The sequence below is a fragment of the Rodentibacter genomosp. 1 genome (genome assembly GCF_001999285.1).
In the GTDB taxonomy this organism is placed as follows: Bacteria; Pseudomonadota; Gammaproteobacteria; order Enterobacterales; family Pasteurellaceae; genus Rodentibacter.
The window spans coordinates 1-57,671 of sequence record NZ_MLHN01000004.1; the positions used below are offsets into that span (position 1 = coordinate 1).

The 57,671-nt window shown below is 40.9% G+C and carries 45 protein-coding genes (1 of these 45 running past the window's edge); 5 read left to right on the forward strand and 40 right to left on the reverse strand.

Annotated elements, in window-relative coordinates; all coding sequences use genetic code 11:
* Positions 1–319: 319 nt before the first annotated feature.
* The 11 genes from mscL to BKK54_RS02555 form a co-directional block, all read right to left on the reverse strand.
* Positions 320–709, reverse strand: coding sequence for a large-conductance mechanosensitive channel protein MscL (mscL, locus tag BKK54_RS02510; protein ID WP_077541214.1), 390 nt, complete (start codon positions 707–709; stop codon positions 320–322).
* A 69-nt stretch (positions 710–778) separates the two neighbouring features.
* Positions 779–2,155, reverse strand: coding sequence for a Trk system potassium transporter TrkA (trkA, locus tag BKK54_RS02515; protein ID WP_077541217.1), 1,377 nt, complete (start codon positions 2,153–2,155; stop codon positions 779–781).
* Positions 2,152–2,958: a glycosyltransferase gene (locus BKK54_RS02520; protein ID WP_077541219.1), complete on the reverse strand. Its 807-nt coding sequence runs from the start codon at positions 2,956–2,958 to the stop codon at positions 2,152–2,154. Before BKK54_RS02520 ends, trkA begins: the two co-directional genes overlap by 4 nt.
* A 21-nt stretch (positions 2,959–2,979) precedes the next feature.
* On the reverse strand, positions 2,980–4,350 hold the full coding sequence (gene rsmB / locus BKK54_RS02525; RefSeq protein ID WP_077541221.1) for a 16S rRNA (cytosine(967)-C(5))-methyltransferase RsmB: 1,371 nt from the start codon (positions 4,348–4,350) through the stop codon (positions 2,980–2,982).
* The gene (gene fmt, locus BKK54_RS02530; RefSeq protein WP_077541223.1) at positions 4,350–5,306 is read right to left on the reverse strand and encodes a methionyl-tRNA formyltransferase; all 957 of its coding nucleotides are present in this window, start codon (positions 5,304–5,306) and stop codon (positions 4,350–4,352) included. Before fmt ends, rsmB begins: the two co-directional genes overlap by 1 nt.
* A gap of 237 nt (positions 5,307–5,543) precedes the next feature.
* Positions 5,544–6,053 carry a peptide deformylase gene (gene def, locus BKK54_RS02535; protein ID WP_077541225.1) on the reverse strand — a complete coding sequence of 170 codons (510 nt, stop codon included), beginning with the start codon at positions 6,051–6,053 and terminating at the stop codon, positions 5,544–5,546.
* 93 nt (positions 6,054–6,146) lie between these two features.
* On the reverse strand, positions 6,147–9,623 hold the full coding sequence (dnaE, locus tag BKK54_RS02540; protein WP_077541227.1) for a DNA polymerase III subunit alpha: 3,477 nt from the start codon (positions 9,621–9,623) through the stop codon (positions 6,147–6,149).
* A 121-nt stretch (positions 9,624–9,744) separates the two neighbouring features.
* Entirely contained in the window at positions 9,745–10,281 is a 537-nt protein-coding gene (locus BKK54_RS11890; RefSeq protein WP_279626079.1) for an ADP-ribosylglycohydrolase family protein, read from the reverse strand.
* Between the two features lie 12 nt (positions 10,282–10,293).
* Entirely contained in the window at positions 10,294–10,527 is a 234-nt protein-coding gene (locus BKK54_RS11895) for a hypothetical protein (RefSeq protein ID WP_208605809.1), read from the reverse strand.
* Between the two features lie 103 nt (positions 10,528–10,630).
* The gene (locus tag BKK54_RS02550) at positions 10,631–11,278 is read right to left on the reverse strand and encodes an ADP-ribosylglycohydrolase family protein (protein WP_208605810.1); all 648 of its coding nucleotides are present in this window, start codon (positions 11,276–11,278) and stop codon (positions 10,631–10,633) included.
* A 339-nt stretch (positions 11,279–11,617) separates the two neighbouring features.
* Positions 11,618–12,562: a GlxA family transcriptional regulator gene (locus BKK54_RS02555; protein WP_077541229.1), complete on the reverse strand. Its 945-nt coding sequence runs from the start codon at positions 12,560–12,562 to the stop codon at positions 11,618–11,620.
* A gap of 142 nt (positions 12,563–12,704) precedes the next feature.
* On the opposite strand from BKK54_RS02555, the gene BKK54_RS02560 reads away from it, so the two are divergent.
* Complete coding sequence (locus tag BKK54_RS02560; RefSeq protein ID WP_077541231.1) at positions 12,705–13,550, forward strand: MBL fold metallo-hydrolase; 846 nt, start codon at positions 12,705–12,707, stop codon at positions 13,548–13,550.
* 117 nt (positions 13,551–13,667) lie between these two features.
* On the opposite strand, the gene gpt is transcribed toward BKK54_RS02560, so the two are convergent.
* The gene (gene gpt / locus BKK54_RS02565; protein WP_059368639.1) at positions 13,668–14,135 is read right to left on the reverse strand and encodes a xanthine phosphoribosyltransferase; all 468 of its coding nucleotides are present in this window, start codon (positions 14,133–14,135) and stop codon (positions 13,668–13,670) included.
* 100 nt (positions 14,136–14,235) lie between these two features.
* Here gpt and BKK54_RS02570 point away from each other — a divergent pair, with 100 nt between their 5' ends.
* Positions 14,236–15,681 (forward strand): aminoacyl-histidine dipeptidase, encoded by a 1,446-nt coding sequence (locus BKK54_RS02570; protein ID WP_077541233.1) that lies wholly within the window; start codon positions 14,236–14,238, stop codon positions 15,679–15,681.
* 46 nt (positions 15,682–15,727) lie between these two features.
* On the opposite strand, the gene BKK54_RS02575 is transcribed toward BKK54_RS02570, so the two are convergent.
* From BKK54_RS02575 to ilvY, 17 genes are all read right to left on the reverse strand, one after another.
* Positions 15,728–17,650: an AAA family ATPase gene (locus BKK54_RS02575; protein WP_077541235.1), complete on the reverse strand. Its 1,923-nt coding sequence runs from the start codon at positions 17,648–17,650 to the stop codon at positions 15,728–15,730.
* A gap of 206 nt (positions 17,651–17,856) precedes the next feature.
* Positions 17,857–18,804, reverse strand: coding sequence for a dicarboxylate transporter/tellurite-resistance protein TehA (gene tehA / locus BKK54_RS02580; protein ID WP_077541237.1), 948 nt, complete (start codon positions 18,802–18,804; stop codon positions 17,857–17,859).
* Between the two features lie 200 nt (positions 18,805–19,004).
* Positions 19,005–23,273: a DNA-directed RNA polymerase subunit beta' gene (gene rpoC / locus BKK54_RS02585; protein WP_077541239.1), complete on the reverse strand. Its 4,269-nt coding sequence runs from the start codon at positions 23,271–23,273 to the stop codon at positions 19,005–19,007.
* Positions 23,274–23,399: 126 nt separating this feature from the next.
* Positions 23,400–27,428 carry a DNA-directed RNA polymerase subunit beta gene (gene rpoB / locus BKK54_RS02590; protein WP_077541241.1) on the reverse strand — a complete coding sequence of 1,343 codons (4,029 nt, stop codon included), beginning with the start codon at positions 27,426–27,428 and terminating at the stop codon, positions 23,400–23,402.
* A 302-nt stretch (positions 27,429–27,730) separates the two neighbouring features.
* Positions 27,731–28,102, reverse strand: coding sequence for a 50S ribosomal protein L7/L12 (rplL, locus tag BKK54_RS02595; RefSeq protein ID WP_077414190.1), 372 nt, complete (start codon positions 28,100–28,102; stop codon positions 27,731–27,733).
* 54 nt (positions 28,103–28,156) lie between these two features.
* A complete protein-coding gene (rplJ, locus tag BKK54_RS02600; RefSeq protein ID WP_077414192.1) occupies positions 28,157–28,648 on the reverse strand; it encodes a 50S ribosomal protein L10 in 492 nt (163 codons plus the stop codon).
* 287 nt (positions 28,649–28,935) lie between these two features.
* Positions 28,936–29,325, reverse strand: coding sequence for a RidA family protein (locus BKK54_RS02605; protein ID WP_077541243.1), 390 nt, complete (start codon positions 29,323–29,325; stop codon positions 28,936–28,938).
* A 62-nt stretch (positions 29,326–29,387) separates the two neighbouring features.
* Entirely contained in the window at positions 29,388–30,134 is a 747-nt protein-coding gene (locus BKK54_RS02610; protein WP_077541245.1) for an MlaA family lipoprotein, read from the reverse strand.
* A 24-nt stretch (positions 30,135–30,158) separates the two neighbouring features.
* Entirely contained in the window at positions 30,159–32,501 is a 2,343-nt protein-coding gene (lptD, locus tag BKK54_RS02615; protein WP_077541247.1) for an LPS assembly protein LptD, read from the reverse strand.
* Positions 32,502–32,548: 47 nt separating this feature from the next.
* Complete coding sequence (locus tag BKK54_RS02620; RefSeq protein ID WP_077541249.1) at positions 32,549–33,097, reverse strand: DNA-3-methyladenine glycosylase I; 549 nt, start codon at positions 33,095–33,097, stop codon at positions 32,549–32,551.
* Complete coding sequence (gene aroE, locus BKK54_RS02625) at positions 33,055–33,912, reverse strand: shikimate dehydrogenase (protein WP_077541251.1); 858 nt, start codon at positions 33,910–33,912, stop codon at positions 33,055–33,057. The genes BKK54_RS02620 and aroE overlap by 43 nt, the downstream gene beginning before the upstream one ends.
* 3 nt (positions 33,913–33,915) lie before the next feature.
* Positions 33,916–34,467 (reverse strand): Sua5/YciO/YrdC/YwlC family protein, encoded by a 552-nt coding sequence (locus BKK54_RS02630; RefSeq protein WP_077541253.1) that lies wholly within the window; start codon positions 34,465–34,467, stop codon positions 33,916–33,918.
* Entirely contained in the window at positions 34,464–35,006 is a 543-nt protein-coding gene (locus BKK54_RS02635; protein ID WP_077541255.1) for a DNA topoisomerase family protein, read from the reverse strand. Before BKK54_RS02635 ends, BKK54_RS02630 begins: the two co-directional genes overlap by 4 nt.
* A gap of 304 nt (positions 35,007–35,310) precedes the next feature.
* A complete protein-coding gene (locus BKK54_RS02640; RefSeq protein WP_077541257.1) occupies positions 35,311–37,236 on the reverse strand; it encodes an ABC transporter ATP-binding protein in 1,926 nt (641 codons plus the stop codon).
* Between the two features lie 71 nt (positions 37,237–37,307).
* The gene (gene glpE / locus BKK54_RS02645; RefSeq protein ID WP_077541259.1) at positions 37,308–37,625 is read right to left on the reverse strand and encodes a thiosulfate sulfurtransferase GlpE; all 318 of its coding nucleotides are present in this window, start codon (positions 37,623–37,625) and stop codon (positions 37,308–37,310) included.
* On the reverse strand, positions 37,625–38,503 hold the full coding sequence (rarD, locus tag BKK54_RS02650; protein ID WP_077541261.1) for an EamA family transporter RarD: 879 nt from the start codon (positions 38,501–38,503) through the stop codon (positions 37,625–37,627). The genes glpE and rarD overlap by 1 nt, the downstream gene beginning before the upstream one ends.
* Before the next feature lie 33 nt (positions 38,504–38,536).
* Positions 38,537–39,415: an HTH-type transcriptional activator IlvY gene (ilvY, locus tag BKK54_RS02655; RefSeq protein ID WP_077541262.1), complete on the reverse strand. Its 879-nt coding sequence runs from the start codon at positions 39,413–39,415 to the stop codon at positions 38,537–38,539.
* 696 nt (positions 39,416–40,111) lie between these two features.
* On the opposite strand from ilvY, the gene ilvC reads away from it, so the two are divergent.
* Together ilvC and BKK54_RS02670 are read left to right on the forward strand one after the other, a co-directional pair.
* Positions 40,112–41,590, forward strand: a complete 1,479-nt coding sequence (ilvC, locus tag BKK54_RS02665; protein ID WP_077541264.1) for a ketol-acid reductoisomerase — start codon at positions 40,112–40,114, stop codon at positions 41,588–41,590.
* Between the two features lie 70 nt (positions 41,591–41,660).
* Entirely contained in the window at positions 41,661–44,024 is a 2,364-nt protein-coding gene (locus BKK54_RS02670) for an autotransporter outer membrane beta-barrel domain-containing protein (RefSeq protein ID WP_077541266.1), read from the forward strand.
* 58 nt (positions 44,025–44,082) lie between these two features.
* On the opposite strand, the gene purT is transcribed toward BKK54_RS02670, so the two are convergent.
* From purT to BKK54_RS02695, 5 genes are all read right to left on the reverse strand, one after another.
* Entirely contained in the window at positions 44,083–45,264 is a 1,182-nt protein-coding gene (gene purT, locus BKK54_RS02675; RefSeq protein ID WP_077541268.1) for a formate-dependent phosphoribosylglycinamide formyltransferase, read from the reverse strand.
* Between the two features lie 9 nt (positions 45,265–45,273).
* Entirely contained in the window at positions 45,274–45,777 is a 504-nt protein-coding gene (gene luxS, locus BKK54_RS02680) for an S-ribosylhomocysteine lyase (RefSeq protein WP_077541270.1), read from the reverse strand.
* A gap of 185 nt (positions 45,778–45,962) precedes the next feature.
* Positions 45,963–46,436, reverse strand: a complete 474-nt coding sequence (locus tag BKK54_RS02685; RefSeq protein ID WP_077541272.1) for a YqaA family protein — start codon at positions 46,434–46,436, stop codon at positions 45,963–45,965.
* A gap of 1 nt (position 46,437) precedes the next feature.
* Positions 46,438–47,037 carry a sugar O-acetyltransferase gene (locus tag BKK54_RS02690; RefSeq protein WP_077541274.1) on the reverse strand — a complete coding sequence of 200 codons (600 nt, stop codon included), beginning with the start codon at positions 47,035–47,037 and terminating at the stop codon, positions 46,438–46,440.
* A gap of 3 nt (positions 47,038–47,040) precedes the next feature.
* Positions 47,041–47,640, reverse strand: a complete 600-nt coding sequence (locus tag BKK54_RS02695; RefSeq protein WP_077541276.1) for a beta-phosphoglucomutase family hydrolase — start codon at positions 47,638–47,640, stop codon at positions 47,041–47,043.
* 117 nt (positions 47,641–47,757) lie between these two features.
* Between BKK54_RS02695 and BKK54_RS02700 the strand changes: the two genes are divergently transcribed.
* The gene (locus tag BKK54_RS02700) at positions 47,758–48,153 is read left to right on the forward strand and encodes a PRD domain-containing protein (protein WP_077541278.1); all 396 of its coding nucleotides are present in this window, start codon (positions 47,758–47,760) and stop codon (positions 48,151–48,153) included.
* Here BKK54_RS02700 and ppx read toward each other — a convergent pair.
* From ppx to rpoE, 6 genes are all read right to left on the reverse strand, one after another.
* Entirely contained in the window at positions 48,150–49,694 is a 1,545-nt protein-coding gene (gene ppx, locus BKK54_RS02705) for an exopolyphosphatase (RefSeq protein WP_077541280.1), read from the reverse strand. The two genes, BKK54_RS02700 and ppx, sit on opposite strands and share 4 nt — an antisense overlap.
* A gap of 10 nt (positions 49,695–49,704) precedes the next feature.
* On the reverse strand, positions 49,705–53,598 hold the full coding sequence (gene tamB, locus BKK54_RS02710) for an autotransporter assembly complex protein TamB (RefSeq protein WP_077541282.1): 3,894 nt from the start codon (positions 53,596–53,598) through the stop codon (positions 49,705–49,707).
* A 9-nt stretch (positions 53,599–53,607) separates the two neighbouring features.
* Complete coding sequence (tamA, locus tag BKK54_RS02715) at positions 53,608–55,344, reverse strand: autotransporter assembly complex protein TamA (RefSeq protein ID WP_077541284.1); 1,737 nt, start codon at positions 55,342–55,344, stop codon at positions 53,608–53,610.
* A gap of 150 nt (positions 55,345–55,494) precedes the next feature.
* Positions 55,495–56,448, reverse strand: coding sequence for a sigma-E factor regulatory protein RseB (gene rseB / locus BKK54_RS02720; protein ID WP_077541286.1), 954 nt, complete (start codon positions 56,446–56,448; stop codon positions 55,495–55,497).
* 72 nt (positions 56,449–56,520) lie between these two features.
* Complete coding sequence (locus tag BKK54_RS02725) at positions 56,521–57,105, reverse strand: sigma-E factor negative regulatory protein (RefSeq protein ID WP_077541288.1); 585 nt, start codon at positions 57,103–57,105, stop codon at positions 56,521–56,523.
* A gap of 16 nt (positions 57,106–57,121) precedes the next feature.
* Positions 57,122–57,671, reverse strand: partial view of an RNA polymerase sigma factor RpoE gene (gene rpoE, locus BKK54_RS02730; RefSeq protein ID WP_077541290.1) — the 3' portion only. It continues 26 nt past the right edge of the window; 550 of the gene's 576 nt are visible here — the last part of the coding sequence; its start codon lies off the right edge, out of view — the gene reads right to left on this strand; it ends in the stop codon at positions 57,122–57,124.

Sequence of the window (57,671 nt, forward strand, 5' to 3'; positions counted from 1 at the left end):
TTGGTGCGGGTGTTGTTGCTAAGATCATCAAATAATACCGAAATATCATATTTATATTTCTCCAAAAGTGCGGTTCAAACCGCACTTTTTTATTACTGAAAAAGTATATCACTTACTAAAAATCCAACAAAATATCCCTCGCGGCTGAAATAAATTCCCTTACTCATAAATATCAATACACTTATTTTCCTTCTAAATCTGGTAAAAAATAACAACGATTATTTTCTTATACAGGAGTAAAATAATGTAAGATTATAAAAAATAAAAAAGTTGGCATAATTCATTTATACCAACTTTTTTTACTTAGAATAAATAGGAATTACTTTTTCAATAAATCACGAATCTCAGTAAGTAACTTCTCTTCATTCGATGGCTCTGCTGCCGCTTTTTCAACAGGTTTCTTCAATTTATTAATAGCTTTCACCATTAAGAAGATGGCAAAGGCAATGATAACGAAATCGAAGACATTTTGAATGAACATACCATAATTTAATGTTACAGCAGGAATGTCACCATTTGCTGGCTCTAAAATAAATTTCAAATCTTTGAAATCTACCCCACCGGTTAATACCCCTAATACAGGCATCACAACATCACTAACAAGTGAACTAACAATTTTACCAAATGCCCCGCCAATAATGACCCCCACAGCCATATCAACAACATTACCACGCATCGCGAATTCGCGAAATTCCTTTATAAAGCTCATAAATTTTCCTTTTGTTAAATTAATAAATGGGGTTCGTATTCTATATGAGCTATCTAAAATGTAAACCTTTTAAATAAAGAATACGCTCGGTTGGAACAATTTCTCAATTTCAGAAACAGCTTTTTTGTCACTTAAATATACGACAACATGATCGCCATCCTGAATTTCAATATTTTTATGTCCAATAATAACGTCATTATGACGCAAAATTGCACCAATAATACAACCTGTCGGTAAACGAATATCGCGAATTTTTCTGCCAATAATATGAGAAGAATTCAAATCACCATGCGCAACAATTTCAATCGCCTCGGCAGTCCCATGATGTAAACTCGCCACATTTTTTACATCGCCTTTTCTCACATAGCCTAATAGAGCAGAAATCGTGGCTTGCTGTGGTGAAACGGCAATATCGATTGTCCCACCTTGAATAAGGTTGATATATGCCATACGTTGAATCAGAACCATGGCTTTCTTTGCCCCTGAGCGTTTTGCTAATAATGCAGACATAATATTAGCTTCATCATCACTGCTCAAAGAAAGAAATACATCTATGTTTTCAATATGTTCTTCAAATAATAAATTTTGGTCTGATGCATCACCATGAAAAACCAACGTTTTTGCTAATTTTTCTGCTAAAATCTGCGCCCGCTCTGCATTTCGCTCAATTAATTTTACAATGCAATGATCTTCCAATTGCTTTGCCACGCCTGACGCAATATTCCCCCCCCCAACAATCATGATTCTTTTATAGGACTTTTCAAGACGTTGCAACTCGCTAATTACCGCTTTAATATGCTCTGTCGCACAAATAAAGGTGATTTCATCACCCGCTTCGATGATCGTGGAACCTTGTGGGCGAATCGTTTTGTCATTACGCAAAATAGACACAATACAGCATTCAATATGTGGCATATGTTCCTTAAACGCTGACAAAGCATGTCCTACTAATGCCCCACCATAATAAGCGTTTACCACCACTACACTGATACGATTTTTAGCAAAATGTGCTACTTGTAATGCACCGGGATAAGTGATGAGACGAGTGATTTCATCCGTCACTAAATTTTCCGGTGAAATAAGATGATTGATAGGAATGTTTTCATCATTAAACAATTTATCTTTTTCACGCAAATACTCTGAATTCCGAATACGTGCAATACGTGTTGGCGTGTTAAATAATGTATATCCCATTTGGCACGCCACCATATTGATTTCATCTGATGAGGTCACCGCCACCATTAAGTCCGCATCCGCCGCACCGGCATCACGTAACACTTTTGGAGAAGAAGGTGAACCCTGAACCACACTTAAATCATGCTTCTCCTGCAAAGCCTGAAGCTGTGGTGATTCATTGTCCACTAAGGTAATATCATTATCCTCGCTGACAAGATTCTCTGCCAATGTTGTACCGACTTGTCCGGCACCAAGAATCATAATTTTCACGCGTCACTCCTTGTTAAAATAAGAGAACGAATACCAATTTGCGCTGAATTTAGACCGCACTTTAACGCATTCACTTGGCGACAAATTTCATCGGTTACTGCATTTGCCTGACCCATCTTTTCTTCTGTTACCCCTTCAGGTGATTTTTGGAATAAAATTGAATCTAATAATCGCTCTGCGTGCATACCGTCACGGCAATAATGTAACACGCCCGCCTCATCAAATAGGGTTGCCACTTTCGCAATTTTTGTGGTTGCAATACCCAATGCCCCATCTTCACCGCCTAATTCTCGGAATAACGCATGCTGCGGAAATCCGCCGCAAGCCAAGAAAAAAGCACGGCGAAAGACTACATTGCCACCGCATCTCATTCTCATATGCTGCCAAGCAAAATCAAAATTAGGGTGTTCCGCATAATGGCTCGCTAATCCTATGGGTTTTAAAGCTAAACGTACCACAGAGGTGTCCGGTTGAAAATGGAAGGTTGCCGCTGCCACTTCTAATGCGCCTTGCTCATAGGCATCGTCCGCATCTAAAAAAGCGATCAGTTCATTCGCGGACTGTAACGCACCCCAATTTCTAGCCTTTGCGACACCACCGTTTTTACTCATTGACTCCACAAAAATCCGTTCCGGATACTGAGTGGAAAACTGATTCGCCAGTGTCAAAGTACTGTCGGTAGACGCATCATCCACCAACCAAATTTTGCCTAAACAGGGTTGATTTAAAACAGATTCCACCGCCCGTGTTAATGTTGTTTCTGCGTTATAACAAGGAATGATCACATCAATGTTAGGAAACATGATGACCTCCTTTCTTTTACGTTAGGCACGCTTACGTAACTTGGCATAATAAAATCCGTCTCCGCCATTGTCTTGCGGAATAAACTGAAAACCGACCGCACTTTTATTATCACTCACATTATCTTCAAAAGGGAGCGACAATAATTCAGCATCCGGTTGCTCCGATAAGAACGCACGGATTTGTTCATTATTTTCTTCCGGTAAAACGGAGCAGGTGGCATATAATAAAATGCCATTTGGTTTCAATTTTTCCCAAAGGGCTTTCAAAATACTTTTTTGTAATGCTGTAAGTTGTTTAATGTCCGTTTCTTGGCGTAGCCATTTAATATCAGGGTGACGGCGAATCACACCGGTGGCGGAACAAGGCGCATCGAGTAAAATACGGTCAAATTTCACCGCACTTTGTCCGATTTCCGCCAGCCATTGTTCCGGTTTAGTCGCATCACCGCAAACTACCCTTGCTTGCTGATTCAAACGTGCCAGATTTTCCGTCACCCGTTTCAAACGATGGGATTCCACATCTAATGCAATCACATTCGCTTGCGGAGCGAGTTCCAAAATATGGGTAGTTTTTCCACCAGGCGCAGCACAGGCATCTAAAATCCATTCACCATTTTGAGGTTCAAGCAACGTTGCTGCCCATTGAGCACTCAAATCCTGTACCGTTACCGCCCCTTCCGAAAAATGAGGTAATTTTTGTACCGCCATTGGTGAAGCCAGGCGTAATGCCTGAGGGTGAGAGCTGATTTCTGCCAAAATGCCCGACTCCGCCAATAAAGTCCGGTAGCGTTCTACGCTATTTTTTTGTGCATTAACCCGCAGCCACATCGGCGGTTTTTGATTATTCGCATTAATGATGTCACGCCAATTCGGATAAGCTTTTTTCAACTTGTTGACAAACCATTCGGGATGTAAGGTCTGCCAATGTTTATCCACTTGCGCCAAAATACTTTCTTTTTCACGCAAAAAACGGCGTAGCACGCCATTGACTAACCCACGGAAACTGTCTGATTTCAAGGTTTTTGTTGCATTTACCACTTCATCCACGGCGGCGTGGGTCGGGACTCGCATATAAAGCAACTGATACAGCCCAACAAGTAATAAACAATGTACAACCCGAGTTTTGCCTTTTAGCGGTTTATCCACAAGACATTGGATAATCTGCTCCAAACGAGGCAGCACACGACATACACCGAAACAAATTTCTTGGAGTAAGGGTAAGTCTTGTGTTTTCAGCATAGGTTGCACATCGGGAATTAAGCTTGAAAGAGATTTTCCCTCATCAAGCACTTGTAAAATGACCCGTGCTGCCACCGCTCTAGTGGAAAGTGCGGTCATTTTTTTCGTTGGTTTATTTCTTGCCGCTTTTTGCTGTGAGCGTTCATTTTTCATTAAGCTAGCACCTTACCAACAGGAAACCAATCTGCTCGTCCGTTTAACAAATCCTGTGCCGACATCGGCTTTTTACCTGCCGGTTGCAATTGCAGAATATTCAGCACACCTTCAGCCGTGGCAATTTGAATACCGGTTTTATCCGCACACAGAATCATCCCCACCGGTTTATCTTGATGAGGTAGCACTTCCGCCTGATACACTTTCAAAGTTTGTGGACGTCCTGCTTTATCTTCCGTGCTGAAATACGCCATCGGCCAAGGGTTAAATGCCCGAATATTCCGTTCAAGTTGTGCAGCAGAAAGTGACCAATCCAGTTTAGCTTCTTCTTTAGAAAGTTTATCCGCATAGTTGCTTTGGCTGTTATCTTGTTTCTCGGCAATAAATTTTTCGGTCTCGAGCTGATCAAGCACCTCAATGAGTGCCGGTGGTGCTAATTCAGCCAATTTATCATAAAGACTTGCTGAGGTTTCGGTTGGCAAAATATCACAATACACTTTGTGCAACATATCACCGGTATCCAAACCTTCATCCATTTGCATAATGGTCACGCCGGTTTGAACATCACCCGCCCAAATCGCACGCTGAATCGGTGCGGCACCACGCCAACGGGGCAAAATAGAACCATGTACGTTCAAACAGCCCAAACGTGGCGCGTCTAGAACCGCTTTGGGGAGAATTAAGCCATAAGCCACCACCACCATCACATCGGCGTTCAGGGCTTGTAATTCTACTTGTGCCTCAGCATTGCGTAAGGATTTAGGTTGATAAACAGGAATATGATGTTGTTCGGCAAGCTGTTTTACTGAGCTGGCCTGTAATTTTTTACCACGTCCCGCCGGTTTATCGGGTTGGGTATAAACTGCGATCACATTATGTTGAGAATTTATTAAGGCTTGTAAATGCTGTGCCGCGAAATCAGGCGTACCTGCGAAGATAATATTAAGTGGTTTCATCATGTTCTGCGTTATGTTGAATAATGTTCCCGATAGTACGGAAGAGAAAATAAAATGCGGTCAAAATTAACCGCACTTTTCGTGATTATATCGCTGTTGCACAAGGAGGAGAACTGTGGGAACACACTGCGTGTCTCCGTTATAAAATCAACTTTCAATATATATGATAAGCGGACACACGCAGTGTGTCCCTACGTTTCGTTGAAATCCCTTGGTACATTGGCTACATAATATCGGTTATTGTTTTGCCATTTGTTTTTTGTATTTGACTAACTTTTCTTTAATACGCTGGCGTTTGAGCGGTGAAAGATAATCCACAAATAAAATACCGTTGAGGTGATCAATTTCATGCTGAATACAAATAGCAAGTAAACCGTCTGCATTTAGGGTAAATTCTTGCCCATTGCGATCCAGCGCCTTTACGGTCACTTTTTCTTTCCGAGGCACCAGTGCCCGCACGCCCGGAATGGATAAACAGCCTTCTTCAATACCGGTTTCGCCTTCTGATGCCAAAATTTCCGGATTAATTAATACCAGTTGGTTTTGTTTATCGCCTTCAATATCAATGGTGATGATACGTTGTAAAATATCAACCTGTGGTGCGGCTAAACCAATGCCCTGTTCTTGATACATGGTATCGAACATATCGTCTATAACTTTGCGAATGTCGTCATTAACTTCAGAAACAGGCTCACAAACAACTTTTAAATGTTCGTCAGGATAAATTAATACATTAAGTGCGGTCATAATTTCTCTTATTTTTTTAAGTTGCAATTCGTTGCGCAATTGTAGCACAGGAAGGTATTCCTGTCCTTAATTTGGGTGATTGGTAAAACACTATTATCCAAATTCCAATTCAACCGCACTTTCGCCCAGCATATTGGCTAATTCTGTCAAAATTTCATCGGTAGGGGTAATCGACCACTGAACGCCAAGACGTAGCAGCGCTCTGCCTTTTGGACTTTGATAATACACATTAATCGGTAAGGTTCCGCCACTCACCGGTTCAAGCATTTGTTTTAGCTGCTTAATAAACATTGGCGTGATTTGCTCATCCGACAAGCTAATAGCAAGGGATTTGGCATAACGGGAACGGGCTTCATCTAACGTCATCATATCCCGTACGGTCATTTTTAAACCACCGGAAAAATCATCAAAACTCACTTGTCCCGATACCACGACTACCGTATCTTTTTGCAATTTTTCACCAAATTGCTCTAAACTTTCACCAAACAAGGTGATATCCAAGCGACCTGAGCGATCATCTAATGTCGCAATGCCTAGTCTATTCCCCTTTTTGGTAATCGCTATGCGTGATGACACAATTAAGCCTGCCGCCGTACTGATTTGCCCACGGCGGTTTGGTGTGAGTTCCTTTAAGCGTGTTGAACTGTAATGGGAAAGTTCTTTCAGATAACGGCTAACCGGATGACTGGTTAAGTAAAGCCCTAGGGTTTCACGCTCGCCGTCCAGAATTTGTTTTTCCGTGTAAGGCGGCGTATTGGCATAGGCGTTTTCCACTTCTTCATAGGTTTCGGTCAGTACCCCGAACATATCCGATTGCCCCATAGCTTCGTCTTTAGCGTGTTGATCGGAGGCTTTTAATGCGTCTTCCAAATTTTTAGAAAGCGCCGCACGATGCGGCCCTAATTTATCAAATGCACCAGACATAATCAGGCTTTCAAAAGTACGTCTATTGATTTTTTTCAAATCAACACGGGCGCATAAATCAAATAAATCTTTAAAAAATCCCCCTGCATTGCGTGCCGTAATTAATGCCTCAATCGGCCCTTCACCCACACCTTTAATCGCCCCGATACCATACACAATTTCACCGTTTTCATTCACGCTGAAATGATGTTTGCCCACATTAATATCCGGTGGGGTGACTTTTAATCCCATTCGCAAACATTCATCATATAAGCCGACAATTTTATCGGTATTGTCCATTTCCGATGTCATCACCGCTGCCATAAATTCCGCAGGGAAATGGGTTTTCAACCAAAGGGTTTGATAAGAAACCAAGGCATAGGCTGCCGAGTGGGATTTATTAAAACCATAACCGGCAAATTTTTCCACCAAGTCGAAAATCTTCATAGCAAGTTCACCGTCAACCCCGTTTTTGATCGCGCCCGCTTCAAACACAGAGCGTTGTTTCGCCATTTCTTCCGGTTTTTTCTTACCCATTGCACGGCGTAATAAATCCGCACCGCCCAATGTATAACCGGCTAAAACCTGTGCAATTTGCATCACTTGTTCTTGATATAAAATAATGCCGTAAGTCGGTTCTAAAATCGGTTTCAGGCTTTCGTGCTGATAATTCACATCGGGATACGAAACCTCTTCACGACCGTGTTTACGGTCGATAAAGTTATCCACCATGCCCGATTGTAGCGGGCCGGGACGAAACAGTGCCACCAAAGCAATAATATCTTCAAAACAGTCCGGTTGGAGACGTTTAATCAAATCTTTCATACCCCGTGATTCCAACTGGAACACAGCGGTGGTTTCGGCACGTTTGAGCAATTCAAAAGATTCCGGATCATCCAAGGGAATAGAGGCAATATCTACCATAGGTTTCCCTTCCCGAACCATACGGGCATTGACCATATCCAATGCCCATTTGATGATGGTCAGGGTGCGTAACCCCAAGAAGTCAAATTTGACTAAACCGGCATATTCCACATCATTTTTATCGAAATGAGTAACGGGATGAAGCCCTTCACTGTCGCAATAAAGTGGTGAGAAATCCGTGATGAGTGACGGTGAAATCACCACACCACCGGCGTGCTTACCGGCATTTCGGGTGATTCCTTCCAGCTTGCGTGCCATATCGATCAGGGCTTGCACTTCCTCATCGCTGTCATAAGCAGCTTGTAATTGAGGCTCAACTTCAAAGGCTTTGGCAAGGGTCATACCCGGATCGAGAGGAATCAATTTAGAGATGCGATCCACAAAACCATAGGGATGACCTAATACCCTACCCACATCACGGATTACCGCTTTCGCCGCCATGGTACCGAAGGTGATAATTTGCGATACCGCACCACGCCCATAGGTTTCCGCCACATGCTCAATCACGCGATCTCGCCCGTCCATACAGAAATCTACGTCAAAATCAGGCATAGACACACGTTCAGGGTTTAAGAAACGTTCAAAAAGCAAATCAAATTCTAAGGGATCGAGATCGGTAATTTTTAACGCATACGCCACCAATGAGCCTGCACCTGAACCCCGTCCCGGCCCCACGGGAATATCATTATCTTTCGACCATTGGATAAATTCCATCACGATCAAGAAATAACCAGGGAAGCCCATTTGGTTAATGACGTCGAGTTCAACTTGCAAGCGTTCATCATATTCCGCACGTTTTTCCAACCGCACTTTTTCATCGGGAAATAAAAACGCCAAGCGTTCTTCCAACCCCTCTTTTGATTTCATCACCAAATAGTCTTCCGTACTCAGTTCCCCTGTTGGGAATTGCGGTAAGAAATATTGCCCAAGGCGTAAAGTAACGCTACAACGCTGTGCGATTAATAAGGTATTTTCAAGGGCGGAAGGAATATCGGCAAATAAGGCACACATTTCTTCTTCCGTGCGGAAATACTGCTGTGCCGTGTAAAGTTTAGGGCGTTTAGGGTCATCTAAAGTATAGCCATCATGAATCGCTACGCGAATTTCATGGGCTTCCGCATCATCAGGTTTTAAAAAGACTACATCATTGGTCGCCACAAGAGGGAGATTTTGAGCTTCAGCTAAGGCACAGGCGGCTTTGATATAACGTTCTTCATCAGGCTTGCCGGTTCGGGTTAATGACAGATAAAAATGATCCGGAAAAAATTCTTGGTAGAAATCGACCGCACTTTGTGTTTCCGAAGCATTTTCTTTCAATAATTTTTTACCCACGTCACCTTTTGTCCCACCGGATAAAATAATCACGCCCTCACGGTGTTCGACCAACCAATCTTGATCGATATAAGGCAAATCGTCGTAGCCCCGTTGGTAAGCCTTCGACAAGAGCAATGTGATATTTTTATAGCCCGTATTATTTTTCGCCAACAAGGTCAGCTCAAATAATTCATCGCCACATAGCTCACTGCGTACCCGTACATCCGCCCCGATAATAGGTTTAATACCGGCAGACAATGTTTCCCCATAAAAACGCACGACACCGCAAAAATTGGTGAAATCCGTCAGCGCCATCGCCACCATATTATTCGCTGCACAGGTTTTGACTAAAGGTTTCACCTTGGCAATCCCATCAATCATGGAGAAATCACTGTGTGTACGGAGATGAACGAAACGGGGTTGTGTCATTGAAAATCCTTGAAAGTGCGGTTGATTTGAATGTTTTTTACGGGCGTGTATTATACGGAAATTTAAGATGAAGGGAAAATAAAGGGCTGAATGATCAACACTCATTCAACCCTGTTTTAGCTTATCGTGACTTACGCAACATTTTGTGTTGTTCCAATATGGTTAAAAATTCTTGAGGCAATTTGGGAATGACTTGAGAGACAATCTCAGATGGAATCTCACCATAGAAAGCTTCCGAAATGGATCCGGTAATCGCCGCAATGGTATCACTGTCACCTCCAAGAGAAACGGCAAGACGAATGGCATGTTCAAAGTTTTCACTTTCTAAAAATGCGACTATCGCCTGTGGAACAGATCCCTGACAGCTCACATCAAACTTATACTCAGGGCGAATCTCATCGCAGGTTTGTGATAAATTATACCCAAAGGTCTCTTCAATATAGGCTTTGATTTTTGTTTTATCTTTTGTGGTTCGGGCTAAAAAAATTGCCGTTGCGGTAGCCTGTGCCCCTTTAATGCCCTCAGGATGATTATGTGTGATTTCAGCCGAACATTTAGCATATTCAAGGGTTTCTTCAAGAGTATCAAATACCCAACCCACCGGCGATACACGCATTGCCGATCCGTTTCCCCAACTGTTATATGGCTCAGGTTCAATAGCCGGATTTAACTAACGATAAAACATTCCGCCATAACCGGCATTGTAATAACGAAGTCCCCAGTAACGCATAATTTCAACAAGATTCTCTTTTGCCCCCTGATTCAACCAATCTGCCACCGCAATAGTACAAACAGTATCATCGGTAAAACGACATTGAGGAACAATCAATTTAAAATCTGTTGCACGGTAGTTATTGAACTCAAAACGCGAACCTACAACATCGCCAACAATCGCACCTAACATAAATTACTCCTGATAAATATGATATATTCCGCCAAAACAGCGGTTGCCAATTTCATAAAAAAACAACCGCACTTTTACCAATATGGTTATTTGTCTTGGCTCATCATTCTTCCAAATGGGATCTGGCTAGAATAGCCAAAAACTCTCGTGGCAGCTTAGGCAGGATCTGTTTGATAATTTCATTGGGGATTTCACCATAGAATGCTTCGGCAATGCTCCCCGTAATCGCAGCAAGGGTGTCGCTGTCGCCCCCGAGCGAAACGGCAAGACGAATGGCATGTTCAAAGTTTTCGCTTTCTAAAAATGCGACTATCGCTTGGGGAACAGTACCTTGACAGCTTTCGTTAAACTTATATGTCGGACGGATTTCATCACACGTCTGTGATAAATCGTAACCAAAAGTTTCTTCAATATAGCGTTTGATTTTGCCTTTATCTTTCGTTGTACGGGCTAAAAAAATCGCCGCTGCAGTAGCTTGTGCTCCTTTAATGCCTTCGGGATGATTATGTGTGATTTCAGCCGAACGTTTAGCATATTCAAGGGTTTCTTCGATTGTATCAAATGCCCAACCCACCGGCGATACCCGCATTGCCGAACCATTTCCCCAACTGTTGTAAGGTTGTGGATTAACTTTTTTACTGATCCATTTATCAAACATTCCACCATAGCCAGCATAAGGGTATTTCTGACACCAATGACGCATAATTTCTACCAAATTATCTTGGCAACCCTGCTGAACCCAATCCGCCACGGCAACCGTACATATCGTGTCATCGTAAATTCACTTCTTGACGTAATCAATTCAAAATCTGTTGCTCGGTAATTTCTAAACTCAAAACGAGAACCCACAACATCACCAACAATTGCGCCTAACATAATTCCTCCTTAATAAATAGATTATGCTGTAATAAGCAAAACCAAGTATAACGGCTATGTAATAGGTTGTCGTGACAGGTTGTGTCGCACGCAAAAAAATAATAAAAAAATAATTATGCTGATGAGAAATAGGATTTTTGCTAAAAGCGCGATTGTAAATTTCGTCAAAAAACAACCGCACTTTGAGCAAGCAAGCTAATCTAATCTATTTTATTTACATAGAAAACCGCTTTTGCCATTGTTTTGGGCTGATATGATGTTTGGCTTTAAAGTGTTGGCGGAATGCCGTTGTGGAATGGAAGCCAATTTGGTGGGCAATTTCGTCAATCGTTAATTTGGTGCTTTCTAATAATTCCCGCCCTTTTTGTAGCCGTACCTCAATCAACCATTCGGTGAATGCCATTCCCGTTGCTTGACGAAAATGACGAGTGAATGTGCTGCGGCTCATCATTAATTGTTTGGCTAACTCATCAATCGAATAATTTCCTGTTAGATTAGTTCGTATAATATCTAGCCATTCATTGATATTCTTATTAGCGGTTTTACGAGCAATGGGTTGTTCAATAAATTGCGCTTGTCCCCCTTCCCGATGAGGAGGTATCACCAATAAACGAGCCAGTTGATTAGCAATTTTTACACCATATTGCCGGCGAACAATCGCAAGACAACAATCCAGCCCTGCTGATGTTCCTGCGGAAGTAATAATATTTTCATCTTCAATATAAATTGCATTGCAATCCAATTTTACTTGGGGAAAACGTTGTTTAAAATCCGTTTCACCTAACCAATGTGTCGTGGCCTTTTTACCATTCAGCAATCCGGCATAAGCCAGTGAATATGCCCCATAACACAGCCCCACAATCATCGCTCCACGTTGTGCCGCTTGTTGTAATGCCAGTATTAAAGCCTCGGAGGGAGGTTGATCAACATTATCCCAACCCGGTATCACAATAAAATCAGCTTGAGCTAACAAACCCAAATCGCCATCAGCTACAATGGTAGCAGGATAGGACTGTGCTACCCTTGGATTTTCCGCCACAATCTTGACATTAAATAAGGGTTTGTCCTCAATTTCTGTTGAAAAAACCATATAAGGCACAGAAAACTGAAAAGGGTTAAATTGGGGATAAAGTACAAGTGCAACAGTTGGAATAGGCATTTTTTTCTCATGCGAACAAATTTGACCCAATTTTTTCGATATTTGAATAATAAGTCAATATTTTTTATTTTATCTCTCTTTCATAATAATCACACCGCACACAAGCGGTTTAATTTATCTTATTTTTAAAAGAGGAAACAAAATGAAATTAAAACCTATCTTATTAACACTCATGGCAGCAACCTTAGCGACAACAGCTCATGCCGAAATCAGCTATCAGCATATCCGTAATGCGACCGCCAAAATTGAAATGGCAGGTAGCACGTTTTTAGTCGATCCCTATCTTGCCCCTAAAGGCACTTATGCAGGCTTTGAAGGCTCGATTAATAGTCAAAAACGTAATCCGTTGATTGATATGGCAGAACCGGTTGAGAAAGTACTAGAAGGTGTTGATGCAGTGATTGTGACACATACCCACGCTGATCATTGGGACGAATATGCACAAAAAATGTTACCGAAAACCTTACCGATTTTTGTACAAAATGCCGGTGATGCACAAATTATCCGTTCACAAGGCTTTAAAGATGTTAGAGTCGTGGGTAAAAATACAGAATTTAACCAAGTAAAATTAAGCAAGACCGGCGGACAACACGGTACGGATCAAATGTACTCTAACCCACAATTTGCTGAAATTTTAGGTGAAGCAATGGGCGTAGTAATGCAAGCGGACGGAGAAAAAACACTGTATATCGTAGGCGATACCATTTGGAATGAAGAAGTGGATTTTGCACTCAACCGTTATAAACCCGAAGTAATTGTTATGAATACGGGTTATGCACAAATGGAAGGTAATTCAGATAGTATTATTATGGGGAAAGCCGATGTGGCGAAAGCCCGTCAGGTTGCGCCAAAAGCCGATATTATTACCGTCCATATGGATGCGGTCAATCACGCTTCGGTGACATCCGATGAAATGCGAAAATTCGTGAAGGAAAACAATTTGAGCAAAGTTGCTGTGCCAAAAGAGAGTGAAGTCTTGAAATATTAATGCAAGGTAAGAAATGAGTTAGACGAAATTCTGTCTATTCTTTTCAAATTAAAACCTATAATGAAAAGCGGTCGTAAAATCTTAAGGATTTTCGACCGCACTCTTATTTTAAAAGTCTTATTTTCTCGCAAGAGGAGGAACAAACGCTAAACCTAAATCCCAAGGTTGTTCAATCCATGTGTTTTGCGGAATGTCGATGATATAATCGTCCACTAATTTTGCCCCTGCCGGTTTGGCGAAAACGGTGACAAATTTTGCATTAGGATACATTTCACGAATTGCACGAGCGGTGTTGCCGGTATCGACCAAATCATCAACAACGATAAAGCCTTCCCCACCGTTTGGTACTTCCGCCGCGTGTAAAACTTGGAGTTCCCCTTGGCTTGTGTGATCGTGATAACTGGCGATACAAACGGTTTCTACGTGGCGAATGCTTAATTCACGCGCTAATACCGCAGCCGGAAATAAACCGCCACGGCTCACCGCAATAATGCCTTTCCATTGGGAAGCCGGAAGTAAACGTTCTGATAATTTGCGGGCGTGCATTTGGAACATATCCCAAGTCACCACATATTTTTCGCTCATAATTACACCTTAATATCGATAAATAAAAATTGCGTAAGGATAACCTGAAACGGGGTTTTATGCTATTATTTCGTGAAATTTTTCGCAAAAAGGAAAGAATATGTCTGAAATTACCACCCTACAACCACAATTATTATGGAAATGGTTTGATCAAATTTGTGCTATCCCTCACCCTTCCCATCATGAGGACGAATTGGCAAATTTCATTGTCAAGTGGGCAAAAGAAAAACAATTTTTTGTGGAACGTGACGAGGCGGGTAACGTGTTAATTCGCAAGCCTGCAACCGCCGGAATGGAAAACCGCACGCCGGTGGCATTGCAAGCTCATTTGGATATGGTGCCGCAAGCCAATGAAGGCAATCCACACGATTTCACCCAAGATCCAATTCGTCCATACATTGACGGCGATTGGGTGAAAGCACAAGGCACCACATTGGGAGCGGACAACGGAATTGGTTTAGCCTCTGCCCTTGCGGTGTTAGAAAGTGATGATGTGGCACATCCGCCTCTTGAAGTGTTGCTCACAATGACGGAAGAAACCGGTATGGACGGCGCATTAAATCTTCGCCGTAATTGGTTGCAATCCGAAATACTCATTAATACGGATACGGAGGAAATCGGTGAAATTTATATCGGTTGTGCCGGCGGCATTAATGCCAATTTGGAATTACCGATAGAACGAGAAAATAATGCTTTCGAGCATTGCCTTCAACTCACCTTAAAGGGCTTGCGTGGCGGGCATTCCGGTTGTGATATTCACACCGGCAGAGTGAATGCAATTAAGTTGCTTGCCCGTGTGTTGGCAAAACTTTCGCAAAATCAACCGCACTTTGCCTTAGCGGAAATCCGTGGCGGCTCAATTCGTAATGCGATTCCTCGTGAAGCTGCGGCTGTACTGACATTCAATGGTGATCTTAATGCCCTTGAAAGTGCGGTCAGAAATCTTGACGTTTTACTAAAAGAAGAATTAGCGATTGCCGAACCGAATTTAACCCTCTTTGTTGAACCGACTGCCAAAGCCGAAACCGTATTTACTGCACAAAGCACAAAAACCGCCATTCACTTGCTCAATGCCCTACCAAACGGTGTGATTCGTAACAGTGATGTGATTAAAAATGTAGTGGAAAGCTCGCTCAGTATCGGTGTGTTGAAAACCGAAGGTGATAAAGTAAAAGGCACGATTTTAGTGCGTTCACTAATTGAAAGCGGTAAGTCCTATGTAACCGAACTATTAAGCTCCGTTGCCACCTTAGCCGGTGCGAAAACCGAATTCTCCGCCCCTTACCCGGGCTGGAAACCGGTGAATGACTCCGCCATTCTCAACCTAACGAAAAAACATTATGCCGACGTATTAGGCAAAGACCCTGAAATTAAAGTGATCCACGCCGGCTTGGAATGTGGCTTACTCAAAGAGCATTATCCGCATATTGATATGGTGTCTTTAGGCCCTACCATCCGCAATGCTCATTCACCGGATGAAAAAGTAAATATTGAAGCGGTTAAGACTTATTGGGAGGTGTTGGTGAAAGTGTTGGGGGATGTTTAGGTTAAAATGGCCGAGGTATATCGGCCATTTCTTATATAATAAAAAATTAAGAATTTATCCATTGCTTAATATCTCGAATCCATTTTGGAATATCATAAGAATTAGATAAAAGCTCCACATATTTCTTAGCAAATTGTAATTTCACTTTCCCATTATCATGATCAAAAAAATTTTTTAATTTATCTTGCTCACTATGCCTTAAATCTAAACTAAATACTGATGGTGATTCAAGATAAATTTTTTTATCATCAATAAAATCGATTATAGGGAAATCATCCCTAAAATATTTTAAAACTTCAACAAATAATCTTCCATTTAAGCAATCTTCAATTTCTGTTTCAGGAGAAATAGGGTTTTCATGAATATTCACCATTAGAGTTTCTTTAGTTTTAGGATCATTTACAATACGTTGACATTTAAAGAAATCATCTCCCTCAACTTTATAACTAACTAGAGATCTATCAGTATCAGATAGCAATAAAATTTTTCCTCTATTAATATTCTTTCCTACACTATCTTTCATTTCATTGTAAGGAATTAAAATATTAGAATATACTTTTTTAATTTTCTTAGCTCCGCCAACCGGAACAATCCTCAACTTATTTAAGTTAATTTCATCTTCAAAATATTTTTCAAAATAAATCTTTTCTGAACTACCTTCACATATTATCCAATTATATGGGCTATCAGAGAAAACATTAATTAAAATTGATTGAACAAAATCTGTTGTGCTTTTTAACTGAATATCATATGGCAATTTTCCTCTAGACTCTTCTTTTTGTTGAGACATTTGTTCTTGATAATTGCTGGTATTAATTAAATCAAATCTATGGGTGCCATCTAGCTTTGAAATGATACAAGTATTTCCATTATTTAGAATTGGCAAATATCCATACCAATGAGATGTGAATAAGACTTGCCTACAGTCATTACCAATATCAAATAACGAGTTAAATTGATCAAAACAAGCTGATATATGCAAAGAGGCCTCAGGCTCATCAATTCCTAATATTAAATTTTTCCCATCAACTCTATGATTTTTTAGGAGACTATGAGCAACATCTATAATAGCTTTCTGTTTCTCTCCTGAACTCATCTCTGACATTGGTATAGTCTGATCATCTTTTATTTTCTTATGTAACTTTCTTACATTAAAATATGTATCTATTATTAACTTATAAATATCTGATCGTTTTACTTTAGATTGCCTATGCTGTATAGTCTTATATACATATCCATTCAGTTCATTTTCTAAGTCTGAGATAAATTTGTCTAAGTTTCCATTTATTTCTCTAATTGTTGTCTCCGTAATTTTACTTTTTAAAATATCTTCTAGAGATTCACCCATTAACATCTGAACCTGTTTTGTTTCTAATTTCATAAATTGTTCAGTATCAATATCCTTAGGGATATACACATAGTCATATAAATCTCTAATATACTTAATAACTGACTCTAAAGCGTCAGTTGTTATAATATCGCTTTTTATTGAATCAATAATAGGACATATAGCTATATTATCATAATTAATGCCAATAGGAATAATTAACTTTGAAGAGTAAATATCTTTACTACAAATAGAATCTTTTAAGGATAGAAATGTACTCTTAGCGTTATTTCCCATTCCATTAATATCTTCCTTTTTAATACATCTAAATAACCTATCCAATTCAACTAGAACACTTAATAAATCTGCTCTAATTGCCTCATCCTTATCTATTATGAAAATAGGTAATATATAAGGATTCGCAGCACCATCTCGTTTAGATGTAACACCTTTTTTCTTTGCATTAAGATGAAGATTCCATTCTTTGTCACGATTAAAAAAATAGTCTAGAGCCTCTAAAATAGAACTTTTTCCTATACCATTTTTTCCTAAAATACCACATAAATTATGCCCATCAGATAAAGGTACAAAATTAATTTTAGAGTAAGTTTTGAAATAGGTAATAAATAATCCAGCTATCATAACTATCCTTATCTAGCAATTAATAATTCATATTATTGATATAATATACACATTTATAATAAATTGCTATAGGATTAATAGTAACAAACCAAATATTCTTTAGTCAGTCTCTACCTTGGGAGGTTCTTACAATATTAATCTTTCATATCAAAAATTTAATAGTACTCCAAGAATCTAATTTGGAATAGTAAGAGATAAATAAAATCTTACTTTTTCAACCAAAACTCCCCCTTCACCAACTTCCACAACGTCATCAACACAAGTGCTCCAATCATCAAATTTGAAAAAATAAAGGCAAACATTGCTATGCCAGATAATACCTGATTGTGGTAAAACGCAACCGCACTATTTGCCATGGAGGCTAAGCCGAATGAGAAAGCCCATAAACCGATGTTTAAGCCTTTTTCGATAATCCAAGGGAGAATTCTCAATAGAAAGAACATTTGCAAAAAGCCATAGCCCCATAGGATTTTGGCGAAAGTATCCACTTCGCCTTGATTTACCGCTAAATACGCCGATGCACCGACAAATGCGGGAGCAAGAATAATGCCCATGGTGGCACGGAAAGGGGGTTCTAAGGAAGAAATGCGTAAATGCTGGAGTAGTACCGGTTCAAACATTATCCATGCGATGAAACCCGCACCGAAAAATAAATAGCCAAGATCATGATAGCCTAATAAAGCAAGTGAACTTGCACTGGTGAAGTTCGCGGCGACAGAGGGTAAATAAAAAGGTGGGCGTGTTGATTTTTGCTCAAAAACACTGCCTTTCCAAAGCTCGCCGATTCTTATGGAGGAAAATAGCAATTGCCCAATTGTCCCTAACCAAATCATCACTTCCGCTATTACAGGATTCCAGCGATAAATAATATCGCCAACCAACATTATCGTAATTGGGATAAGGGCAATAAAAGAAAAACGAATAGGGCAGCGATATTCTTCTTTCACTTCGTGGAAATAATAACGAAGTTTATACCCATACATAGCAATAAAAATTAACCACACAATAATCGCCGTAGCACCTATCGTATCACTGACAGTTTGCACCCAAGGGAAGAAATTTGTCAAATGCCACCATGCTAGAGATAACGCAGCTAAGCCAAGGGGAATAGCAAAATAGGCGGAGGGTAAAGGGAAAGATCTTATGGTTTTCATTACAAAGCTCCTCACGATAAAAAACTTGAGAAAAGTTTAGCATAGGATAAAAAATAGAAATAATTCTAAAAAGTTCTAACCTATTTCTAAAAAGTCCTAAAATTTTGTAAAAATGACCGCACTTTAGATACTCCTAAACCTAGTAAATGCGAACAAAAAAGCCCCTTTCGGGGCTTTCTTTATTTATGAGTTTCGCAATATTAATCTTCCATTTCGGAATTTAATAATGCGGCAAGGTTTTGCGTAGCATCATCAGCGACGAACTCAAATTCGGCTTCGATATCCGCGTCACTTGCGAAAGCAGAAATTGGTTGTTCTATTGCCTCCACCGCTAATTCCGCTGCTTTTTGGCGGTTTTTAATGCGGTTTTGGTGATAGGCGAAACCAGTACCTGCTGGAATTAAGCGACCAACGATTACGTTTTCTTTCAACCCACGTAACTCATCACGTTTACCTGCTACTGCTGCTTCGGTAAGAACACGTGTAGTTTCTTGGAACGATGCTGCAGAAATGAAGGATTCCGTTGCAAGAGATGCTTTGGTAATACCCAACAATTCGCGCTCAAATTCAACCGCCGGTTTGCCTTCCGCTTCACGTTTACGGTTTACGATTTTCACACGTGCCACTTCAACTTGTTCTCCTTCAAGGAATTCAGAGTCGTAAGCGTTAGTAATCACCGCTTTACGCAACATTTGGCGAACAATGACTTCAATGTGTTTATCGTTAATTTTTACCCCTTGTAAGCGGTAAACATCTTGCACTTCATTGACGATATATTCGGTTACGGCACGTACGCCACGTAAACGTAAAATATCATGTGGTGTTTCTGCACCATCAGAAATCACATCACCACGTTGTACCATCTCACCTTCAAATACGTTGAGCTGACGCCATTTTGGGATCATTTCTTCGTATACTTCACCTTCTGCCGGCGTAATCAGTAAGCGGCGTTTACCTTTGGTTTCTTTACCGAAGGATACAATACCTGAAATCTCCGCCAAAATTGCCGGCTCTTTCGGTTTACGGGCTTCAAACAAGTCTGCAACGCGTGGAAGACCACCGGTAATATCTTTGGTTCCCACCGATTCTTGCGGAATACGGGCTAATGGTTCACCCACTTTCACCGCGGCACCATCGTCTAAACTTACGATTGCTTTACCCGGTAAGAAATATTGTGCGATCACATCGGTTTCAGGTAAGAAGATATCATCACCATTTGCATCCACCAATTTAATGGTTGGGCGTAAATCTTTACCTGCGGTTGCACGTTCACCCACATCTTGTACAACAACTGAAGATAATCCGGTCAGTTCATCGGTTTGGCGTGTGACAGTTAAACCATCCACAATATCCACGAATTTCACGAAACCTGCCACTTCAGACACAACAGGCATGGTATGTGGATCCCAGTTTGCGACTGTTTCACCTGCCTCGACATCTTGACCATCGCCTTTATTTAATACGGCACCATAAGGCACTTTATAGTGTTCTTTGGTACGACCAAATGCATCAGTCACGGTTAATTCAGTATTACGGGAGGTTAAGACTAATTTACCTTCATCATTTGTGACGAATTTTGCATTAATCAAATGCAATGTACCGGTGTTTTTCACCTGTACGCTAGACTCTTTCGCTGCTGCTGACGCCGCACCACCGATATGGAACGTACGCATGGTTAACTGTGTTCCCGGTTCACCGATAGATTGTGCAGCAATAACACCTACAGCCTCACCTTGGTTAATTAGGTGACCACGTGCTAAGTCACGACCATAACATTTTGCACACACACCATAATCGGTATCACAGGTTACCACAGAGCGTACTTTCACGCTGTCCACGGAGTTTTCATCTAATACATCACAGAGTTTTTCATCTAATAATGTATTACGAGTAATTAAGACCTCTTCCGTACCCGGTTTATAAATATCTTCCGCAGCCACACGACCTAATACTAACTCACGAAGTGGCACTTTTTCATCGCCCCCTTCAATTAATGGAGTCATCACCAAGCCTTCATGGGTACCACAGTCGTCTTCTACAATCACCAAGTCTTGTGCCACATCAACTAAACGACGGGTCAAATAACCGGAGTTCGCTGTTTTCAATGCGGTATCCGCCAAACCTTTACGCGCACCGTGAGTTGAAATAAAGTACTGAAGAACGTTCAAGCCTTCACGGAAGTTTGCAGTGATTGGCGTTTCAATGATCGAACCGTCCGGACGCGCCATCAAACCACGCATCCCAGCTAGCTGACGAATCTGTGCTGCAGAACCACGAGCACCGGAATCTGCCATCATAAAGATGCTGTTGAAAGAAACTTGTTTTTCCGGTTTACCTTCACGGTTAATCACTTCTTCTTGAGACAGGTTTTCCATCATCGCTTTGGCTACGCGTTCATTTGCCGCAGCCCAAATATCGATCACTTTATTGTAACGTTCACCTGCCGTCACAAGACCTGATTGGAACTGTTCCTGAATTTCCGCCACTTCCTCTTCCGCTGCAGAAATAATTTCATATTTCTTCTCAGGAATTACCATATCATCAATACCCACTGATGAGCCGGAACGAGCCGCATAAGCAAAACCGGTGTACATAATTTGGTCGGCAAACATCACGGATTCTTTCAAACCTAAACGGCGATAAGCTTCATTAATTAATTTTGAAATCGCTTTTTTACCTAATGTTTGATTGAATAATGAATATGGCATACCTTTCGGTGCGATCATCCATAAAATAGCACGACCAATCGTGGTATCGGTCAGTGTCGTTTTCGTTTCAAACTCACCCGCTTCATTTTTCACATATTCGGTAATACGCACTCTTACACGAGAATGTAATTCAGCCTGACCGGTACGATAAGCCTTTTCAGCCTCACGTGGGTCTTGCAATAACATGCCTTCGCCTTTACCGTTGACTTTTTCACGGGTCATATAATAAAGCCCCAACACCACGTCTTGCGATGGCACGATAATCGGCTCACCATTCGCCGGAGAAAGCACGTTGTTGGTTGACATCATCAATGCACGGGCTTCTAATTGTGCTTCAAGAGTTAATGGTACATGAACCGCCATTTGGTCACCATCGAAGTCCGCGTTAAACGCCGCACAAACGAGCGGGTGTAATTGAATCGCTTTACCTTCAATTAAGATTGGCTCAAATGCTTGAATACCCAAACGGTGAAGGGTTGGCGCACGGTTCAATAGAATCGGGTGTTCACGAATGACTTCCGCAAGGATATCCCAAACGATGGCATCTTCACGTTCAACCATTTTCTTCGCCGCTTTAATCGTTGTCGCATAACCACGGCTTTCTAATTTCGCATAGATAAACGGACGGAATAATTCCAACGCCATTTTCTTCGGTAAACCGCATTGATGTAGGTGCAAGTATGGCCCTACGGTAATTACAGAACGACCGGAGTAGTCAACACGTTTACCCAATAAGTTTTGACGAAAACGACCTTGTTTACCTTTAATCATATCCGCAAGGGATTTTAACGGACGACGGTTAGAACCAGTAATCGCACGACCACGGCGACCGTTATCTAATAAGGCATCGACCGATTCTTGTAACATCCGTTTTTCGTTGCGTACGATAATATCCGGCGCAATTAAATCTAATAAACGTTTTAAACGATTGTTACGGTTGATCACACGACGGTATAAATCATTCAAATCAGAGGTGGCAAAACGACCACCATCAAGTGGCACTAACGGACGTAAATCCGGTGGAAGTACCGGTAATACCGTCATCACCATCCATTCCGGTTTATTGCCGGATTGAATAAAGGCTTCTAATAATTTTAAGCGCTTGGTGATTTTCTTACGTTTGGTTTCAGAATTGGTTTCTTGTAACTCTTCACGTAATTTTTCACATTCCACGTCAAGATCCATACCTTTTAACAGATCTTGGATTGCTTCCGCCCCCATTTTGGCTTCAAATTCATCTTGCCAACGATCTTCTGCATCAAGGTATTGTTCTTCCGTTAATAATTGACCACGTTCTAAATCCGTCATCCCTGGTTCGGTCACAATATACATTTCAAAATAAAGGACACGCTCAATATCACGCAACGGCATATCAAGTAATAAACCGATACGGGACGGAAGGGATTTTAAGAACCAAATGTGTGCCACCGGTGAGGCTAATTCAATATGTCCCATACGTTCACGACGAACTTTGGTTTGCGTCACTTCAACGCCACATTTTTCACAAATCACACCACGGTGTTTTAAACGTTTATATTTACCACATAAACATTCATAATCTTTTACCGGCCCGAAGATACGCGCACAGAAAAGACCATCACGTTCAGGTTTGAACGTACGGTAGTTAATGGTTTCAGGTTTTTTCACTTCACCAAATGACCAAGAACGGATCATATCCGGTGAGGCTAACCCAATTTTAATCACATCAAAATCTTCACTGGTTTTTGACTGTGCTTTTAAAAACTTAACTAAGTCTTTCACAAATGTTCTCCTGTCGGAGTTAAAGGTTTAAAGTGCGGTTAAAAATTACCGAGAATTTTGACCGCACTTCGGCGATTTCTTTTGTAGGGTGTGTAGATTTTTACCATCCACACACCTTACTTTTCATTACTCTTCGTCTAACTCGATATTTAAACCAAGTGAACGGATTTCTTTCATAATTACGTTGAAAGATTCCGGTGTACCCGGATCCATTTGTTGGTTGCCACTGACGATGTTTTTATACATCTTCGTACGACCATTCACATCATCAGATTTCACGGTTAACATTTCTTGTAGCGTGTAAGCTGCGCCGTATGCTTCAAGCGCCCATACCTCCATCTCACCGAAACGTTGTCCCCCGAATTGTGCTTTACCACCTAATGGTTGCTGTGTGACGAGGCTATAAGAACCTGTTGAACGAGCGTGCATTTTGTCGTCAACCAAGTGGTTCAATTTGAGCATATACATATAACCCACAGTTACCGGACGCTCAAATTTCTCGCCGGTACGTCCGTCGTATAAGGTGATCTGACCGGAGGTCGGTAAACCACCGAGTTTTAATAACTCTTTGATTTCCGTTTCATCCGCACCATCGAACACAGGAGTCGCAACCGGCAAACCTTTACGTAAGTTATCTGCTAGACGTAGCACTTCTTCATCGGTGAAGCTACTTAAATCAACTTTTTGTGAACCATTGCCTAAGTCATAGGCTTTTTGCATATAGCTACGTAATTTTTCCACTTCTTGTTTTTGTTTAAGCATCGCATTGATTTGATCACCAATACCTTTCGCCGCTAAACCTAAGTGAGTTTCAAGGATCTGACCGATATTCATACGGGATGGTACGCCCAGCGGGTTCAATACGATTTCAACCGGTTGACCGTTTTCATCGTACGGCATATCCTCAACAGGGTTAATTTTTGAGATAACCCCTTTGTTACCGTGACGACCGGCCATTTTATCACCCGGTTGGATTTGACGTTTCACCGCAAGATAAACTTTAACCACTTTCAATACGCCCGGTGCAAGATCATCACCTTTGATAATTTTCTTACGTTTCACTTCAAGTTTGAGTTCAAACTCTTTACGAAGCTCTTCGTATTGCTCGGCAAGCTGTTCTAACTGATTTTGTTTATCTTCATCGGCAATGGTTTGTTCTAACCATTTAGTCCGATCTAATTTGTCTAACTGTGCCGTATCGAAACCACCGGCGATAAGAAGATTACGAACACGTGCGAATAAACCCGCCTCTAAGATTTCTAATTCATCAGAAAGGTCTTTTTTCGCTTGTTTTAATTGCATTTCTTCAATTTCTAACGCACGTTTGTCTTTTTCCACACCATCACGAGTGAAGACTTGTACGTCAATAACCGTACCGCTTACGCTGTTTGGTACACGCAATGAAGAATCTTTTACATCAGAGGCTTTTTCACCAAAAATTGCACGTAACAATTTTTCTTCCGGTGTCAATTGGGTTTCACCTTTAGGCGTCACTTTACCAACTAGGATATCGCCACCTTTCACTTCTGCGCCCACATAAACGATACCGGATTCATCCAATTTGCTTAACGCCGATTCACCCACATTTGGAATATCTGCGGTGATTTCTTCTGAACCAAGTTTGGTATCACGAGCCACACAAGAAAGCTCTTGAATATGAATCGTGGTAAAGCGATCTTGTTGAACCACACGCTCAGACACGAGCATAGAGTCTTCAAAGTTATAACCATTCCATGGCATAAACGCCACGCGAATATTTTGACCTAATGCCAATTCCCCTAAATCCGTTGAAGGGCCATCAGCTAAGACTTCACCACGATTAATCGGATCGCCTAAATTCACACAAGGAATTTGGTTAATACAGGTATTTTGGTTGGAACGGGTGTATTTAATTAAGTTATAAATATCAATCCCCGCTTCACCTGCAATAGTTTCATCCTCATTCACTTTAATCACGATACGTGACGCATCCACATATTGAACCGTACCACCACGTTTTGCGACAACCGCTACACCGGAATCAAGGGCAATTGGTTTTTCCATGCCTGTTCCCACCAATGGCTTATCTGCACGTAATGTCGGAACTGCCTGACGTTGCATGTTTGCGCCCATCAATGCACGGTTCGCATCATCATGCTCAAGGAATGGAATCAATGCCGCCGCCACAGATACCACTTGCTGTGTTGAAACGTCCATATAGTGGATGTCTTCCGGTTTATATAAACCGGACTCGCCACGCTCACCACGTGCGGTAACAAAGGCATCAGTAAAGCGATTGTTCTCGTCTAGATTTGAGTTTGCCTGAGCGATAATATAATTTGCTTCATCAATAGCAGATAAATATTCAATTTCTTCCGTCACTTGACCATCAATGACTTTACGATATGGGGTTTCTAAGAAACCGTAATCATTGGTACGGGCAAAGGCGGAAAGAGAGTTGATCAAACCAATGTTCGGACCTTCAGGCGTTTCGATTGGACATAAACGACCATAGTGAGTGTTATGGACGTCACGCACTTCAAAGCCGGCACGTTCACGGGTTAAACCACCCGGGCCTAAGGCAGAAATACGACGTTTATGAGTCACTTCCGATAATGGATTGTTTTGATCCATAAATTGTGAAAGTTGTGAAGAACCAAAGAATTCTTTCACTGCCGCAGAAATTGGTTTTGGGTTAATTAAATCTTGTGGTGTAATCGCATCTAAATCACCTAAAGATAAGCGTTCTTTGACCGCTCTTTCTACACGTACCAAACCAATACGGAATTGGTTTTCAGCCATTTCTCCCACAGAACGGATACGGCGGTTACCTAAGTGGTCAATATCATCCACTTCACCACGCCCGTTACGGATCTCAATGAGCTTACGCATAACAGCAATAATATCTTCATAGCTTAAAATACCACTGCCCACGCCTTCAGGAATACCTAAAGAACGGTTAAATTTCATACGGCCTACTGCGGATAGGTCATAACGTTCCGCAGAAAAGAATAAGTTATTGAATAACGCTTCGGAAGATTCAGGTGTTGGCGGTTCACCCGGACGCATCATACGATAAATTTCGTATAAAGCACTCACTTTATCGTAAGTCGGATCAACACGTAAAGTCTCTGAAATATAAGGACCGTAATCTAAATCATTGGTAAACAATGTCTCAATGATGTGATAACCGGCTTGTGCTAACTTGGCTAAAACTTCTAAAGAAATTTCACCATTTGCCGAACAAATAATTTCACCGGATTCTAAATCCACATAATCTTTTGCCGCCACTTTACCTACAATGTACTCAGTAGGCACTACAACTTGTGTCACATTATCTTTTTCTAATGCTTTAATATGACGGGCAGTAATACGACGACCACGCTCTACATAGACTTTACCGTTCGCTTCAATATCAAAGGAAGCCGTTTCACCACGTAAACGTTCCGGCACAAGAGTCATTAATAATTGATTATCGGCGATTTCAAACGTGACTTTATCAAAGAATAAATTTAAGATTTCTTCGGTGTTGTAACCTAATGCGCGAAGAATAATGGTTGCCGGTAACTTACGACGACGGTCAATACGTGCATAAAGATTATCTTTCGGATCAAATTCAAAATCCAACCAAGAACCACGATAAGGAATAATACGTGCGTTATAAAGCACCTTACCTGATGAATGGGTTTTACCTTTATCAGAATCAAAAAACACGCCCGGGCTGCGGTGTAATTGTGAAACGATAACACGCTCGGTACCGTTGATGACAAAAGTACCGTTATCCGTCATTAATGGGATTTCCCCCATATACACTTCATTTTCTTTAATATCTTTAATTGCGCGTGAAGATGACTCTTTATCGTAACTTACAAGACGTAATTTAACACGTAAACCTGCAGCATAAGTCGAACCACGGATTTGGCACTCACGTACATCAAATTCCGGTTCTTCTAAACGGTAGTCAACATATTGTAATTCGGTATAACCATTGTTGCTAACAATGGGAAAAACTGAACGGAAAGCAGCTTCTAAACCTTGCTGACCTTCAGGATCTTTTTGAATAAATTTATCAAACGAATCTAATTGGATGGTTAATAAATAAGGTACATTTAAAACTTGCGGACGTTTGCCGAAGTCTTTACGAATTCGTTTTTTCTCAGAATAGGAGAGACCCATTGGTTGGTTTTCCTCTATCAATTTTAGTGAGACTGAGCTGATATAAGAAAAAGTGCGGTCAGTTTTGACCGAATTTTTACTTATACCAAAGTATGGACACCGTTTTCAGAAACCGCACTCTGAACCTTACTTCTGTAGTGGGCTACTCAAATTAAAATGTCTATGATTAATTTAAGTGGAAACAGATAAGATTAAACGGAAAATAGTTATCTGTTTTTTGTGCCTATTTTGATAGCACAAAATGGCTGATGGTAAACCACCAGCCATTAAGCCTGAGAAACAGGACATAAGAGAATCAAAAATTATTTGATTTCTACTTTTGCACCGGCTTCTTCTAATTCTTTCTTAAGCGCTTCAGCTTCTTCTTTAGAGATGCCTTCTTTTAACGCTGCAGGTGCAGATTCAACTAAGTCTTTCGCTTCTTTCAAGCCTAAACCGGTTGCACCACGTACTGCTTTGATTACTGCTACTTTGTTTGCACCAGCTTCAGCAAGTACTACGTCAAATTCAGTTTTTTCTTCTGCCGCTGCTGCTGCGCCACCTGCCGGTGCTGCTGCTACTGCTGCCGCTGCTGAAACGCCGAATTTTTCTTCCATCGCTGCGATTAATTCAACGATTTCAGTTACAGTTTTAGAAGCAATCGCTTCAATGATTTGTTCGTTAGTTAATGACATAACAATCAATTCCTAAAATAAATAAAGTTAAATGAAGTAAGAAACGCTTAACAATTAAGCCGCTTCTTGTAATTTGTCGCGTAATGCTGCAAAAGTGCGAGCAAGTTTGCCTGCCGCTGCTTCTTTCATTGTGCCCATTAAACGTGCAATTGCTTCTTCGTAAGTTGGTAATGTTGCTAAGAATTCAACATCTTGGATCTTACCTTCAAAGGCTGCACCTTTAATTTCAAACTTATCGTTTGCTTTAGCAAACTCTTTGAACAAACGAGCCGCTGCGCCCGGGTGTTCGTTAGAGAACGCGATAAGTGTTGGACCTACAAACGTATCTTTTAAGCATTCGTAATCTGTGCCTTCAACCGCACGGCGTAATAAAGTATTACGAACCACACGCATTGTTACACCAGCTTCACGAGCTGATTTACGTAATTCAGTCATTTTATCAACAGTTACACCGCGTGAATCCGCGATAACCGCTGAAAGTGCACCTTTGGCTGCTTCATTTACTTCAGCAACAATTGCTTGTTTGTCTTGAAGATTTAATGCCATTGGCTTTTAGCTCCTGAATACACTCCGATTGCTCGGAATTAATTTACCTAATCTAAGACTAGGACGACTTCGGTGCCCAGAAGCAAGAAAAATTCTTATTCTGTACACCATCTACGTAGGATGATTAAGATTGCTCCCCTACGGTCTTGGACGGGGCTTGAATAGGTCAAGCACCAACCAGAAATGAGGTTACAGCCTAAAGCCATAACAAAGGTGCGAGATTATAAAGTGAATCCTTTTTCTTGTAAAGCCATTTGGCGAAAAAAGATCCAAAACTGCGCCCTATATTATTTTCTTACCGCAATGGCTTCAATTTCCAGCCCAACATCTTTTGGTAAACGTGCCACTTCCACACAAGAGCGGGCTGGAAAAGTCGGATGATTATTCTCTTTAAAGAAACGCTCATACTCCGCATTTACTACAGCAAAATCATTTAAATCTTTCACGAATACGGTGGTTTTTACAATATCCGCCACGCTTAAGCCGGCTTGTTCCACAATCGCTTTAACATTTTCTAACGATTGACGGGCTTGTGCCACAATATCAGCCGGCACTTCGCCCGTTGCCGGATTCACCGGAATTTGACCCGAGGTCAAAACCAAATTCCCTAAATCCACCGCCTGAACATAAGGTCCTATTGCCGCTGGGGCTTTTTCAGTATGAATAATTTTTGTCATTGTCAGTTCTCCTTTCTTACTGTTTACCGAGAAAAAGGCGGTAAAATCAACCGCACTTTTTATTAATCAATTTCTTTTAACACATCATCAGAAAGTTCTTTCTGTGAACTTTCTTTCACTTTTCCGTCACTCACCTTAAAGTCTAAATTTTGATAATAGGCTTCACGGAAGGTGACATACGGATCCTGTGCTTGATTTAGCAATTCGGCATTATCCAAATTTTTTGCCCGAGTATCCAACACTTGCACACCATATTTCACTAAGGAAATCGGGTTACCTGCTACCCATTCCCAGAACGGATACATATAAGCGGCATCTACCACCGCACCGGTTAATTGGCGAGGGGTGGTTGCATTGTAAAGCGGAAGCACCATATAAGCACCGGCATCAACCCCATAACTCCCTAATGTCTCACCAAATCCACGTTTTTCGTAAACCTGTAATTCTTTGCTCGCACTGGCAAAATCAAATAAGCCGCCAATACCAAACACGGTATTAATCCAAAAACGATTAAAATGTACGAACGCTTTTTTCGGTTCACCTTCAATCATACGATTCACAAAACTCACCGGCTCGTCTAAATTATTTGCCACATTGGTCAGCCCTTTGGTGACAGGTGTCGGCACATAGTCACGCCAACCTTTCGCGGCAGGTTCTAATACATAGCGATCCACCACGTTATAGTTAAAATCCCACATGGTGCGGTTAAATCCTTCCATCGGATCATTACGCTCGCCATTTGGTTTGGTTGCGCATCCACTTAATATCATCGCGCCCAAAAGTGCGGTTAAAATTGTTTGTTTTTTCATTCAGTATCCTATCTGATAGCCAACTTATAAACTATACGCCTTAATATACGGCAATTTCCCTTTTTTGAGCATTTCTTGAATGCCGCTTTGGTGATCATTTGTGCCTAAGCCACGTAATTCAAAGGTCACACCAATACTGTGATCATAGACTACATCATCTTGCCCTTGATTTTGACGGTTTGTCACATAACGTCTTGCGCCGACACCAACCGCCCAACAGCAGCTGTTATATTGTACGCCAAGATATTGTTCTACCGGTTTTTTTAGGGCTAAGTCTTGATAATATTTTCCGACCACAGCCCAATTATCCGTCATTTCCCAAGCAGCGACCAAACCTAACTGTTTAATATCTTGATTATAGGCATTGGCGGAACGCCCTAAATTTTGGTCAATATAAGCTTGGCTTGCATAACGATAATTTAACTGAATTAAATTATTTTTTATCGGGTTATATTCAACACTGGTATTGGCTAATGAGGTTTTATTCAACTGCGTATCATATTGATAACTTCCATGCCAGTTCCAAGAATCATTGAGTTTCCAATTTGACTCTAATGTCCAAGAGGAAGAAGAACGTTGCGTACTGTTTGCCGGATTACTGTCAATTCGGGAATTCGTTAAGTAGTAAGTCTGTCCGGCAGAGAAATTAAAACGCTCCATTGAATGACGATCATAAAAACGGGTCGTTCCCCCTAGCGTCACTTGGTTAGCAGAAGAAATTCGGTCTAATCCACTATAACGACGATCACGGAACAAAGAATAATAATCTTGCTGAACCAACGAGGAATCATAGCCATACCCTAAATAATCATTAGTCCGACTTGAACCAATATGACTTTGGTCACGATATGGACGGTATAAATACTGTACACGAGGCTCAAAAGTTTGCATGTAATCCTTTAAGAACGTCGTATCACGGGCTAAGACAGTTTGTAAATCTACTTTAATTTGCGGAATGACTCGATTAACCCGACTTTCCACCTCTTCTGCGCTTACCCCTTTTCCTTTTTTCTGTTGGTAATGGGTCGCATAAAGTTTGGTTTCAATATTCAGGCTACCATATTTATTCGACATTGCCGTGGCCAAGCTTGGCTCAAGATGAAAACGCCAAGCCGTTGGCATCAAGCTACTGTCATTATCAAAACGTACCGCTTGTGAGAATAATTTGAAGTCTAGCCAACCATTCGCTAAATCATTTTTATAATAATTCAAATCAATTTGTGGAATTGCACGATATGGTCCGATATCTACTTCATCAAAAATTTGGAATTGCCGTGCAGAAATGGCGAAGTTATAGTTTGGTTGATAGTAGGCGATACGGGCATATTGGTTGGCATAACCATCCGTACTGTTACCATAATCCGAGGTAAAATCAGTGAAATAGCGTTTATCGCTAACACGCGTGTAATCCACATTTAAACGCCAATTTTCAAGGAAAGATGAGCTGTGATTCCAATAAAATAAATGGCGTTTACGATTCTCGCCATAGTATTCATCATATCGATCACGCCCTAAATACTCACCGGCAATTTTACCTTCCCCAACCGCTGTTAAATAACGAAATTCACCGTTTAATTGCCAACCACGATGAGACATATATTTTGGCGTCATGGTCGCATCGTAATTTGGTGCGATATTCCAATAAATTGGTTGGGAATACCAATAACCGTCACGGCTCGAACTTCCGGCACTTGGCATTAATAAACCGGAACGGCGACGATCACCAATAGGGAGTTGCAAATATGGCGTATAAAATACCGGTACACCCAGCACTTTAAAGCGTGCATGCCACATTTCCGCATATTCTTCCTTTATATATTGGGTGATCTCAGAAGCATCCACCGCCCAGGCATTATCATTCGGCAAACAGGAGGTAAAGGTGGCATTTTTCATTACACGGGTATTATTGCGCAATTCAATCTCTTGTGCTTTACCTCGACCTTGACGGCCGACCAACTGATAATCGGCTTCCGTCACATGACCGTCTTTTGAATCTAAATTAAAATCCGCATTTTTCCCCAACATATTGATTTGATTATCTTTATAATCAAATCCACCACGCACATAAGCAAAACGTTGCAATGCCGTCCCTTCACCGAGTTGCTTCACCTCCACAGAATCAGCAATCAAATGACGATTCCCCTGCTTGAGATCTGCCTTACCTTTATAAATTGCACTTGTCGGCTGGTTAATTTCTGCCTCGTCTGCTTCAATATAAACGGGTAAATCATTCGGATTACCCGATACCTCTTCACCGGAAAACCTTGGCACGCCCACCAGGCATTGAGCACGTAAATCCGCCAAAGTCGTTTGGCTATAAAGTGCGGTCAAAATAGAAAGGAAAATTAAAGTATATTTTTTATTCATAATTTCATTCTTTTTAACAAGAAAATCTGGGCGATTATACTGGAAGATCATTTACAACAACAATCATTTATATGGTCATTAATTAATCCCATTGATTGCATAAAGGCATAGCAAGTGGTTTCCCCCACAAACACAAATCCACGTTTTTTCAAGGCTTTTGACATGGCTTTGGATAGATCTGTTCTTGCCGTTACAACAGATAAATCCGGCACATCATTCACGATAGGCTGATGATTGACGAAAGACCAAATAAAATCACTAAAATTTTCACCGCACTTTTCCATCGCCAAATAAGCCTTGGCATTTTTGACAATGGCCTCCAATTTCGCACGGTGACGAATCAATCCCTCATTTTTCATACAGACATCAATATCAAGTGCGGTCATTTTTGCCACTTTTTTAGGATCAAATTGATGAAATGCCTCACGATAGGCTTCACGCTTTTTTAATACGGTAATCCACGACAATCCAGCTTGTTGCCCTTCTAAACAGATTTTCTCAAATAATTTTTGGCTATCAAATTCAGGCTTACCCCATTCATTGTCGTGATAAGCTATATAAATCGGTAAATCCCCCACCCACGAACATCTTGCCATTGAATCTCCTTTGTGACTTCGCTATAAACCTTCAAAAAATCTGGCATCACGTCCCGCCATAAATGAAATGAATGTGCGGCTTGCGCTACCAACATCCCCAATCCATCACTGATATTCGTCAAACCTAAACTTTTACAAAATACAACAAACGGCGTATCTGATCCTTTGGCGTATTGCATATCATAAAAGGCGTGTCCCAATTTAAGGATATCCGCCGAAACAGGGGCAGTACTTCCGCTTAAACCCGCAGAAGTGGCATTAATAATCAAATTATAAGATTGACGAGGAATCTTATCCATCGCCACCGCTTGAATCTCACCATAAGGCAGAAATGTCTCCGCCAAGGCTTCAGCTTTCGCCAAAGTGCGGTTGGCTAACACAATATTTTGTTGGGCTTGCAATAAGGGGAGTAATACACCTTGAGTTGCACCGCCAGCTCCTAAAATCAAAATACGCTGATTCGGTTTAATCCAATTTAAACGTTCCAAATCCGTCACAAGCCCAATGCCGTCCGTATTATCCGCATAAAGCCGACCGTCCGCTAATTTTTTCATCGTATTACAAGCCTGTGCAAGTGTCGCCCGTTCACTGTGTTCATCGGCAAGTTGATAGGCTCGGGTTTTAAAAGGTGCGGTCACATTACAGCCTTTTGCTCCCTGCAAGAAAAATGTGGCAAGCTGTTGCTCAAAGGTATCAAGATCCCCTAATTTTGCCTCATAGCTCATCGCTTGTTGGGTTTGTGCCGCAAATTTGCCTTGAATCAACGGCGATAAACTTTGTGAAATGGGGTTACCCCACACCGCATAGTAATCCATATCTTATCCTTGTCTAAACAATTGGTTAGTCATCAAATCACGAATTTCCGACGGATTTTTGGCTTTTCCCACTGCCAAATCCAATACGGGAAAATCCTCACCAAATTGCGACCGCACTTCTGTGGCTGTGCGGCAGGGGGACTGCCCTGTTAAATTCGCACTCGTTGAAGTCAATGCAAAACCTGTTGCCTCGCATAAGGCTTTTACCGCCAAATGATCGCTTAAACGCACCGCAATTGTGTTAAATTTTCCGGTAAGGAAGAGCGAAATATCCTGTTTTGCCGGCACAACCCAAGTGATCGGGCGATCATAACGGGCAGTCAACCTTGCCATTTGTGTTTCCGTCACCTCTGAAAGATCAATAAAGGGCTGTAAAAATGTCAAACTCGGCGCAATCAAAATTAGCCCTTTTTCCACAGGACGTTGCTTTAAATTGAGTAATTTTTTGACCGCACTTTCGCTAAGCGGATTACAGCCCAAACCAAACACGGCTTCAGTAGGGTAGGCGACAACTTGATCTTGTAATAAACAGGCGATAATTTGTTGTAACGTCATTTCGAAATCTCAAAAATATGGCGGCAAGTTTTATTGGCACATTGCATTTGTTGCCCTTCTTCATTTTCACTTTTTAATAAAGCAAGAGGAAAATTGCATTGCGGGCAAGGCATTTCATAGGGTCGTGTCGGCAAAGAAAATTTACAACGGGGAAAGTTGTCGCAACCGTAAAATGTTTTGCCTTGTCGTCCACGACGTGTCACCAAATGTCCTTTCCGACATTCAGGGCAAGGGATTTTCTCCTCGATTTTTTGTTCTTCGTGTACGACAAAATCACATTGCGGATAATTACTGCAACCGATAAACATCCCAAATGCCCCCTGTTTCAACTGTAACAAATCGCCACATTGCGGACAGGGTTCATCAAGGGTTTTCAATACTTTATGTTCCACTCGATGTAGAGGACGTAAATAATCGCATTGCGGATAAGCACTACAACCCAAAAACAACCCTTTTTTGCCTTGTTTCATTTGCAAAATCGAACCGCACTTCGGGCAATATTCTTCTTGTTTAGTATGATGAAAAAGGGATTGATTCATTTCGTGCTCACATAAACCTGGTTGTTATAAAAAAACCGCCAAAAGGCGGTTTCTATGATATGATTCACTCTGGTTGGTCGGGTGTATAGCTTTCCCGACTGGACCTCGGGTTAGCTATCCTCCCAAATCTTACCGATCTAAGGAGGTGATTTTGAGTGAAATGTTTTAGATTAATCCTAATCTTAATCATTATCCTGTTGCTAACTTCGGACACCACTATCGCAAGGTAGCAACCCAACCTAGGGAGCGGAGCAATCTGCTCCCTTTCTTGGTTATTGTATGCGCAACCTTTATTTTTTTCAAGTTAGGCATTCGATAACATTTCTTCCAATGTCTCTTGTGTCTCCATCCAATCCGTCTCGACGATTTCCAAGACTTTTTTAGTCTCCACCTGTTGTGCTAAAAGTGCGGTCAGTTTTTCTTTATTTTCTGCACTGTAAAGCGAAGAATCCGCAAGATTATTTTCAATTTCCGCCAGTTGATCGCTCAATATATTCATTCTTTCTTCCAACTGCGTGATTTTTTTACGAAGTGGGGCGGTTTGCTGGCGCAATTCGGCTTCTCGACGTTTTTGTTCTTTGCGACTTTGATTGGAATGAGCAGTTTCTGACGCAGTATTTTCTTCTGCTGATTTTGTAGAAGATTGGCTATTTTGTTCCATCAGCCATTTTTGGTAATCCTCTAAATCGCCTTTAAAAGGTTCGACTTGTTTATCATGGACTAAGTAAAATTCTTCCACCGTATTGCGTAACAAATGACGGTCGTGCGACACCACCACTAATGAGCCCTCATAATCCACCAAGGCTTCTGTCAAGGCTTGACGCATATCAAGATCCAAATGGTTGGTCGGTTCATCCAGTAACAGTAAATTCGGGCGTTGCCACACAATCAATGCTAAAACCAACCGCGCTTTTTCGCCACCGGAAAAAGAGGAAACAGGCTGATTCACCTTATCACCCTGAAACGCAAAACTACCGAGGTAATCCCGTACTTGTTGCTCCGTCTGCTCCGGTGCGAGTTTTTGTATATGCCACAAAGCAGATTCTTCCGCACGGAGCGTATCAAGCTGATGTTGGGCGAAATAACCTAATTGCACACCTTTGGCAAGCTGTACCGTACCGGAAAGTGCGGTCAGTTCTTGTGCCAAAAGTTTAATCAAAGTGGATTTTCCCGCCCCATTTTGACCAAGTAACCCAATGCGAGAACCCGGCACAAGATTAAGTTTAATTTTAGTCAAAATTTCAACCGCACTTTCCCCGCTGCCGTAGCCAGCGCTCGCTTGTTCAATCATCACCAAAGGATTCGGCAAGGAAACAGGCGGGCGAAAAGCAAAAGTGAAAGGATTATCCGCATAGGCCGGTGCAATTAATTCCATTCGTTCTAGGGCTTTCACTCGACTTTGCGCCTGTTTTGCTTTGGTCGCTTTGGCTCTAAAGCGATCGATATAGCTTTGTAAATGGGCAATTTTTTGTTGCTGCTGACGATACATTGCCGCTTGTTGAGCAAGTTTGGTGGCACGTTGCACTTCAAAAGAGGAATAATCCCCCGTGTATTCGTTCAATTTTTGATGCTCAATATGAAGAATTTTATTCACGATAGGATCAAGAAAATCTCGGTCGTGAGAAATCAGCACTAACGTGCCTTGATAATTAACCAACCAACGTTCAAGCCAAATCACCGCATCCAAATCTAAATGGTTAGTGGGTTCATCAAGCAATAACAAATCTGACGGACAAAGCAACGCCTGTGCTAAATTCAACCGCATCCGCCAACCACCCGAGAACGACTTGACAGTATGCTGCGTTTCCGCCTGTGTAAATCCTAAACCGTGCAACAGCGTTTCCGCTCGGGATTGAATTGTCCAAGCATTAATCGCATCTAGCCTGTCGTGAATACGGGCAATCGCATTGCCATCATTGCGTTCATTCGCTTGCTTCAATTCCGCCTGCAAACGGCAATATTCACGATCCCCTTGAATCACATAATCCAATGCGGATATTTCTAATGCCGGCGTTTCCTGATTCACCCATGATACCGCCCAATTTGACGGATAAGAAACCTCACCGCCCTCCGGCTGAAGTTCTTTTTTCAATAAAGCAAACAAAGAAGATTTGCCACAACCGTTTTTCCCCACCAATCCCACTTTTTGTTTCGGATTAATGGTTGCCGTTGCATTCTCAAGTAATTCGGTTTGCCCGCGTTTTAAGGAAATATTATTAAATACAATCATTTTTCTAAGGTATATCTCAAGTTTTGGCTATTTTGCAACATTGTATGAAAGATACAAAATGTGTTTTACTTTTAATAGATCGCATCAATCGGCAATTCTGCCCTCATCCAGCCATCAAATCCACCTATTACGCTATAAACATTTTCATAGCCTTGTTCCGCTAAAAATGTGGCAACGTTGCGGCTACTAATGCCGTGATAGCAACTGATAATAATAGGGGTATCAAAATCCACCAATTCTTCAAATTGTAAAAAGGTTTGATTGGTTAAATGAAAAGCACCCTTTGGGTGTGAGTAGGTATAACGCTGTGCATCACGCACATCGGCAAGTATGGCGCCCTGTTGCGCCATTTCCCACGCTTGTTGTGGGGTAATTTCTTTAAAAGACATTATAAAGATCCCTTTGCGTGCTGTTTATACACGCCATCAATAATCACAAGGCTCATCGCCAATACTAAACAAATAAAAAGCGGATAGCTTTCCGCCTCAATTTTTTCGCCAATAAAGAAGGAAACAAACACCATCATAATGGTTTCCACATAGCCCAATAGTCCGAGTAAATTCATCGGCAACATATTGCTGGCAATCACATAAGCAATCAACGCTGTGCCGCTAATCAACCCAAGCAACACCAATAACGCCCAGATATTCGGATTGCTTTGTTCCACCACCGCAAAATCTGTTTGTAAGGCAAAATAAACACTAATCGGGATTAAACTCAACATCTCAAGGCAGAAGGAGGCAAGATCGGTATTTTTTAACGCTTTTCGGATCGAAAAATAGGAAGTATAGCCGATACAAATCACAACGGCTTCCCAAGATAGCCCGCCTTTAATTACAATATTTGAAATCACACCAAGCGCGGCAATTAACACTGCGATAAACTTAAAAGTGGAAATCCGTTCTTTAAAAATTAACCGTCCGGCTGCCACCATCACGATGGGTAACAATAAATAGCCAAAAGAGACACTCAGCGAACTCCCATTATTCGGCGCCCATAAAAATAGCCACATTTGAACGCCCATTAATGCGCCACAAAAAAGATAGGAAAAGGCAAAGTGCGGTCGTTTTTGAAGGTGTTTTAAACGTTCGATCAGGGCATTCTTTTGTTTGAACATCAATACAGCCAGCACCACAAAGGGAAACGTGAAAATAATTCGATAACCGAAAATATCCGTACCGCTTAAGGGTTTAAGCAAGGTGGAAAAATAATACATATAACCAAATAAAAAAGAGGCGAAAAGCGAAACGAGAATACCTTTTAACATAGGAAATCCTTAATCGAAATAATCCACCCCATTCTATTCCAACATTGACCAAAAGGCACGAATTAAGGGCAGGGTTAAGTTCCTTTTTTGTGTACAAATCCCCAATTCAAAAGGTTCAACAGGGACATCTAAATTTAAACGGGAAATTTGATCATTCATTGGGCTATTATTAATTACTTCATCGGGTAACATCGCCAAGCCAAACCCTAAGCCGACCATTGGCACAATGCCTTCATGCCCGGCTACTGTCGCATAAATTTTCGGATGTTTAATCTGCTTTTCACGTAACCATTGCTCAATCCGTTGTCTTGCATGACCTTCCACGGGAAAAATAAAAGGCATTTGTTGCCAATTAATAGGTTTCTCTTGCAATAATTGTGTCGCCAAACAGGCAACACGTGGTGCAATCAATGAAAGATGAATATCGTCAATTTTGTGAAATGCTACACTGGTCGGCAGATTATTCGGTTTCCCTGCAAGGGCAAGATCCGCTTGTTGGATTTGAATAAATTCCAAAGCAAGAGCAGGATCACCCGTGGTGAGCTGAATTTCCACTTTTGGATAACGTTGGCGAAATTGTTTTAAGATCTGTGGCAAATGGCTATAAGATGCCGTGACGGAACAAAACAGTTTGAGTTCACCGCTCAGTTCATCCGACTCGTCATTGAATTGTTGTTTTAATTGTTGCCAATTTTGCCATTCCGTCTTAGCAAATTGGAGAAACTTCTCACCATATTCGGTGAGATTGACTTGACGGTTATCACGAATGAAAAGAGTTTTCCCCAGTTCTTCTTCCATACGTTGAATTTGGCGTGAAAGAGTGGAGGGGGACATGTGATTTTGAGTGGCGGTTTTAGCGAAGTTTTTGGTTTCCGCTAGTTTAATGAATAAATTGAGATCGGTGAAGTCCATTGTATTCCTTAAATAGTTAATATCGGGTTTCGCCCAAAGGCGACCTACTTTTTCTTTGCTCGTGCAAAGCAAAAGTAGGCAAAAAGAAAACACGCCCTGCTTTTCCTTATTTCCTTTGTTACATTGAATTTGCTTGACGGAAATTTTCTGAACTCGCAACTACGTTGCTCAAACAGACGAAAATTTCCTACAAATTCAACTCCACAAAGGCGGAAAAGAAGGGAACCTGATTTGTTATTTCTATGAACCCCAAAAGTGCGGTTAAAATTCGCCATGTTTTTTGTAGAATAAAATAATTTTAAAATCAACCGCACTTTTACATTAAATGCTCTGATATATTCGGGGCCCCATATAAATCGCCTTTGCGACTTGGCATTTTTAGCTAAATTTGTACTGTTTGAGCGTAGCGAGTTTACAAATTTAGCGTTAAGAAAATGACAATAAAGCAAAGATTAGCGATTTAACTGGGGCGTGTTTTCTTTGCCTACTTTCTTTTACACGAGTAAAAGAAAGTAGGTCGCCCATCGGCGAAAGCCGATGCCAAATAAGACAAATATTATTGCAAAAACCACAACATCATATTCCTATAATATCACTTTACGCAACCACAAAAAACCTTATAATCCCATTCAAAATAAAAACTATGCAAACACAACATCATACAATCATTCACCCTTACAACATTAAGGAAACTATATGGCTAACTATTTCAACACATTGAATTTACGTCAAAAATTAGACCAATTGGGTCGTTGTCGTTTTATGGATCGTGAAGAATTTGCCGATGAAGCAAATTTTCTAAAAGGTAAAAAAATTGTCATCGTAGGCTGTGGTGCGCAAGGTTTAAACCAAGGTTTAAATATGCGTGATTCCGGTTTAGATGTAAGCTATGCGTTACGCCCTGAAGCCATTGCAGAAAAACGTGCTTCATTTCAACGTGCAACGGAAAACGGTTTCAAGGTTGGCACTTATGCAGAATTAATTCCAACCGCCGATTTAGTAGTGAACCTCACACCGGATAAACAACACTCAAAAGTGGTGGCAGATGTAATGCCATTAATGAAACAAGGTGCAGCATTCGGCTATTCCCATGGTTTCAACATCGTTGAACAAGGCGAGCAAATTCGCTCTGATTTAACCGTTGTTATGGTCGCGCCAAAATGCCCGGGTACGGAAGTGCGTGAAGAATACAAACGTGGTTTTGGTGTACCAACCTTAATCGCCGTTCACCCTGAAAATGACCCGAAAGGTGAGGGTATGGCAATTGCCAAAGCGTGGGCGGCAGCAACCGGCGGTCATCGTGCGGGTGTGTTAGAGTCTTCATTTGTCGCAGAAGTGAAATCCGATTTAATGGGAGAGCAAACCATTCTTTGCGGTATGTTGCAAGCCGGTTCTATCGTGTGCTACAACAAATTAGTGGCTGACGGCAAAGATCCTGCCTATGCCGGAAAATTAATCCAATATGGTTGGGAAACCATCACCGAAGCCTTAAAACAAGGCGGTATCACGTTAATGATGGATCGCTTATCCAACAGTGCAAAATTACGTGCATTCGAGCTTTCTGAACAAATTAAAGAAAAACTCGGGTTCTTATACTACAAACATATGGATGACATCATTAGCGGTCACTTCTCTGAAACCATGATGGCAGACTGGGCAACCGGCGATAAAGATTTATTGGCATGGCGTGAAGCGACCGCTAAAACCGCCTTTGAAAATGCACCAAAATATGATGGCAAAATCAGCGAGCAAGAATATTTTGATAATGGTGTATTAATGATCGCCATGGTGAAAGCCGGTGTTGAACTAGCCTTTGATGCCATGGTAGAAAGCGGTATTTATGAAGAGTCCGCCTACTACGAATCACTTCACGAATTACCATTAATTGCGAACACGATTGCACGTAAACGTTTATATGAAATGAACGTGGTGATTTCTGACACCGCAGAATACGGTAACTACTTATTCTCTAACGTAGCGACCCCAATTCTTGCCAAAGAAATTATCCCAACCCTGCAAAAAGGTGACTTAGGCGAACCAACTCCAACCGTTGAAATCGACAACATTACCTTACGTGATGTAAACGATGCAATCCGTAACCATCCGGTTGAATTAATCGGTCAAGAGTTACGTGGCTATATGACGGATATGAAACGTATTGCCGTTGCGGGTTAGTAACTAAATAGATAAAATTCAAGCCGATTTAGTATGAAATCGGCTTTTTTATATTTAAAGGAAACCAAAAATGAAAAACAATAAGAAATATGACCGCACTTTTAAACTGAGTTTAGTGGCAGTGGCATTAAGTATGACGAATTTGGCATGGGCTGATGAAGTGGCTTGTAGTCCTAGTGGTGTGGATATTATTGGGAAAAATGGTGCAACGCTAAATGGTTGTGTGATCAATCAACAAGATCTCAATCGTTGGAGGGGGAAACTTGAAATTACAGATAGCCCAAATACTACTATTACTAACGTTCAAGTTTCTATTTCAAGTGGAAAACCTTCAGGGATTCGTATTGGAAATTCTGATGTAACGCTTAATAATGTGACATTATCAGCAAACCTGAATGACCTTCAGAATGCGCTCCACTCCGTGAATTCGACTGTTAATATCAATGGGGGCAGTTATAAAACAGAAGTAGATCATGGAAAAATAAGTGAAACTTTCGTTTTGAATAATTCCACTGTAAATGTAAAGAATGCAACAATATCCCTAACTGGTTCAGGTAATGAAGGGGTGTTTTTTTATAAAAATAGTACTGCGAATTTAGAAAATATTACACTTACTGCAACTGATTACGCATCGACTTTATCTTATGAAGCAGACAACACACCTTTATCTATTAATATTACTAATTCTACATTAACATCAGATAAACGTGCATTTGCGGGGATCTCAGATTGGCGTGGCGACAAGGATACCGAAGGCAAAGTTCAAATTACTGTTAATAACTCAACCCTAAGTGCACCTGTTCTCATGAGAGCTGAAAATATTGTTTATTATGGTTATTCTCTTACTGAAAATATTACATTTACAGCAAATAATAGTACATTGAATGGGCGTATAAATGTTTATAAAGATGAACAAAATCAACATGAAAGTACGATTAATGTTAATTTAACGGATTCAACTTGGACAATCAACGGACTTGATGATAGAGCAACGCTTTCAAGCGTAAGTAATCTTACACTGAACAATAGCGTTATCAATTTAAAAAAAAGCGATAATTTCCAAACTCTCACTATTAAAGGCAACCTCACCGGCTCGGGCACATTTAACCTTAATACCAATATCGCTGAAAATAAAGGCGATAAAATTATTGTAGAAGGTACAGCAGAAGGAAACCACAAACTAGGGGTAACGGATCATGGTGTTGCAGTGGCTAACCGTAAACTGACACTCGTTGAAACTAATGGCGGAAATGCGGCATTTAGCTTAACCAACCCGAATAACCGTGTGGATTTAGGTGCATATCAGTATTTCCTAACCAAAGAAGGAAATAACTGGGTCTTAGCAAATTCACAAAGTGCGGTTACGCCACCTAAAACACCGGATGTAAAACCGGAAATGCCTACACCAATAGCCCCAACAAATCCCGATGTACAACCTGAAATACCAAGTACACCAATAGAGCCTACAAATCCTAGCGTTCAGCCGGAAACACCAAACATACCGACTGTACCTATTGCGCCAGTTATCCCTGTTCAACCTACCAACCCGACTTTACCGCAAACTGCCTTATTATCCAATAAAGCCAATGCACAGGTCTCACTCCGCCAAGCCCAATTATTGCTTGTCGAAAATGAACTCAGCGGTATTCATCAACGTTTAGGCGAAGTGAAAAACGGAGAGAAAGGCAATGTATGGGTACGCAATGTAAATTCTCGTGAAAAATTGACCGCACTTTCTACCGGTAACAGCCAAACTTCCGGCTTCAAACAAAATGTTCACAGTTTACAAGTGGGAGCGGACGCTGCTGTAAATGATAATTTCCGACTAGGTGGATTTATCGGACGTAGCCAAGCCGACGTTGATTTCAATGGCAATTATGGCGAAGGCAAGGTACGTAGTAATACGGTGGGCTTATACGCCACTTATCTCGCTAACAACGGCATTTATGTGGATAACATTGTGAAATATAGCCGTTTGAAAGCACAATCCGATCACACAGAAAAACATCGTTACAATGCCTATACGCTGTCAAGTGAGCTCGGTAAACAATTCAAATTGAGTGGCGATTGGATCATCACGCCACAAGCACAATTAGGCTGGACGCACGTTCAAGGTAAAGAAAATGAAGATAACCTTTCTTCCGTTTACTCCCGTGTCGGTTTGCGTGCAGCGAAAAGTTTTGCTCTAGCTAACGGCTGGAATTTACAACCTTATGCAGAAATTAATGCTATCACCAGTCGCAATAACAACAGCAAAATTCATTATGCAAATGCGGCACTCAATGTTGAAGATAGCCGTGGGCGTTTTGAAAGTATTCTAGGTGTGAATGCAAGGATAACCAACCATCGTTTCGGTTTAGAAATCAGCCGTGCAGACGGAAAACGTTACGACAAACCTTATCAAATCCAAGCATTATATCGCTATCAATGGTAATCCAAAGCAAAAGTGCGGTCAAAATTGGCCGCACTTTATCATTTAAAAATTCGCAAAACTACAACTTAATGTCCAACTGCGCATAAGCCCGTTTTGTTTTCTCCAACGCTTTTTCAACGGAAATATCCCGTGCTAACAACACCCCTAAGCGTCGATGCCCGTTGACTTCGCCTTTACCAAATAATCGGATATTGGTGTGCGGTTCTGCAAGGGCTTTATCAATTCCACTAAATTGGATATTTTTTGATTTTCCTTCCACCACAATGGCTTTGGATGCCGATGGGCTGATAAGCGTGATGTCAGGAATTGGTAAACCTAAAATTGCTCGAGCGTGAAGGGCAAATTCAGATAATTCCTGTGAAATTAAAGTCACCATACCGGTATCATGAGGGCGGGGAGAAACTTCATTAAAAATCACCTCATCACCACAAACAAACATTTCCACGCCAAAAATGCCTCGTCCACCTAATGCGCCGGTGATTTTTTCTGCAATGGCTTGCGCTTTTTGTAATGCGCTATCAGACATAGCTTGCGGTTGCCAAGATTCGCGATAATCACCATCTTCTTGGCGATGTCCGATAGGGGCAAGGAAACTCGTTCCATTAATGTGGCGAACCGTTAGTAAGGTGATTTCATAATCAAATTTAACAAAACCTTCAACAATGACACGTCCTGCACCGGCACGTCCCCCCTCCTGCGCATAGTCCCATGCTTTTTGTAGATCGTCTTTTGACTTCAAAATACTCTGTCCATGACCGGATGAAGACATAATCGGTTTTACCACGCATGGAATACCGATTTTTTCTACCGCACATTGGAAATCGTCAAAGTTATCCACAAATTGGTAAGCGGAGGTTGGTAAACCTAATTCTTCTGACGCCAAACGGCGAATGCCTTCCCTGTTCATGGTGAGTTGCGTTGCTTTTGCCGTTGGGACAACATTAAAACCGGCTTGTTCCAATTCCACTAAGGTCGCTGTGGCAATCGCCTCCACTTCCGGCACAATATAATCAGGTTTTTCCTTTTCTACTAAAGCTTTCAGTGCATCGCCGTCTAACATAGAAATCGTATAAGCACGATGTGCCACTTGCTGTGCGGGTGCATTTTCGTAACGATCGACTGCGATGACTTCTACACCTAAACGTTGCAGTTCAATCACCACTTCTTTACCTAACTCACCAGAGCCAAGCATCATCACTTTCGTTGCATTCGGGCTTAATGCGGTGCCAAGGGTTGTCATATTGTCTCCTTATTTTAATAACGATTCATCAAGGGAAAGTTCAGCATTTTTATTCACCCCAACACCACGAGCAATAACATTTTTAGCAATCTCGTGCGCTTCATCAAGAGAATGTTCTGTATAAGTACCACATTGGTAAATATTTAATTCAGGGATCGCCGCTTGATCTCTGACATTCAGAATATCTTGCATAGATGCTAACCATGCTTGCGCGACTTGTTGTTCGTTTGGCGTACCGATTAACGACATATAAAAACCGGTACGACAGCCCATTGGTGAAATATCAATAATTTCTACGCTATCACTATTTAAATGATCACGCATAAAACCGGCAAATAAATGTTCAAGAGTGTGAATCCCTTTTGGTGGGAGAATTTCTTTATTTGGAATACAGAAACGTAGATCAAAAATGGTAATGTCATCGCCCTTTGGCGTTTGCATTATTTTTGCAATACGTACTGCAGGAGCATTCATTTTCGTGTGATCCACTTTAAAACTATCAAGTAATGGCATAAACTTTTCCTTATAAATCATTTGGTTGTAAATTTTATTCAAGAAATTGTCAATTTTTTCAATTTATTCCTGAACTTTCCGGCAAGTATTGGGTCTTAGAATACGAGCAACTTGCAGTTGTTTTAATAAAATTGGTTCCTTAGGTTATTTGCCCTTCACTCGTTGAAGGGCTTTTTTTAGGCATTTTATAAGAACGGCGTACTTAAAAACAATAACAATGTATAACGAATCAATTTGCCTATAAAAATAAATAGGCAACTTGCTGTAAAGTTTAAACGTAGCCAACCTGCGACCGCACAAAATAAATCGCCGATAATCGGTAACCAACTCAGTAACAATACCCCTGCACCATAACGTTGCAGCTTTTCCATAACCCACAAAGTGCGGTCATTTTTACTTTCAAATTTAGGAAACCAGCGACCAATCGCATAAGTCGTAAGACTGCCTAAACCGTTTCCCAATGTGGCAATAAAAACGAGTCCTAAAATATCCGAACCGAACACGGAATTGAAAGTTAATTTTGGAATAGCCAATGTTATAAAGACGACTTCCGAATTACCGGGTAGCACGGTGGCACTTAAAAAAGCACTGGCAAACATTAACCATAGTGAATGATTTTGCCAAGTTTCAGCCCAAAAACTAAAGGAAAACCAATCCATATTAGAAATTGGGTTGATAAGTTCGTATATAATTTTCGCGATCTTGTTCGGTTATTTCCCGTACAACACGACAAGGATTACCAAATGCTAAAACATTATTCGGTAAATCTTTATTCACGACACTACCGGCACCCACTACAACATTATCGCCTATCGTCACCCCCGGTAAAATCACGACACTGCCGCCAATCCAAACATTATTGCCAATAGTAATCGGCTTGGCTTGCTCCCACCCCATATTACGCAATTCGACATCTAAAGGGTGCCCCACGGTATAAAGGCTTACGTTAGGTGCAAACATCACATCATCACCAATGGTGATACCACCATTATCCAACATCACACAATGATAATTAGCAAAGAAATTCTTCCCTACTTTGATGTTTATCCCATAATCACAGTGAAAAGGGGCATTAATAGCGGTCGTTTTATCCGCTTGACCAAACAATTTTCTGATCAACCTATTTTGCGTGTCATCATCATTCGGTGAAGTGCGGTTAAATTCAAACAAGATTTCTCGAGCCTGTTGGCGCATACGTTTTAATTCCGCTTTTTCAGGTAAATGCGCCAATCCGGCCATCATTTTTTCATATTCAGTCATTCTTTATGCTTTAATCAGTTGCTGCGTACGCACATCAAATACATCCATTCCTGCATTTAATCCTGCCTGAACCCCTAAATCCGCATCTTCAAACACAATACAATTTGCCGGATTCACACCTGTTAATTCCGCACATCGTAAGAATGTTTCCGGATGAGGTTTATGTTGTTTTACATCATCGGCACTGACAATCGCATCAAAATAATCCGCAATCGCAAGTTTCTCCATTAGCATATCAATTAAATGGCGATGAGAGCCGGAACCTAATGAAATCGGCTTTTTTTGATGAAAATGTCGAACAATCTCAAAAGTGGGAAGTAATTTTGATTCGGTAGGAATTAATTGATAAGAAAGTGCTCGTTTTGCCTCAATCACTTCATCAAGGTAGCGTTGCGGCATACCGGCTTTTTCCATAATCGCCGAAGCAATAGTTCGCACTGTCGCCCCGCCCAGTTGATACATAATTTGGCTGTCAAACTCATAGCCGAATTGTTCTCCCACCCTTCCCCAAGCACGGGCATGTACCGGCATCGTATCAATCAATGTGCCATCCATATCAAAAATCAACCCCTCATAGCGATTGAAAACGGTATTGTCTATCATCTTTGTTAATTCCTTATGAATTTTATGATTTGTTACCAATTTGTGATCTATGCACTGTTTTCTTTACATAAAGTGCGGTAGATTATGGGAGATAATTTTAGAGGAACAGGAACCAAAATGCGACTGCTTAATCAACTTGAACGCTGGAAATTACGTAAACAGATTAATCAGCCGATTATTGATGTGATATTTCAGTTGCGTGATCGTCTAGAGCATTATTGGAAAGCAGATGTCAATTCTAAGTTGGTCGATATGTTATTGTTCCATGTCGCTTGTAGCCTTGGGCGCATTGAACGTGGAGGCTGCGCGTCTCCCCTCTACCAAGAGATGTTTAAAGAAATCCAAAGTGCGGTCATTTTTCCGCAAGTTTTAAGAATTCACAAAGATTTGCTCTCTTTTATGCCTTTTGACATTCCCCATGCGGAACAAACCTATTTTTTAGCAAATCTTTATTCGTTATTGTTAGAGCAAAAACAAATTTACGAGATGCGGTCAATCACGCCCTCAGGTTAATTAAACACCAGCCCCAATTCCAACTCTTTCAAACTATGACTTTCTTGACGAAGTTCATTCCAAATCAGTGGATTTCGTTCAAGATAGCCTTGTTCAAATTCTAATATCCAATCCGTAGAAATACGACTGGTCTTAAGCATAATTTTTTGGGTTTTCTCTGTGGCTTGGCGAGATTTATTCAACATCACCGCAAGACGTAATAAACGAATTAATGCCAGTACATCTTGTTCATCATAACGGGCAAATTGCGTTAAATCGGTGATTTTTAATGTGCCGATGTGTAAGCGCACAAGCAATGCGAGCAAACGTTGTTGCTCCCGATCAAATCCCGGCAGTTCCATATTTTGTAGAATATATGCCGAATGTTTTTGCATACCTTTATGGTTAATCACAATCCCCACTTCATGTAGGTGTGCAGCCCAAAGCAATACACTTTTCATTTCCTCTGCCTGTGCCGGTTTAATCCATTGGGTATATTGATGTGCCAGTAGATTTGCACTGCCTGCGGTGCGATGAGCCTGCTCAGTATCAATATCAAATTGTTCTGTTAGTCCCCATGCTGTACGTGCTCGGATATCTGCGACTTGGAAATTTCTCTCAAGACTGTAAATCATTCCTTCACGCAACGCACCATCGGAATAACGCATCTGCCCAATGTGAAACACATCAAACACAGCACTTAAAATCGCCAATCCCGGGACAAAAACATCCACTCGCTCCGGATTCAATCCCATCATATTTAATTCATCAAAATGCTGCGCCCGCAATGTTTGCTCAATTAAATCCTCTAAACGGGCTTTAGTAATAATGCCATTCGGATCTAAAGTAGCCACAATTACTTGATGCACGGTTTTAATCGTACCGGAAGAACCCAATACGGATTGCCAGCCAAGATTGCGATATTCCCAACCTAGATCTTCTATTTTATTGACCGCACTTTGATAGGCTTTTTCAAAATTTTCTTGAGAAATTTTGCCATCCTTGAAATATTTTGATGCAAAACTCACACACCCCATATGGCGACTCTCTGCAACAATCGGTGTGAAATCATCGCCTACAATCATTTCAGTAGAGCCACCACCAATATCCACTACCAATTTTCTGCCTTTCTCCGGCTGCGTATGACACACCCCGGCATAGATAGTTTTTGCCTCAGTTTGCCCACTAATAATATTAATCGGATAAGGGAAAACTGCTGCCGCTTGGCGTAAAAATTCGTCATTATTGACCGCTCTTCGCAAAGTATAGGTGCCGACAACATTCACATTTTCCGGCGTAAATCCCTGCAAACGCTCAGCAAATAATGCCAAACAATTTACACCTCGACTAATAGCTTCTTGGCTTAATACGGCATTTTCGTCCAATCCTTCCGCCAATTTCACTTTTTGTTTTAAACGTGATAACACCTGAATAGAGCCATTCATAATTCTGGCCACAATCATATGGAAACTATTTGAACCAAGATCAATCGCCGCAATTTCACGGGTATTCGTTCGAGGATAAGACAAAATCTCTTGTTCGGCTTGCCATTCGTTATTCATAAAATCATTCCTAAAATTCAAATTGATAAAGTAAATCAAATACTTGGTTTGTACTAGAGACCGATTGGAAATAAAGTTGTGGGAGTAATCGATAGCGTAAAGTCACCTCCGCTAAGCCATCAAATAGACCGACCCCATATTTTACCTGCAAGCGTTTACCAATATTACCGCTTACTTGCACTTTTGAGCTATCACCCACTCCAGCCGTGCCAAGATTTAAATCTTGAATACCAAAGGCTTCGCCAATGCCACCTACAAGTTTACTGCTTTTTGCCAATCCCATGCCAAGTAATGCCGCCCCCACCGAGCCGCCTGATCCGGCTTGCCCACTGTCTTCTAAAGAACGCCCTGTGAGTAAATAAGAAAGCGCCTGATCTTGCGGTTTCGTTGGATTAGAAAAAACCGTTACTTCCGGATTGGTTGCCACGCCTACCACTTTTACCCCAGCCGTAATCTTGCTGTCTTCCATAGCATCCGGATTACGAATAGCTTCAATATTCAACATTGGCTGTGAAGCCAAGCCGGCAAAATGAATTTGTCCTTTACGGATGATTAAATCCTGTCCAAAAGAGGCGTAACGCCCATTTTTTAAATCAATTTGACCATATAAACCCAAGCGCCCTTTTTCTTGTTTAACAGCAAGTAATCCATCCAAATTAGATTTAAAACCGTAAGCATCGAAATGGACATCATTGCCGATATTAATCTTTAAATCAGAACGAATTTCCATACCGGATTGGGTAGTGGAGGCAAACTCTCGATTAATCAACACTTCTTTACTTTTACGCGGGCCATTTAAAATCACTTCATCTTCACTTACCGGCTCGGCATTCTCCGGTAAAGCATCCACCTTAATCCGTGCCCATGGAATATCCACATTTCCCGATAATTCCAATAACTTTGGCGTAGCCTTTGCTAACACGTTAGTAGAAAGGCGAAGTTTTCCTATTGAGGGGAGATCAAGTTTAAAGTTTTCGGTTTCGGCTCTCACCTCCGTACTCCACACCGATAAATTTGTCCAATTTGCACGACCATTCATTCTTAAACTGCCTGCGGGTGTTTGTATATTGCCTTGTAAAGTGGAATGAGTGCCATCAAAACGAAGTGCCATTTCACCATTTGTCACTTCAAAAGGGAGCATTTTTAGTTTGGTTTTCAGGTGACGAAGATCGAAATGCCCGTTTAGCAACGGTTTTTCAAGATTTCCTCCTAGTGTGAGTGTCGAAACAATTTCACCATTGATGTTTTCTCCATGACTGAATAACTGATTTAATAAGGCTAAATTTAATCGTTCAATACGGAATGTTCCGCCAAGATGACGGGCGCCACTTAAATCATTCAATTTCAAATCCGTGTGGATACGGCCTTGATTTTGCACACTGATATCCGATTTTAATGTCAGATTGTTATTTTGAATATCTGTATTTAATGTCAACTTTGGAATAGCAAGTTTAAATGTGCGGTAATCTAATTTTTGCGTCACCAAAAGGTTATCACCGTTCAGTGATACATTTAGCATGAACGGTTTATCGCTAAACCAAGCCACTTTTCCTTCACTACGCAACTGTCCCTTCAACATATCTTGCTCAGTCAATTTATTTACTAAATTCAAATTAAGACGTTTGACGCTAAATGGAATTTCCCCTTTTTCTCCCACTCTAAAGTCCTGAGGGAAACACAAATCCACATCGCTATTTACCCAACAATGTGTGCTAATTGAAGCTTGTGTTAAGTTATTATCATAGGTGACAGAAATAGATTGATTTGGTTTTATCTCACCAATCGGCGTATCAATTTTTACTTGGCTCAACGTGCCCTTCCATTGCTGTGAAGTGCGGTCAAAATTCCCAGAGATTTGTAAATTTGCTGCCGCTGGTTTACCTTGAGAAGCGAAAACTAATTTGTGATTTTTTTCATCACCTGTCAGCGTTAAATTGACGGAATGTATTGCTACCGTATCGCCATAACGAATATTTCCGCCTTTTACGCTTAGCTCTCCTTTCAATAGGGGAGCACTCAAAAGATTGCCTTTAATCGTTGCACCGGCAATATTTAGAGTCTGCCAATGGAGATTTTGTGTATTGAGATCAACTATCACATGAGGTTCGCTCAATTTACCTTTTATTGTGGCTTTTCCTACTACCGAACCTGCCACATCAGCATATAACCCCCATAAATTTGGTGCATGAATATCTAATGTGAGATCCGATTGCTCACTCAATTCACCCTTGGCATGAAGCCGATTCTCTCCGTAATTCAGCAAGAGCACCGGAATATTCACCAATACCTTATCACTTAAGAGCAAATTACCTTTCAAACTTAGTGGACGATTGGAAAGCTTACCGCTTAAATCTAATGTTGGGATATCCACATGCCAACCGGCACTCCCCGCCGCACCCGATACGGCCAATTTACCAGACAGCACCGCCGGCATCTCAGGAACATAAGGGCGAATATTCATGTTGCTTAAATCCGCTTTTGCCTCCCATTTCACACCATATTTCCAGCTTGCCGATCCCGTTAATATTGCCGAACCGTCTAACGTCTTGAGATTAAACTCATTAATCTTCGCTTCATATAATTTCCCCCCCGCATCAAGTGATAAATGTGTGTGAGGAATATGCGTCATCCCCTCCACATCACCCACTAATTTTGCTTGATAATCAAGCAAATCACCGCTTAAGGTTAATGCCACATCGTTAATTTTGAGCGGCATTAAATTTTCGGCAAAACTATATTGCCCCTTAGAGACCTTTAAGGTGAGATTTAATGGCATTTTATCTTCTGCTAATTTCACCTCACCATCTAGCTGTGCATCCAGCCCCCCCTTTGTTGTGAGAGAAAGTGCGGTTGTTTTTTTCAGCGATCCTGAAAGAGAAAATTGTACATCTGTTTTAGAAAGGATATCTTTTCCTTCGGATTGAATCGCATTAAGTGCAGAAGTTAAGCTCAAATCAACCGGAAAATCACCATTAAGTTGTAATGAACCTTGTGAATCTAAATTACCTAATGAACTTTCTAAGGCTAATTTTTTAAGTTTAACCTCATATCCTGTGACATCGGCTTGTAACATCAAATGAGACAGACCAATACGTTGTAATTCTTCAGATTGTTCGTTTTGTAAGAGATATTGCCAATCCTTCGCAACAAGGCTTGGAATATGAATATCAAAGGGCAAATTCACTTCATTTAAATTGCCTAAAAATGCAGGAGTAAGATTTTGTTCAATGGCATCCCAATCCACCGGTTGATGATTTTTCGGTTCAGCCGGCTTTTTTGTTGGGTTGGGTTGAACATGTTTAACATTAAGCTTATTAAGTTCAGTCTGTGCTAATATCAAGCCCGATTCATTATTTAAACTGACCGCGCTTTGAAAATGCTCAAGGTCAATATGAGTTTGATCAAGCTGGAATCTGAGTTTATCCACAGTGACATTTTTCACATCAAGACTGATTGGTAAACTCAGTTTTTTCATCGGAGAAGATTCCATCTGTTTTTGTTCTGATGGCGCTAATTTAGTAGTATCTAGAAAAATCTCGGGAGATTTAATATCCACATCTTCCACACAAATTTTACGAGAAAGTAAACAGCCAAAATCCAGCTGTAAGCGAGCTTGAGCAATTTTAGTATCAACGCCTGCCGTTTGATAACCTATATTTTGCAAAATTAGCCCCTGTTGTAACCCTCCTTCAATATGTCCAATAGAAAGATCATCAAGCAGGTTATCCACCACCCGAATTAGTCCTCGTTGCCCGGCATCAAAAGAAAGCATTCCGACAAGAGCAACAACAGGTACAAAAATGACCGCACTTCCTATACAAATGGCTTTACGGAAACCGCTTTTTTTCTTCTCGGGTATGGATTGAGGTGGTGTATCTTCCGTTTTTATTTCTTGTTTCGACATAATTTTCACCTAAATTTCTGTACCTAAGCCAATGTAGAATTGAATGTTACTACTCTTATCTTTATCTCGTATTGGGGTCGCAATATCAAATTTAATCGCCCCCACAGGTGATGCCCAACGGACACCGAGACCCGCACCATAGCGTAATTCTTCATGAGTAAAACGATTTGCTGCAAACCCAGCATCCACGAAAGTTGCCCCCCACCAAGAAGGATAAACTTGATATTGATATTCAAAAGATCCTGTTAGCAAACGAGAACCACCCACAAGTTTGTTATTATGATCTCTAGGTGAAATTTTTTTATAACCGTAACCACGTACGCTACGATCACCCCCAGCAAAAAAACGTAATGTCGGTGGGATTTTATTAATATCTTTAGTGTTTAAATAACCTATTTCGGCACGAGTGATAATACGGTGATTTTCCGCATAAGTGCGAATCCACCCCGTTGAAGCTTGCACTTTAAAAAAACTTGCATCAGACAGTAACCCTTTATAAGCCACATCTACGGTGATTTTTTGTGAATCCCCCCAAGTCGGAAACATTCCACCACGCAAGCGGGTTCGATTAAAACCACCTGTTGGATAAACCAAAAGGGTTTTATCATCAACATCCGCTTGGGTAAATTTATCATAACGCGCCCTCACACCGGCAAAATATTGCCAACCTTCGGCATTATTCCAGTAACGTAGCCCAGCTAATGTCATGGAGGTGGTTTTAGTGTCATTTTTATCCTCATTTTCTAAACCGGCAGAAAATTCGTAATAATAATTCAAGGGATTTTTTAAGAGTGGGACTTTATATATCGCTTCAAGGGTTTGCTTTGGTGAAGATACATAAAGATTGTTACGAAAACTGTGTCCACGATCATTAATCCAGGGTTTTGTCCAACCAATTTGTAAATGAGGACCGGTATCTGTAGCAAATCCAACCCCTAATTCCATCGCATTTTTTTTACGGGGATACATTAAGACATCTAAATTTACGACTTTATTTTCTTCATCGACTTGAGGCTGTAATAACACGGAGCTAAACCAATTCGTCGAAGAAAAATCATTGCTCAGCTCAGAAAGTTGATTTAGTAAATAAGGATCGCCCGATTTAATCTTTAACATATTTTGCAAATAATCTTCACGAATTTGCGTACTATTGAATTTTATTTCGCCATAATGGTAACGCACGCCACTATCAAATAGCATTCGCCACCAAGCCTGATGGGTTTCCGGGCTAATCTCTAAACGGGAAACCGCAAATTTCCCCTCTAAATAACCACGAGCGAGAGCAAGGCTGGAAAGGCTACTTTTATAATCATCATATTTTTGATGTTCAACTAACTCGCCCTCTTTTGGTAAATTTTTACGCAAATCATCAAACGCCTCATCTTGCGTAGCCTCCCCTTCAATTTGGACATCCGTACCTGCAATTCGCGTAGGTTCCCCCGGTTTGACATAGGCAATAAGTAGATCCCGTCCTTTTTTTTGCTTTTTTAATTCAAAAGTGACTGAAGAATCATAATAACCAAATACACGCAAACCTTTATCTACGGCATCAGTAACAAGTTGCTTATAACGATCTGAGCCATCCATTTCTTCTTTATTGATCAGCTCAACATTAAGTTCTGTGTTGCGAATAGCACGCTCCCCCTTGATCCCCCGAATTTCAATATCTACGGTTTGCTCAGCAAACACAGAAAATGCCGAGAAAGAAAATAAAAGTGCGGTTAATTTGAGAGGATATTTTTTCATTTTTGTTAGCTAAACATTATTAAAAATTGATGATTAAGCCATGCTAGTTTACCTAATAAACCCAAAGGCTTTGAATATTTTTTAAAACTTTTTAATTAATTGAAAACCAGAGTATAAAAATGCGGTTGAAATCAACCGCACTTTTTTCTGTTAATGATTGGAAAATTTTACTTCCTGCACAATACGCTTTGCGGTGGCAATAGGCAACTGCCCAATAAATGTGATTTCTTTATCACCAATCACTTCACTATATAACGTATATTCGCCCTGTTTCCATGTTTGATCTTGATGAGGCTGTGGGCTTTCCGCCTTAGTGACATATAAAGTGAAGGTGAACAAGCCATCACTGAATAAAGTACTATCAATAATTTCACCATCAAACAAATCTTGGCTATAGCGAATACTTTCAAATCCATGTGGTAACCAACCCGCTTTCCAGCTAAGTGTGGCGACAGTATTTTGTGCTTCATTGAGTAATGGTGGCGTTGAAACCTTATTTAAATAATCTGTTAATCCTTTTAGACGATCATCAATATAAAGTGTCACAACTCGAAATTGATCCAACAATTTACCATCACGATCAAGCATATCACTGCGAAGCAATAAACCGTTTTCTTCATCGACAAAAACGACATATTGATAGCGAAAATCATCTTTTGGCACAATCCGAATGGTATCGACAAAGCGACCGGCTACCCGGTTTTTTCCTAACACAATAAAGTCATAGTTTTCCGCTAATTTATCAAAATTACTGCGAATCACCGACGGTAATGCATCAACAATACTGCCACTATTGAGCGTGAAAGCTCGAGACCCTAACTGGAAATAGCTGACCAAATTATCACGCTGAATAATTTCCTGTTGTTCTCCGTCAAGCGTAACTAATTGTGCGTAAGTTTTATTATCACGTTTGATATGACGATAACGAAAAGAATCCATATTTGCCGGGGAAGTTTGCACAAAAGCAATTTCATAATTGAGATGATTCGCCGCTTGTGCCATTCTTTCCAAAGTTTGCTTTGCAGAAACCTCCTCCGCTATAGCAGAAAAACTGAAAAGAAAAGTCAACAAAAGAGCGCCCAAGTTTAACGATATTTTTTTCATAACCTAATGATTCATAAAAAAATTCACCACATCAAAGCGATTGGTGGTGAATTATCTCGGTTTATTAAATAATTATTTTGCCTGATTGCTACCAACATTCAAAGCATCGGCATGCATACGGCGTTGTAATTCATAGTTTTGCAACATTGCACCAATACGGCGATTTTTTTGTTCCATCTGATCAGCCTTGGCAACATCTTTGGTCGGTGCATTATAGCTGACTTCTTGAACCGAATTATTAAAAGGCAAGGTTTGTAAAACCGGCGTTTCCGGTGCATTATTTACATCATTTTTGGCATTAAATGATTGTACGCCAAATACCGCCACCAAACATACACTCGCCGCCACGGCAATTTGAGCAACAGGCGCAAAGAAAGACTTGAATTTACGCATAAACGGTAAGTTTTTCACATCCTCAACTGTTGGCTGAGAAGTGGTGATTTCTACCCTTTCAATTTCTTCATGTTCAATTAAATCAGCCATTTTTGCAGTAAAATCCGTGCCTAAAATAACCGCACTTTCTTTCCGAATTACTGCTCGTGCCATATGATAAGTAGCCCAAGACCGGCTCAATGATTTATCACAACATAACTTTTCCGTAAATGAGGCATCAACTTGCTCGCCATCCATATAGGCTGAAAGTAACTCTTTTTGCATTTTAAACTCCAACTTTTTAACGTTGCATAAGCGGTTGTATCTTGTTTTCGATAATTTCACGTGCACGGAAAATTCGAGAACGCACAGTGCCTACGGGACAATCCATAATTTGTGCGATATCTTCATAACTTAAGCCTTCTAATTCACGAAGTGTAATCGCTGTTTTTAAATCCTCCGGCATACCGTTAATCGTATCAAACACAATTTTTTCCAGTTCACCGGATAACATTTCATTTTCTGGGGTATCCACCTCACGGAGATGAGTTCCCACATCATAGCTTTCAGCATCTTCTGCTAAAATATCTTCGCTTGGTGGACGACGCCCCTGCGCCGTTAAATAATTTTTCGCCGTATTCACGGCAATTCGATATAGCCAAGTGTAGAACGCACTATCACCACGAAAAGATTCTATGGAACGATAGGCTTTTATAAAGGATTCTTGTACAACATCGGGAATGTCATTACGCGAAACATAGCGGGTAAGTAACCCCGCAACTTTATTTTGATAACGCGAAACCAATAAGTTAAAGGCTTTCTTATCGCCTTGCTGTACCCTTTCTACCAAA

Coding starts and splice junctions, on each gene's coding strand:
- luxS (WP_077541270.1), bottom strand. CDS start 45,777: ATGCCATTACTTGATAGTTTTAAAGTGGATCACACGAAAATGAATGCT.
- lptD (WP_077541247.1), bottom strand. CDS start 32,501: ATGAATAAAAAATATACTTTAATTTTCCTTTCTATTTTGACCGCACTT.
- BKK54_RS11895 (WP_208605809.1), bottom strand. CDS start 10,527: ATGTTAGGTGCGATTGTTGGCGATGTTGTAGGTTCGCGTTTTGAGTTC.
- BKK54_RS02620 (WP_077541249.1), bottom strand. CDS start 33,097: ATGGCAAGATGTTCGTGGGTGGGGGATTTACCGATTTATATAGCTTAT.
- BKK54_RS02690 (WP_077541274.1), bottom strand. CDS start 47,037: ATGACTGAATATGAAAAAATGATGGCCGGATTGGCGCATTTACCTGAA.
- purT (WP_077541268.1), bottom strand. CDS start 45,264: ATGACAACCCTTGGCACCGCATTAAGCCCGAATGCAACGAAAGTGATG.
- rpoB (WP_077541241.1), bottom strand. CDS start 27,428: ATGGGTCTCTCCTATTCTGAGAAAAAACGAATTCGTAAAGACTTCGGC.
- rseB (WP_077541286.1), bottom strand. CDS start 56,448: ATGAAAAAAATATCGTTAAACTTGGGCGCTCTTTTGTTGACTTTTCTT.
- tehA (WP_077541237.1), bottom strand. CDS start 18,804: ATGAAAACCATAAGATCTTTCCCTTTACCCTCCGCCTATTTTGCTATT.
- fmt (WP_077541223.1), bottom strand. CDS start 5,306: ATGAAACCACTTAATATTATCTTCGCAGGTACGCCTGATTTCGCGGCA.
- aroE (WP_077541251.1), bottom strand. CDS start 33,912: ATGGATTACTATGCGGTGTGGGGTAACCCCATTTCACAAAGTTTATCG.
- BKK54_RS02610 (WP_077541245.1), bottom strand. CDS start 30,134: ATGAAAAAACAAACAATTTTAACCGCACTTTTGGGCGCGATGATATTA.
- dnaE (WP_077541227.1), bottom strand. CDS start 9,623: ATGACACAACCCCGTTTCGTTCATCTCCGTACACACAGTGATTTCTCC.
- ilvY (WP_077541262.1), bottom strand. CDS start 39,415: ATGGACTTCACCGATCTCAATTTATTCATTAAACTAGCGGAAACCAAA.
- BKK54_RS02605 (WP_077541243.1), bottom strand. CDS start 29,325: ATGACAAAAATTATTCATACTGAAAAAGCCCCAGCGGCAATAGGACCT.
- ppx (WP_077541280.1), bottom strand. CDS start 49,694: ATGAATAACGAATGGCAAGCCGAACAAGAGATTTTGTCTTATCCTCGA.
- ilvC (WP_077541264.1), top strand. CDS start 40,112: ATGGCTAACTATTTCAACACATTGAATTTACGTCAAAAATTAGACCAA.
- BKK54_RS02685 (WP_077541272.1), bottom strand. CDS start 46,436: ATGGATTGGTTTTCCTTTAGTTTTTGGGCTGAAACTTGGCAAAATCAT.
- BKK54_RS02695 (WP_077541276.1), bottom strand. CDS start 47,640: ATGATAGACAATACCGTTTTCAATCGCTATGAGGGGTTGATTTTTGAT.
- BKK54_RS02640 (WP_077541257.1), bottom strand. CDS start 37,236: ATGATTGTATTTAATAATATTTCCTTAAAACGCGGGCAAACCGAATTA.
- BKK54_RS02520 (WP_077541219.1), bottom strand. CDS start 2,958: ATGTTTCCTAACATTGATGTGATCATTCCTTGTTATAACGCAGAAACA.
- rplL (WP_077414190.1), bottom strand. CDS start 28,102: ATGTCATTAACTAACGAACAAATCATTGAAGCGATTGCTTCTAAAACT.
- rplJ (WP_077414192.1), bottom strand. CDS start 28,648: ATGGCATTAAATCTTCAAGACAAACAAGCAATTGTTGCTGAAGTAAAT.
- tamB (WP_077541282.1), bottom strand. CDS start 53,598: ATGTCGAAACAAGAAATAAAAACGGAAGATACACCACCTCAATCCATA.
- BKK54_RS02560 (WP_077541231.1), top strand. CDS start 12,705: ATGAAATTAAAACCTATCTTATTAACACTCATGGCAGCAACCTTAGCG.
- def (WP_077541225.1), bottom strand. CDS start 6,053: ATGACCGCACTTAATGTATTAATTTATCCTGACGAACATTTAAAAGTT.
- BKK54_RS02555 (WP_077541229.1), bottom strand. CDS start 12,562: ATGCCTATTCCAACTGTTGCACTTGTACTTTATCCCCAATTTAACCCT.
- gpt (WP_059368639.1), bottom strand. CDS start 14,135: ATGAGCGAAAAATATGTGGTGACTTGGGATATGTTCCAAATGCACGCC.
- rsmB (WP_077541221.1), bottom strand. CDS start 4,350: ATGAAAAATGAACGCTCACAGCAAAAAGCGGCAAGAAATAAACCAACG.
- BKK54_RS02575 (WP_077541235.1), bottom strand. CDS start 17,650: ATGATAGCTGGATTATTTATTACCTATTTCAAAACTTACTCTAAAATT.
- BKK54_RS02700 (WP_077541278.1), top strand. CDS start 47,758: ATGCGACTGCTTAATCAACTTGAACGCTGGAAATTACGTAAACAGATT.
- tamA (WP_077541284.1), bottom strand. CDS start 55,344: ATGAAAAAATATCCTCTCAAATTAACCGCACTTTTATTTTCTTTCTCG.
- BKK54_RS02570 (WP_077541233.1), top strand. CDS start 14,236: ATGTCTGAAATTACCACCCTACAACCACAATTATTATGGAAATGGTTT.
- BKK54_RS02725 (WP_077541288.1), bottom strand. CDS start 57,105: ATGCAAAAAGAGTTACTTTCAGCCTATATGGATGGCGAGCAAGTTGAT.
- BKK54_RS02630 (WP_077541253.1), bottom strand. CDS start 34,467: ATGACGTTACAACAAATTATCGCCTGTTTATTACAAGATCAAGTTGTC.
- BKK54_RS02635 (WP_077541255.1), bottom strand. CDS start 35,006: ATGAATCAATCCCTTTTTCATCATACTAAACAAGAAGAATATTGCCCG.
- mscL (WP_077541214.1), bottom strand. CDS start 709: ATGAGCTTTATAAAGGAATTTCGCGAATTCGCGATGCGTGGTAATGTT.
- glpE (WP_077541259.1), bottom strand. CDS start 37,625: ATGTCTTTTAAAGAAATTACCCCACAACAAGCGTGGGAAATGGCGCAA.
- rarD (WP_077541261.1), bottom strand. CDS start 38,503: ATGTTAAAAGGTATTCTCGTTTCGCTTTTCGCCTCTTTTTTATTTGGT.
- BKK54_RS02670 (WP_077541266.1), top strand. CDS start 41,661: ATGAAAAACAATAAGAAATATGACCGCACTTTTAAACTGAGTTTAGTG.